Consider the following 57,671-nt stretch of genomic DNA (forward strand, 5'->3'; position numbering starts at 1 on the left):
GGTCAAACTCATAGTTAATGAGTGGTATACGCATATGTCCTGCGAAAACTAGGCAAGCCAATTCCCTCATCAACTCAATGAGTTGAGGACTGGATCAAAGTTAATGCTGGAAGAAAAGGCGTGCGGTCACACACTCTAAAAAGGTACTCGAGCCACAAGAACAGCAGCATCAAAACGAGAACAGAGCTTTAAAACGCAAAATGCCAGCGACCATATCGCTGGCATTTGATTCTTACTCAGGCTTTCACCAAAAGCAGCTTAAGGCAGCTCCACCACTTTACCGTCGCGAAGTGTAATCCTGCGGTCCATCTGCTTGGCCAGTTCCAGGTTATGCGTCGCCAACAGCGCCGCCACACCGGAAGCACGCACCAGAGCAGTCAGGGCCTCAAACACATACTGAGAAGTATTTGGATCAAGGTTTCCTGTCGGCTCATCTGCCAGTAGCACACGCGGTGCATTGGCAACCGCACGGGCAATGGCAACACGCTGCTGCTCACCACCAGAAAGCTCTGCCGGACGATGGCTTTCACGCTCAGCCAGACGCATATAGGAGAGCAACTGACGTGCTCGCTCTTCCGCATCCTTGCGCTTCAGCCCGCAAATCATCTGCGGCAAAGCTATGTTCTCCAACGCGGTGAACTCAGGCAGCAACTGGTGGAACTGATAGACGAACCCAACCTCAGTGCGGCGAATAGCAGTGCGCGCATCATCATTGAGCTTGGAGCACTCACGCCCACCAATCAATACCTCACCGCTTTGCGGCTTCTCCAGCAACCCAGCAAGGTGCATCAGCGTAGATTTACCAGCACCAGATGGCGCCACCAGCGCAACCATCTCCCCTTCATAGAGGTTGAGATCAGCGCCTTTCAAAATCTCCAGCTTGCTCTTACCTTCATCATAGCTGCGAACCACGTTCTGCAGGCTGAGCACAGGAACACGGTCTTCACCTTCAAGCGAAACACCAGCAACCGGTTTTGTTGGTTTGTTCATCATTCGTAGCGCAAAGCCTCAACAGGATCGAGCCGGGCTGCGCGCCAGGCAGGGTAAATCGTAGCAAGCAGGCTCAACACAAGAGCCATAATCACAACACTCGCCGTCTCGCCTGGATCCATCTCAGCCGGAAGCTTGGAGAGGAAGTAAAGCTCAGGTGAGAACAGCTCAGTCGCTGTCAGCCAGGAGATCGCCTGACGAATGCTCTCAATATTCCAGCACACCACCGTGCCCAGAATGAAGCCAGCAAACGTGCCGATAGTACCAATGCTTGCGCCGGTGATGATAAAGATCCGCATCACGGCACCGCGGGTTGCCCCCATGGTGCGCAGCACTGCAATGTCACGACCCTTGTCTTTCACCAGCATGGTCATACCGGAAATGATGTTAAGAGCTGCCACAAGTACAATCAGCGTAAGAATCAGGAACATCACGTTGCGCTCAACTTCAAGCGCAGAGAAGAACGTCATGTTGCGCTGGCGCCAGTCTGAAACAAACACAGGCCGCCCGGCTTCCTCTTCAATCATTGGACGCAGCGGACCAACGGCATCTGGATCATCCGCATAAACCTCGATGCCGGTCGCCAAACCTTCTTTGTTGAAGTAAAGCTGCGCTTCATTGAACGGCATAAACGCGATAGTGCCGTCGTATTCGCTCATACCAATCTGGAAGATTGCAGAGACAGGATATCCCTTCACACGCGGCGTCATGCCCATTGGGGTGATACTGCCACGCGGGGTAATCACACGAACCGTGTCCCCAACCGTCACACCAAGCTGGCGTGCCAGGCGGGAGCCGATCGCGATACCCTCACCCTCATCAAAGCCATCCAGCGTACCAAGCAGAACATTGCCGGAAACAAGGTCCAGCTTATCAAGATCAGACTTGTGAACACCGCGGAACAAGGCACCAAGGTCAGCACTCGGGCCGGAGATCATCGCTTGCCCTTCAACAAACGGCATGGCAAAGTCCACGCCGTCGATACCAACCAGTTTGACGGAGGTTTCCTGATAATCATTGAGCGGGCTATCAATCGGCTGAACCAGCACGTGCCCGTTAATGCCAAGAATTTTGGTCAGCAGCTCTGTACGGAACCCATTCATCACCGCCATGACGATGATCAGAGTTGCAACGCCCAAAGTGATCCCCAAAAAGGAAAGACCGGCAATAATAGAAATGAAAGTTTCTTTGCGTCTGGAGCGCAGATAACGCCCTGCCAGCATCCACTCAAAGGGTGCAAACCACCGGTTCTTTCCGGGATGAGCCGCCTGAATCTCTGCCGTCATACTAGACTATTCTCCGTTTCCGCCTGTTCAACTACTCCGTGGAATATAGGGAGCATGAAGAGCAAGTGCCATAAGCTCTGGCAAAAAGGCCCGGCAGCAGAAAGGCCGCCGGCACCTAGCATACCATTGAAGCTACTGAGTTACCCCAAGCTTCGCTGATATCAACCTTTTAAGGCAGAAATCAGTTTGTTGACAGCCGCTTCCGGGGTCAACATTTCGCGATCACCGGTTGCACGGTCTTTCACTTCCACTTCACCGGTCTTCAGACCACGTGGGCCAACAACCAGCTGATAAGGCAGACCAATCAGATCCATGCTTGCAAATTTCTGGCCTGCACTGGTCTTGCGGTCATCATAAAGAACCTCAACGCCAGCCTTTTCCAGCTCAGCATAAACGCTCTCACAAACCTCATCACACTCAGAACCAGCTTTCATGTTGATCAAACCAACATGGAACGGTGCAACTTCTTTCGGCCAGATAATGCCATCATCATCATGACAAGCTTCGATGATCGCACCCAGCAAACGGGAAACACCAATGCCATAAGAACCCATCTGAACAGGCACTTCCTTGCCTTCAGCGGTCATCACCTTCGCGCCCATTGGCTCAGAGTACTTGGTGCCGAAGTGGAAGATGTGGCCAACTTCAATACCGCGTGCAGACACTTTCTTGTCTTCTGCAACAGCACCAAACGCAGCTTCATCATGCATCTCATCAGTTGCAGCATATGGAGTGGTCCACAGCTCAATGATACCGGAAAGATCACCGTCGAAATCAGTGTCTTCGCCTGGAATTGGCAGATTCAAAATGTCTTTGTCCAGGAACACTTCACTCTCACCGGTAGACGCCAGCACGATAAATTCGTGAGATAGATCGCCACCGATTGGGCCAGTGTCCGCTTTCATAGGAATAGCAGTCAGACCCATACGCGCGAAAGTACGCAGGTACGCAACGAACATACGGCGATACGCTTCAGTTGAACGCTCTTTGTCCAGATCGAAAGAGTAAGCATCCTTCATCAGGAACTCACGACCACGCATCACGCCAAAACGAGGACGCACTTCATCGCGGAACTTCCACTGAATGTGATAAAGGTTCAGCGGCAGATCCTTGTAGGAACGCACGTAAGAACGGAAGATGTCCGTAATCATCTCTTCGTTGGTTGGGCCAAAAAGCATTTCGCGCTCATGACGGTCCTCAATGCGCAGCATCTCTTTGCCATACGCATCATAGCGGCCACTTTCGCGCCACAGATCAGCAGGCTGAATGGTAGGCATGAGCAACTGCACCGCACCTGAGCGGTTCTGCTCTTCTTCAACAATACGTTGAATCTTGTTCAGCACACGGTGGCCAAGCGGCAGCCATGCATAAATCCCGGCTGACTGCTGACGGATCATACCAGCACGCAACATCAGGCGGTGCGATACAATCTCGGCTTCTTTCGGAGTTTCCTTCAAAATAGGCAGGAAATATCGGGACAAACGCATTAGTTTAACTCTTCAGTTTTTAAGGCTAGCAAGCTCAGGTTCACCACCAAGCTTCTCTTCTATGCCTTCTTAGCAAGCAGAACGCTCGTTGTAACTGCCAACATGGCTATATGCCAATTTTCTAAGAGACATTTCCCCATGCACGCGGCTTTTGGCCCACCCTTGCTGCTGCAGTGCACAGGATTTCCCAAAAATTATAGCTAAAATTTTAGGCAAGCAAAAAATTGCGGCGAATTGATACAAAATGATGACAAACAATTGTGATTACGCTAGTGTCTGTCCAACAACAAAAACAGCACCCTTAAGCGGTGTTGCAAGGTATCGCGATCTTTAGTCTTGGGAGGAAGGTTCTCGGGCGCCCGTTATGGTTGCAGCCGGCACTCTACGCAAGTGCAAAGAGAACATTTAGACGCGGAACTCGTTCTAATAGCAAGGCTTCGGCCTTGCTTTTTTTTCGCGGTTTTCCGCCATTTCCACTCAGTGAAACCTACTCAGCATAGTCACAGGCCCACCGCAAATACGCAGAACCGCCTGCGCGCATGACGTTATAGTAACTCCATCACAAACCGGCCTGCCCCTGAAACACAAAAAGCGATTCCGTAGAATCGCTCAGCATTCGTATTGATGGGGTATGTCTGTAACTCTCTGATTTTGCGCCACACATTTGATGTGCAAAAGCAAAATCAGGACGGGGCATTGCCCATAAACTGATCAACCAGTGGAAACAGCTGCGCTCCAAGACCAGACTCCAGGAACCAATAGACCCCGGCAAACACGATGGTCGTGACGATGGTGTTGATAATCACCTTCTTCAGCAGCTGCGGGTTCTTGGGAGCACTCTCGGTCGTACCCGGAATAACTTCCCCTTCTTCCGCTTGCGTGCGCACCCCAAAAGGCAAAATGGCCAGAAACAAAATCCACCACATCATGAAATAGAGTGCAACGAGTAGCGGCGTAGCCATAAATCTGCTCCAGGAGTTTCTTGTTGTGTCTGTGGTTGGCCACTTATATCACAAAGCAACCAGCTAACTAGATAGTTCTACCTACAAGAAATAGACGCAGGCCGAAAGACTTCCAGTTTTCGCAAACCACAAGTCTTTCAAAGCAACCTTAAGCCTGTTCCAACTCGGTCAGCGTGCCGAGGAAGTCTTTTGGATGCAGGAACAGCACTGGCTTGCCGTGCGCGCCGATCTTCGGCTCACCATCACCAAGAATACGCGCACCATTCGCCACCAACTGATCACGTGCAGCAATGATGTCATCCACTTCGTAGCAAATGTGGTGAATACCGCCCTGAGTATTGCGCTCCAGAAACTTGTTGATCGGAGAGTTCTCGCCAAGAGGCTCCAGCAGCTCAATCTTAGTATTTGGCAGTTCAACAAACACAGTAGAAACGCCGTGGTCTGGCTGCGCAACTTTGTCAGACACAATGCCACCAAGGGTATCGCGATACACCTTCAGCGCCTCTTCCATATCCAACACAGCAATCGCAACGTGGTTTAGTCGTCCAATCATGGCGGTCCTCCCAATAACTCTTTGCTCTAAGGAACAGATTTCCCAAGCAAAGTCCATTGGATCAAAAGTCAAAGGCCGCAGATGATGCTCTCATCTGCGGCCCTAAAAATCTCAAATCGCACGAAGCTGATCAGACGCGTTGCACCAGCGCTTTGCAAAGTGGCTTCTTGCCCCAATGCTCCACAACCGCATAACGCCCTGCCCGGCGTGCTGCTTCACGAACCAGTTCAACATCCCTGCGACGGCTCTTCGGAATGGAGATCACAGCACCATAAACCGCATCACGAACAGCATCCTCAAACGGCGTACCATCCTCGGTCTCATCCGGCATGCCAAACAACACCACATCGATGTCACCCAGCAGCTCACCACGACCATCAAGGATCAGCGAAACTGTCACGCAGCCGCCATAAGAAAGCTTGCGGCGCTCTTGCACGCCGGTCTCTTCCGGAGCTGCCACCAGACGACCATCACGAACAAGGATACCAGCTGGCGCTTCATCAATAACCTTTAGCCCACCCGGATGCAGACGAACCATGTCGCCATCACGAATGATCTTGACGTCTTTCACGCCCTTGCTTTCGGCAAAGTCCTTATGGCACTGCAAATGCAGAGGCTCGCCGTGAACCGGCAGAACCTTTTTCGGGCGCACAAGGTTATAAACCTGATCCAGCTCGCCACGACGCGGGTGGCCAGAAACGTGAACCAGAGCATCACGGTCTGTCACCACCTGAAGCCCCTGTTGGGTCAGCTGGTTGATGATGCCGTAAACAGCCTTTTCGTTGCCCGGAATGGTACGACTGGAGAAGATAACCATATCGCCAGCTGACAAACCAATCAGGCGATGCTGATCCCCTGCAATACGCGCCATAGCAGCACGTGCTTCACCCTGAGAACCAGTGCACAGCGCAACAACTTTATCGCGCGGCAAAGAGCCATACGTCTCTTCATCACGGAACGGTGCTAAACCATCAAGGTAGCCAAGATCGCGGGCAATCTCGACAGTGCGCTGCATGGACCGGCCAATCACTACAATCTCACGTTCCGCAGCCATCGCCGCTTCTGCCACCGCACGCATACGTGCAACGTTGGAGGCAAACGTGGTCACCGCCACGCGGTTCGGCGCTTCCTTAATGATGCGGGTCAGCTCTTCCTTCACATCCGCTTCACTCGGGCTCACCCCATCGCGGACCGCGTTGGTGCTGTCGCAGACGAAAACATCAACGCCTTCATCGCCCAGCTCACGCAAGCGCTGCAGGTCAATTGCTTTACCTACACCCGGCGTCAGATCGATCTTCCAGTCACCAGAATGCAGAACCAGTTGCCCACCAATACGGATAGCCAAAGCACACGGCTCCGGGATCGAGTGGGTCATGGTCACCAGCTCAATATCAAAGATACCGGCTTTGAACCGATCGCCCTGATTAACAACTGTCACTGGAATTTGGTAATCCGCTCCATCACCAATTAGCTTGGCTTCCAGAAGGCGTGCAGTAAACGGTGTGGCATAGACCGGCAGTTCAAGGCGCTTCCAGAGATAGGTCAGCGCGCCATAGTGGTCTTCATGCGCGTGTGTAATGACGATCCCGTCAATACGGGAGCGCTCTTCTTCCAGAAAACGAATATCCGGAAGAACCAGATCCACGCCCGGCATTTCAGGACCGGCGAAGGACACACCAAAATCAACGATCAGCCAGCGACGATCATCCTCAGGTCCATATCCATAAAGACCGAGGTTCATACCAATTTCGCCAACACCGCCCAAAGGCAGGAACACGAGCTCTTCAGTGCTCGACATCTAAGACTCCTTCAAAGCATGCTCTGCAAATTTGGTCCCGGTTACGGAACAAGAACACGCTGATAAACTCTATGTCCTGTCAGACGTGTGGCTTCATCACTTCAAAAGCCAGCACCACGTGCTTTGCACGTCGTCAGGAAAAGAAAACATCACCGGCTGTCACCAGCCGCTCGCCGCCATGATCCATTTTCACGATCAGTCGGCCCATTTGGTCGATATCTATAAAGACACCGGAAAATTCTTCATTGCTCAGGCGAACGCGGATTGGTTTCCCACGCCCCACGGCGCGCCGCAACCATGCAGATCTAATCTCCTCAAACCCACTGGCCGCCTTCCACGTTTCCAGCCATCGTGCGAAGCTTTGCGCAAGTGCATCAAACACCTGGCTCGGGTCGCACATGTACCCCATGCTGCGCAAATCCGTAACAGCATAATCACCAAGATCTGGGTGATGAGACACGTTGACGCCAAAACCGCACACAAGGCACAGCTCACCATTAGGCCCACTTTCGCTCTCAAGCAAGATGCCAGAGACCTTTTGTCCGTCAATGAGCACATCGTTGGGCCACTTCAGCTGCGCCAGATTATGCGCGCCAGTTGCCCGCTCAATGGCTTCACCAAGCGCAAGAGCCGCAACGAATGGCAGCTGAACGATCTTCTCGTTCTGCACGTCAACACGCAGCAGAACAGAGGCAAACAGATTGCCAGATTCAGATGTCCACTCACGCCCCCGGCGCCCGCGTCCAGTTACCTGAATATCGGAGCGCACCCACAGATTACCGGGATGTCCGTCCCGCGCCTTTTGCAGGCCGTAGGTGTTGGTGGAACCGATTTGATCATAGTGCTCAAAACAAAAGCCCGGCGCTGAGCGCACCGGGCCTTCGTCTTTTAATTGTCCAAGATTCATCATCGATGCACTAGAACAGAACGCCAGCTGCGTTGGCAGCAGCATTCATGATTGGCTCTGGCATGATGAAGAACAGTCCGACAACGGCACTGGAAAGACCCAGCACAATTTTCATTTCACCGGACATTGGCAGGAACTCACCAGTCGCATCATCAAAGAACATGACCTTGATCACACGCAGGTAATAGTAAGCAGCCACAACGCTGGTCACCAGACCGATCACAACCAGTGGAGCAAGACCTGCGTCCATCGCTGCGATGAACACGTAGAACTTACCGAAGAAGCCGATGAGCGGAGGCAGACCAGTCAGAGAGAACATGATCACAGCCAGCAGCACAGCCATTGGCAGGTTGGTCTTGGAAAGACCAGCCAGATCAGAAATCTCTTCAACCATACCTTCCTTGCGACGCATGGACAGGATGCAAGCAAACGCACCCAGTGTCATGGCAAGGTAAGCAGTCATGAAAACGATCAGGCCATGTACACCAGCTTCAGTACCAGCTGCCAGACCTACCAGTGCGTAACCCATGTTACCAATGGAAGAGTAAGCCATCAGACGTTTGATGTTCTTCTGGCCAATCGCAGCGAACGCACCAAGCGCCATGGAAGCAATCGCGATGAACACAACGATCTGCTGCCAGTCAGTGGTCACATCACCCAGAGCTTCGATCAGCACGCGGATCAGCATACCAAACGCAGCAATCTTAGGCGCAGCTGCAAAGAAGGCAGTCACTGGAGTTGGCGCACCCTCATAAACGTCCGGGGTCCACATGTGGAATGGAACCGCAGAGATTTTGAAGGCAATACCTGCCAGCATGAACACGATACCGAACACCAGACCAAGAGACGCGCGCTCTTCAGTCAGAGCCGCCGCGATACCCACAAAGTCAGTATGGCCGGTAAAGCCGTAGATGAAGGACATGCCGTAAAGCAGCATACCGGAAGACAACGCGCCAAGGACGAAGTACTTCAGGCCAGCCTCTGTAGAGCGAACAGAGTCACGGTTGATCGAAGCGACCACGTAAAGCGCCAGAGACTGCAGCTCAACACCCAGATACATGGAAATCAGATCGTTGGCAGAAAGCATCAGCATCATACCAACGGTCGCGATCACGATGAGGATCGGGTACTCGAAGCGGTCAAAGTTCTGAGAACGGGCATAAGCAACGGACATTGCAATGGCAAAGCCGGAACCGATCAGCACCAGCACTTTCATGTACTGGGAGAACGCGTCCTGAATGAAAGCGCCATTGAAAGTGGTGCCGTAATGCGGGCTCACCAGCAGGATCAGACCTGCAACAGTGAGCAACGCAACGCAGATACCCGTTACCAGCGGAGTAGATTTCTCTCCACCAAATGCACCAACCATCAGCAGGACCATGGCACCGAGAACCAGAAGGATCTCAGGCATCACCGGCATCAGATCAGGAATTGCTAGAAGCTCAGCATTCATGAGTGCACAGCTCCCCTGTTAATGGCTGACAGCTGCAGCAGCGTGAGTGGCAATGCCACCTGCTTCTAGTGCAGCGTTGTAGTTTTCGATAAGGGCACCAACGGACGCGGACGTCACATCCAGCAGTGCTGCCGGATAAAACCCGAAGAAGATCGTCAGAATGATCAGCGGAGCCAGGATCAGCTTTTCACGGCCGGTCAGGTCCAGCATGGACTTGAGGCTTTCCTTCTCCAGCGCACCAAAGACGACGCGGCGGTAGAGGAACAGAGCGTAAGCAGCAGACAGGATCACGCCGGTTGCAGCAAAGAACGCAACCCAAGTGTTCACCTGGAACACACCGATCATGGTCAGGAACTCACCCACAAAGCCGGCAGTACCTGGCAGACCAACGTTCGCCATGGTGAAGATCATGAACGCAACAGCGTAACGCGGCATGTTGTTCACGAGGCCACCGTAAGCGGTGATCTGACGTGTATGCATGCGATCGTAGATCACACCAACACACAGGAACAGTGCACCGGAGATCAGACCGTGTGCCAGCATCATGAAGATCGCACCTTCAATACCCTGCGCATTTGCAGAGAAGATACCCATGGTCACGAAGCCCATGTGAGCAACGGATGAGTAAGCGATCAGCTTCTTGATGTCTTCCTGAGCCAGCGCCACCAAAGAGGTGTAGATGATCGCCACAATGGAAAGTGTGAAGATCAACGGCGCGAACATGTCACTCGCAATCGGGAACATTGGCAGGGAGAAGCGCAGGAAGCCATAACCACCCATTTTCAGGAGGATCGCCGCCAGAACAACAGAACCAGCAGTCGGGGCTTCCACGTGCGCATCCGGCAACCATGTGTGAACCGGCCACATTGGCATCTTCACTGCAAAGCTTGCGAAGAATGCCAGCCACAGCCAGGTCTGCATCTGTGCAGGGAAATCACTCTTATCAAGCAGTTCCACGATGTCCAGCGTACCAGCCTGCCAGTACATAGCCATGATAGCCGCCAGCATCAGCACGGAGCCGAGCAAGGTGTACAGGAAGAACTTGTAGCTTGCGTACACGCGGCGCGGACCACCCCAGACACCGATGATCAGGAACATCGGAATGAGGCCAGCCTCGAAGAATACGTAGAACAGAACCAGATCCAGCGCACAGAACACACCGATCATCAGTGTTTCCAGCACCAGGAAGGCGATCATGTATTCTTTCACGCGGTCCTGAATACTATCCCAGCTTGCCAGAATACAAAGTGGCATCAGGAAAGTGGTCAGAATGACGAACAGCATGGAAATGCCGTCCACACCCATGTGGTAGGTGAAGGTATCACCGAACCAGTCGTACTTCTCAACCATCTGGAAGCCTGGGTTCTCATTGGTGAACCCGCCCCAGATAAACAGGGAGACGATGAATGTGAAGGTCGTTGTAATCAGCGCAACACGCCGAATGTTTGTCTTCGCATCTGGATCATCACCCCGCACCAGTAGGATGAAAAGAACACCTACCAGCGGGAGAAATGTTGTGATGGAAAGGATGGACCAGTCGTTCATTAATGAACTCCCCCACCGGAGAACATGGCCAGGGTGACGAAGAAGGCAACCCCGATCAACATGGCGAATGCGTAGTGATAGATGTAGCCAGACTGCAGGCGAACAACCCAACCGGTAACCTGCTGAACGCGTGAGGCAACACCGTCAGGACCAAGTCCGTCGATAACAGTGCCATCACCACGCTTCCACAGGAAGCGGCCAAGTGCCATAGCAGGCTTCACAAACAGGAAGTCATAAAGCTCATCGAAGTACCACTTGTTCAGGAGGAACTTGTAAAGTGGCTGATGACGCTCTGCCAGAGCCTTCGGCATGTCTGGTTTTGCGATGTAGAATACGTAAGCGATGATGAAGCCGGCGATCATGGCAAGTGTCGGAGACAATGCCACCAGCCAATGCACGTGATGCATTTCTTCAATCACAGCAAGCTCACTGTTGGTACCGCCAAAGACGTCCTTCCAGAAGTGCGCATAGTCATGACCCATGAACGCTTCTTTGAAGGCCATACCAGCAAACAGTGCGCCGATGGACAGAAGAAGAAGCGGAACCAGCATGACCCATGGGCTCTCGTGGATGTGTTTCATCACATCAACAGAAGCACGTGGTTTGCCGTGGAAGGTCATGAACACGAGACGCCAGCTGTAGAAGCTTGTCAGCAGCGCAGCAAGGACAGTCGCCCAGAATGCGTAACCAGCGAAGATGTTATGACCAACATAAGCAGCTTCAATGATCGCATCTTTGGAAACGAAACCTGCAGTACCGATACCGATGAACGGAATACCGAAACCTGTCAGCGCCAGCGTACCAATCATCATGGTCCAGTAAGTCCATGGGATGTGCTTGCGCAGGCCGCCCATCTTACGCATGTCCTGCTCGTCGGAAACCGCATGGATAACGGAACCGGCGCAAAGGAACAGAAGCGCTTTAAAGAAGGCGTGTGTGAACAGGTGGAAGATACCTACACCGAACGCGCCCACACCCAGAGCAACAAACATGTAACCCAGCTGGGAACAGGTGGAGTATGCAATCACGCGCTTGATGTCGTTCTGCACACAGCCAATGGTCGCTGCAAAGAAGGCGGTAGTCGCACCGAAGAAGGTCACAACAGTCATCGCAGTTGGTGCCAGTTCAAAGATCGGCGCAAGACGCGCAACCATGAACACACCAGCTGTCACCATGGTCGCTGCGTGGATCAGCGCGGAAACAGGCGTTGGGCCTTCCATCGCATCCGGCAACCAGGTGTGAAGCAGGAACTGAGCTGATTTACCCATGGCACCCATGAACAGCAGCAGACAAACAACTGTCAGCGCAGGTTCAGCCATCAACTCATAACCCAGGAAGTTCAGCACAGGCTCTTTGTTCTCAAGAAGAGATGGGCCGCTTGCGAAGATCGAGGTGAAGTCGATGGAGCCGTACAGGTAGAAGACACCGAAGATACCCAGAGCGAAACCAAAGTCACCCACACGGTTGACGATGAACGCTTTCATCGCTGCCGCGTTAGCGGATGGTTTCTGGTACCAGAAGCCGATCAGCAGGTAAGATGCCAGACCAACGCCTTCCCAACCAAAGAACATCTGCAGCAGGTCATCAGCAGTGACCAGTGTCAGCATCGCAAAGGTGAAGAGCGAAAGGTAAGCAAAGAACCGCGGACGATGCGGATCGTGGTGCATGTACCCGATAGAGTAAATGTGAACCAGACAGGACACAGAGTTCACAACCACCAGCATCACCGCGGTGAGTGTATCCACGCGGATTGTCCAGTTAACCGACAGATCCCCAGAGGTGATCCAGCGGAAAATGGTAATAAGCTGCGTGCTTTCTGAACCAAGCCCGTATTGAAAAAACACCACCCATGACAGAAGGGCTGCGACAATCATGAAGCCGCTGGTGATGTACTCGCTGGCTTTGACCCCAAGCCGATTGCCGAATAGCCCGACAATCAGGAAGCCAAGCAACGGCAGAAAAACGATTGCTGAAAACATCCGCCCCTCAGCCTTTCATCATATTGATGTCTTCCACGGCGATAGAGCCGCGGTTACGGAAGTAAACAACCAGAATAGCAAGACCAATGGCCGCCTCTGCTGCTGCAACGGTAAGAACCAGGAGCGCAAAGATCTGACCAACCATGTCCTGCATGAAGTAGGAAAATGCCACCAGGTTGATGTTAACTGCGAGCAGTAAGAGCTCGATAGACATCAGGATGACGATGACGTTCTTCCGGTTGAGGAAGATGCCAAAGATCCCGATGGTGAATAGGATCGCTGCGACCCCGAGATAATGCGCTAAGCCAATTTCCATGGGCGCCTCTCAGTGCTCCCCGTGTTCTATTCAAACTCCGGAGAAGAAACCTTCAGGTGAAGGTCTTTTCTCCGGTACGAATTAATGGTGAAGACCCGTCAAAGACGGCTCTTACAAACCCTTGCCACTTTCAACCTTGACCACTTCAATCGCGGTCTCTGGACGACGGGCAACCTGCTCAGAGATATTCTGACGGCGTACGCCCGGCTTGTGACGAAGGGTCAAGACGATCGCACCGATCATTGCCACCAGCAGCACCAGACCAGCAACCTGGAACCAGTAAATGTAGCGGGTGTAAAGCAATTCACCGATAGCGGCGATATTCTGTGTCTGCTCGACAGGAGGTGTTGGGGCAGACCCCTCACCCAGCATGCCAGGAGCGATGTACCAGCCACTGACAACCATCAGCAGTTCAACCAGCAAGATCACACCAATCAGCGCGCCGATTGGCAGATACTGCAAGAACCCCTGACGCATCTCGGCAAAGTCAACATCCAGCATCATGACCACGAACAGGAACAGCACCATGACCGCACCCACGTAGACAACAACCAGAAGCATCGCCAGATACTCGGCACCAATCAGTACAAACAACCCGGCTGCATTAAAGAAGCACAGGATGAGGAACAGCACTGAGTGAACCGGATTGCGAGATGCAATCACCATGAAGGCAGAGGCCACCGCAAGTGCGGCAAACAGATAGAAAAACAGGGCCTGCAAAACCATTTTTAGGTTGCCTTTGTCCTATTGTCTCGCCCGGTCAGTGCAAAGCTCCAACCGGACACAACCTACTCCCCCGCCTTAGCGGTACGGAGCATCCAATTCGATATTGCGAGCGATCTCACGCTCCCAACGCTCCCCATTCGCAAGCAGCTTGTCCTTATCGTAGAACAGCTCTTCTCGCGTCTCGGTCGCAAATTCAAAGTTCGGGCCTTCCACGATCGCATCAACCGGACACGCTTCCTGACAGAACCCGCAGTAAATGCACTTGGTCATGTCAATGTCGTAGCGGGTGGTACGGCGAGTACCGTCGTTACGACGTGGTCCAGCTTCAATCGTAATGGCCTGCGCAGGGCAGATCGCCTCACAAAGCTTACAAGCAATGCAGCGCTCTTCTCCGTTCGGATACCGGCGCAACGCGTGTTCGCCGCGAAAACGCGGACTTACCGGCCCCTTCTCAAAGGGATAGTTGATTGTCGGCTTCGGCTTGAAGAAATAACGCATGGCAAGAAAAAACGCCGATACGAACTCCTTCAAAAGCAACGACTTTGCGGCCTGTCCCAGTCCCATAGCCTTTACAGCCCTTTCTTGATCGAACATGCCAGAGGCATGGAAGATCGATTACAATCCAAGAGAACCTGCGAACACTTCAAGGAAGTCATACAAGGTTCTCGTTACCCTTTCCTCTCGAATTAAGGAGCAATGCTAGCTCCGGCGAGATATCCGATAATCGGGATCCCGATTATCGTCAGGGTAAAAATGACTTTGCGGATCGTTGGTTCCGCCAGCTCAACCCAGCCTTTTTCGGTTGGGTTGCGCTCTCTTCCTTTGTTGATGGCTGCCTCCATAAATCCAAGAAGGAGACGGTAGTTCAGCCATCCAAGGTAAATTCCCATCACACCGCCGATCAAACCGGCGATGGAAATCATGCTCCAAATCCGCCGACCGGTGGAGTCCAGCCCATGAACATCAGCACGAACGCTACGATGAACACCATTGCCAGAGACAGCGGCAGGAAGACTTTCCAACCCAGACGCATCAGCTGGTCATAGCGGTAACGAGGTACCATTGCTTTCGCCATGGAGATGAAGAAGAACACCAGCAGACACTTAAGCAGGAACCAGACAATGCCAGGAACCCAGGTGAATGGAGCGATGTCCAGCGGAGGCAGCCAGCCACCCATGAACAGGATGGTCATCAGACCACACATCAGGGAGATCGCCACGTACTCGCCCAACATGAACATCATGTAAGGGGTAGAGCCATACTCAACCATGAAACCTGCAACCAGTTCGGATTCCGCTTCCGCAAGATCGAATGGAGGACGGTTTGTTTCAGCAAGTGCGGAAACAAAGAACACCACGAACATTGGGAACAGCGGCAACCAATACCAGTTCAGAATGGACAACCACGGAACGCCCAGCACGTGAGCAAGACCGCGGGCCTGCTGTGCGTAAACGATCTCGGAAAGGTTCAGCGAACCAACGCAGAGCAGAACGGTCACGATCACGAAGCCGATAGACACTTCGTAAGAAACCATCTGTGCTGCAGAACGCAGAGCTGACAGGAACGGGTATTTGGAGTTGGAGGCCCAACCACCGATGATCACGCCATAAACTCCAAGGGAGCTGATCGCGAACACATAAAGAATACCCACGTTGATGTCTGCAATCACCCAGCCCTGCGCAACCGGAATAACAGCCCACGCAGCAAGGGAGAGGACCACCGTAATCAGCGGCGCAAACAAGAACAGGAACTTGTCAGATCCGGAAGGGATCATTGGCTCTTTCAAAACGAATTTCAAAAGATCCGCAAAACTCTGCAGCAAGCCCCAGGGGCCAACCACGTTAGGACCACGACGGATCTGAACAGCAGCCCAGATCTTACGGTCAGCGTAAAGAATGTAAGCAACGATCAGCAGCAGCACGACCATCAGGAGCACGCTCTGGAAGAGCATGATGATCAGTGGCCAACCGTAATCCCAGAAAAAAGCTTCCATGCTCACCGTCCCCTTATTCCGCCGCCTCAGCTCGGCGCTGCATGGCAAGTGCAGAACACTCGGCCATCACCGCTGAAGCTCGGGCAATCGGGTTGGTTAGATAAAAATCACTGAATGCCTGCGCAAAACCGGCACCACTCATGTCACCACCGCGTGCAGCAAGCTTGGAAACATCCGAAGCCACACCGGTTGCAATGCAATTTACGTTCGCCATGTGAGGAACAGCTTCAACTAGAGCACCACGCAGCTGCGCAAAGCTGTTGAAGGCAAGCGGCTTACCAAGTGCACCGGAAAGTGCACGAATGATCGCCCAGTCCTCACGCGCATCACCTGGAGGGAATGCAGCGCGGTTAGCCAGCTGTACACGGCCTTCCAGGTTCACATAGGTGCCTGGTTTCTCGGTGTATGCTGCACCTGGCAGAATAACGTCAGCGCGGTGTGCACCGCGGTCACCGTGAGTACCGATGTAAACAACGAACGCATCACCGAAAGAAGACATGTCCAGTTCGTCTGCACCAAGCAGGAACACAACATCAACGTCGCCCTTAGCAGCTGCATCCTGAATGCCACCAGCATCCAGACCGCCCTCACCCGGAACAAATCCGATATCCAGACCACCAACGCGGCTTGCAGCAGTGTGCAGAACGTTAAAGCCGTTCCACTCATCGCTCACAGCACCAACGCTCTCAGCCAGCTTTGCAGCAGCAGAAAGAACAGCAGCACCGTCTTCACGAGCGATTGCGCCTTCACCAACGATGATCATTGGCTTCTTCGCACCCTTCAGAACCTCTGCAAATGCATTCTTGCCAGAAGCAATCTCTGCCAGAGTGTCCGGACCAGCACCAAGATAGTCTACGTCATAGGTCAGATCTGCAGGCTGGCCGATAAAGCCAATCTTCGCACCGCCGTGACGCCAAACCTTACGAATGCGAGCATTGAGAACTGGAGCTTCAACGCGCGGGTTCGCACCCGCGAGAAGAATTACATCAGCGTCTTCAATACCTTCAACGGAAGAGTTGAACAGATATGTTGTGCGGCCAAGAGATGGATCAAGCTGAGCGCCATCCTGACGGCAGTCCATGTTTACAGAGCCAATGCTCTCCATGAGAGCCTTCAGCGCAAACATGTCTTCAACAGAAGCAAGGTCACCAGCGATTGCAGCAGTCTTAGCACCGCCAGCCGCTTTCACCTTCGATGCAACCGCGTTCAGAGCATCAGTCCAGCTCGCAGGAGCCAGCTTACCGTTCTGCTTCGCATATGGGCGATCCAGACGCTGCGTCTTCAGACCATCCCAGATGAAACGGGTCTTGTCAGAGATCCATTCCTCGTTCACCTCTTCGTTGAGGCGAGGCATGATGCGCATGACTTCTTTACCGCGTGTATCAACACGGATAGCAGAGCCAAGAGCGTCCATCACGTCGACGCTCTCTGTCTTCACCAGTTCCCAAGGACGAGCGTTAAACTCGTAAGGGCGGGAAGTCAGAGCACCAACCGGGCAAAGGTCAATCACGTTGCCCTGCAGCTCGGAGGAAAGCGCTTCTTCAAGATAAGTGGTAATCTCGGCGTCTTCACCGCGACCAATCAGGCCCAGCTCGGAAACACCTGCAACTTCGGTCGTGAAGCGAACACAACGGGTGCAGTGAATGCAGCGTGTCATGATCGTCTTAACAAGCGGACCGATGTATTTATTTTCAACTGCGCGCTTGTTTTCAGCAAAGCGCGAACTATCTACACCGTAAGCCATGGCCTGATCCTGAAGATCACACTCACCGCCTTGGTCACAGATAGGGCAGTCCAGCGGGTGGTTGATCAGGAGAAACTCCATCACACCTTCACGCGCCTTTTTCACCATTGGAGACTTTGTAAAGATCTCTGGTGGCTGGCCTTCTGGTCCCGGACGCAGATCGCGCACGCCCATTGCGCAAGAGGCAACCGGCTTTGGCGGTCCGCCTTTAACTTCCACAAGGCACATGCGGCAGTTGCCGGCTACGGAGAGCCGGTCATGAAAACAGAACCTAGGAATTTCCGCACCGGCCTCTTCACAGGCCTGCATAACGGTATATTCCGCAGGAACTTCAATTTCTTTGCCGTCGACGACAAGCTTAGTCATGCGTTGGCATCCTCACCCTTAGCTTCCTGGGCGCGATAGGCCTTAAGAAGCTCAGTCACTTCAATTCCATCGATGGTCATACCAAGAAGCCGGCAGCTTTTAATTTTAGCGCCAGCCAGATTGGCATTTTCAAGGATCAGCCCAGAAAGATTGACTTTCTCGACTGACCAACCCGAGAGGTTTGCATCATGGATAGACCAGCCTGAGAGATTAACGTCGTTGATGCGGCCACCAGACAGGTTCACATTTTCAAAAGAGCAACCAGACAAGTTGCAATCTTCAAACCTGGAACCGGATAGATCGCTCTCGCTTACATCCAGACATTTTTTCTCTTGGCTGATCTTCATCCCTTACTCCGCAGCGATCTTGTCGGTCGGGGTACGATGCTTGGCAACGTACTGGTCGATCCGGTCTTCAATCACAGGGCGGAAGTTTTTGATCAAACCCTGAATAGGCCACGCAGCCGCATCACCCAGCGCGCAGATCGTATGACCTTCCACCTGCTTGGTAACTTTGAACAGCATGTCAATTTCGTCGTAAGAGCTCTCGCCCTTGACCATCCGCTCCATCACGCGCCACATCCAGCCCGTACCTTCACGGCACGGCGTACACTGACCGCAGCTTTCGTGCTTGTAGAAGTAGGACAGACGGGCAATCGCTTTGATGATATCGGTGGAGTTGTCCATCACGATCACGGCAGCTGTACCCAGCGAGGAGCCAACTTCACGCAGACCGTCAAAGTCCATCTTCGCATCACGGATGTCTTCGCCCTTCACACAAGGAACAGAGGAACCACCCGGAATAACCGCCAGCAGATTGTCCCAGCCGCCGCGGATACCACCGCAGTGCTTTTCAATCAGTTCCTTGAAGGAAATGCCCATCGCTTCTTCAACGGTACATGGCTTGTTCACGTGTCCAGAAACACAGAACAGCTTGGTACCAGCGTTGTTTTCACGACCAATGCCGGAGAACCATGCACCACCGCGCTTCAGAATAGTCGGCGCAACAGCAATGGATTCCACGTTGTTCACTGTGGTCGGGCAGCCGTAGATACCCATGTTCGCAGGGAACGGAGGCTTCAGACGCGGCTGACCTTTTTTACCTTCAAGGCTTTCCAGCAGTGCAGTTTCCTCACCGCAGATATAAGCCCCTGCACCGTGGTGCACGTAGATATCAAAGTCGTAGCCGTTCTTGTTGTTCTTGCCGATCAGGCCAGCATCATAAGCCTGATCAATCGCAGCCTGCAGGCGTTCACGCTCACGAATGAACTCACCGCGCACGTAGATGTAAGCCGCAATGGCACCCATCGCGAAACCAGCAAGCAAACAACCCTCAACCAGATGGTGAGGATCGTGACGCATGATTTCACGGTCTTTACAGGTGCCCGGCTCGGACTCATCCGCGTTGACCACGAGATAGGCCGGACGACCGTCGCTTTCCTTCGGCATGAAGGACCACTTCAGACCGGTTGGGAAGCCCGCACCACCGCGACCACGAAGACCAGAGGTCTTCATTTCGTCGATGATCCAGTCACGACCTTTTTCAATGATTTCTTTGGTACCAGACCATGATCCACGCTGACGGGCTCCTTCGAGCCCCCAGTCATGCAGACCATAGATATTGGTGAAGATACGATCAGAATCGTTCAGCATCGCTTACCCCTCACCTTTCGCTTTGGCTTCCTGAGCCTTGCGGTGGCCTTCGATGAACTCCGCAACACCAGCTTCAGCTGGGCGAGGAACACCGGTGTAACCAGCACCGCCAGTATTCAGAGCAGCACCCGCATGGTGTTTGGACGCAGCATCGGAACCGTCAACAATCATTGCTTCCTGAGGCGCACCCTTTGTGGTGTCTTCAATGTTCAGCAATGTGGTTGGGCCACCCTCTGGCGCCGCAAAGATGCGGTCAACACTCTGAGGGCCCGGCAGAACCGGCTTTCCGCCTGCAATGTCGTCAAGAAGCTTCTCAAACTTCTCAACGTCCAGATCCTCATAGAAATCCTTGAAGATCTGCACCATTGGCGCATTCACACAAGCACCAAGGCACTCAACCTCTTCCCAGGAAAAGTTTCCGTCTTCGGAAAGAGTGTGAGGTGTCTCAGAAATCTTGCTTTTACAAACTTTGATAAGCTCTTCAGAACCACGCAGCTGACATGGGGTCGTGCCACACACCTGAATGTGTGCTTTTTTGCCGACCGGCTGCAGCTGGAACATGGTGTAGAAGGTTGCCACTTCCAGAACACGGATGCGAGGCATATCGAGCATTTCAGAGATCACGCGGATCGCTGGCTCGGTCACCCAACCAACCTGTTCCTGAGCACGCCACAGAATAGGCACGACAGCAGAAGCCTGACGTCCTTCCGGGTAACGCTCGATAACCTTTTTCGCCCACTCCAGGTTTTCTGGAGAGAACTCAAAAGACTCTGGCTGTTCGTGATGAAGACGACGCACTGACATTACCGGTCAATCTCCCCAAATACGATATCGATGGAACCGATGACAGCGGCAACGTCAGCCAACATATGGCCGCGGCACAGGTAGTCCAACGCCTGCAGGTGAGCAAAGCCAGGAGCCTTGATCTTGCAGCGGTAAGGCTTGTTGGTTCCATCAGAAACGAGATACACGCCGAATTCGCCTTTTGGCGCCTCAACGGCTGCATAAATCTCGCCCTCAGGAACTTTATAGCCTTCGGTGTAAAGCTTGAAGTGGTGGATCAGAGCTTCCATGGAGCGCTTCATTTCACCGCGCTTAGGAGGAACAACTTTACCATCAGTAGAAGAAACAGGCCCTGTTTCCTTACCCAGCATCTCCAGACACTGCTTCATGATACGCACAGACTGGCGCATCTCGAACATGCGGATCAGGTAACGGTCATAACAGTCGCCGTTCTTGCCGATTGCGATGTCGAATTCCATTTCATCGTAGCACTCATAAGGCTGAGACTTACGCAAATCCCATTTCGCGCCGGAACCACGGACCATCACACCGGAGAAGCCCATTGCCCAGGCTTCATCAAGATCAACAACGCCGATATCAACGTTACGCTGCTTGAAGATACGGTTATCGGTCAGAAGACCTTCGATGTCGTCGAGAGTTTTGAGGAACGGATCACACCAGTTCCACATATCATCGAGCAGATCCTGTGGCAGATCCTGGTGAACACCACCCGGACGCACATAAGCCGCGTGCATACGCGCGCCACAACCACGCTCATAGAAACCCATGAGTTCTTCGCGAGGCTCAAAGCCCCACAGTGGCGGTGTCAACGCACCAACGTCCATCGCCTGCGTGGTCACGTTCAGCAAGTGTGACAGCAGACGTCCAATTTCGGAGTAAAGCACACGGATCAGCTGACCGCGCTTAGGCACTTCAATGCCCAGCAGGCGCTCAACAGCAAGAGCATACGCATGCTCCTGGTTCATCGGTGCCACATAGTCCAGACGATCGAAATAAGGCACAGCCTGAAGATAGGTCTTGTGCTCGATCAGCTTCTCAGTACCCCGGTGCAACAGGCCGATATGCGGGTCAACGCGAGTGACCACCTCACCGTCCAGTTCCAGAACCAGACGAAGCACACCGTGCGCCGCAGGGTGCTGCGGACCAAAGTTAATATTAAAGTTTCGTACCTGAGCCTCAGCCATTCTCTACCCGTGCCTCAGTTCGATGCTTTTTCATCACCAGGAAGCACATAGTCGGTGCCTTCCCATGGTGAGAGGAAATCAAAACTACGGAATTCCTGAGTAAGCTGCACAGGCTCATAAACAACACGCTTCTTGGTGTCGTCGTAACGAACCTCTACATAACCTGTCAGAGGAAAATCCTTGCGAAGCGGGAAACCGTCAAAACCGTAGTCAGTCAGCAAGCGCCGCAGATCAGGGTTACCGGTGAACAGAATGCCGTACATGTCGTAGGCTTCACGTTCAAACCATTCAGCACCCTTGAAAATGGAAATCACAGACGGAACCGGCGTGGTTTCGTCTGTCTGAACCTTCACGCGGATGCGCAGGTTCTGAACAGGGGAAAGCAGGTGGTACACAACGTCAAAACGTTTTTCCCGAGCCGGCCAGTCCACACCGCAAATATCAACCAATGCTATAAAACCGCACCGCGCGTCATCGCGCAGGAAACGCAGAACATTGATAATCTGGTCATGGGACACATTAAGAGTGAGATCGCCATAAGCAACCGACCAGCTCTCAACTTTGTCTCCAAGCGTTAGCTCGATAAATTCACCGAGTTCGCTAAGCGTCTCGTCCATTACCTTGTTTCCTATAGGTTGGACATCTCACAAATGGCAGGGAAACCCTTGCCAGCAATGTCGATAAGGCCGTGCACCCATCAGCGCACGACCTGTAAATCATCTTTCGATCGTACCCGTGCGACGGATCTTTTTCTGCAGCAGCAGCACACCGTAAAGCAGCGCTTCAGCAGTTGGAGGACAACCCGGCACATAGATGTCAACCGGAACAACCCGGTCACAACCGCGCACAACAGAATAGGAATAGTGGTAGTAACCGCCGCCGTTCGCACAAGATCCCATGGAGATCACATAGCGAGGCTCTGGCATCTGGTCATAAACCTTGCGCAGCGCAGGTGCCATCTTGTTGGTCAGTGTACCTGCAACAATCATCACGTCAGACTGACGTGGGGAGCCACGAGGAGCAAAGCCGAAACGCTCTGCGTCATAACGCGGCATCGACATTTGCATCATTTCCACTGCACAACAGGCAAGACCAAACGTCATCCACATGAGAGAACCGGTACGTGCCCACTGGATCAGGCTTTCACTGGAAGTAACCAGAAAGCCTTTGTCAGAAAGCTCGTTGTTCACATTCATGAAGAATGGATCATTTTCGCCCACCGGGCGACCTGTGTTGGGATCGATGATCCCTTTTGGAGCTTGAGAGACAAGAGGCTTGGAGCCGTCAGAGATCAATCCCATTCCAGCGCTCCCTTCTTCCATTCATAGATGAACCCAATCGTGAGCACGCCCAGGAAGATCATCATGGAGACGAAGCCGAACCAGCCCAGATCACCAAAGGCAACAGCCCATGGGAAGAGGAAAGCAACTTCGAGATCAAAGATGATGAAGAGGATCGATACCAGATAAAACCGGATGTCGAATTTCATACGCGCGTCATCAAAGGCGTTGAAACCACACTCGTAAGCAGAGAGCTTTTCAGAATCCGGGTTCTTGAAAGCAACAATGAACGGGGCGATGAGAAGCGCGAGGCCAATAACGAGGGCAACACCGATAAAGACGACAATCGGGATGTACTCCCTGAGGAGGTCTTCCATTTGAATATCCGTCCCTGGACGTAACAGGTCATGCGACCAATAAAACTCTTGGTGCACTGCACACACTGCAGAAAGTAGGGCGTAAGGATAGGAAGGACACCCTAGGATCCGGTGTATCTAGTCGCACCGCAACGCACGATTAGCTTAGCCCCACAATCTGCGCAAGACCTTACAACGGAGTAAATCGGGTAGGAAAGAGTGCCTTACGCCACGAGAAGATCACATTCTCGTAAGGCGGGCACAAAAAAACCGCTAAAAACCTAGAGATATATATTATGAGTAAAATACTCATATTAAAATAGAAAAATGACGATTTCTAACAATTGCTTGGGAAAACTACTCAAGGCTTAAAATTAAACACTAAAACAGGCACAATTTCCTGCGTAGTTCCACGTAAATAGTCAAAATGTCTCAATTGAAGAGTCGCCCCTCAATACCCATGAGGTAGTGACACCGGACTTCATTTTAAACACCTGCCTTAGAAAAATTTTTAGCTAAATCCGCAAAGCAACGCAGCTCCCCTGCCCTAAATGTAAGACAGCAAAATACCCTTAAATTACAATAATTAAAAACAATAGGGAAATAGAGGAAAGATCATCGGAAGCTGAGCCCAGATACACGAAAGCACGGTGCGCTATTCAAAGCGATCACCGTGCTTTTCGTAGTAAATGAAAGTGGCGCGAGTGACGGGGCTCGAACCCGCGACCTCCGGCGTGACAGGCCGGCACTCTAACCAACTGAGCTACACCCGCAACTCTCATTTATAGGGTCGTTATAGCAGCAACTTCTCAAAGAGAAGTGGCGCGAGTGACGGGGCTCGAACCCGCGACCTCCGGCGTGACAGGCCGGCACTCTAACCAACTGAGCTACACCCGCAGCTATAACTTAGCGCTTGAATTGAACACCTCTTCCAAAAGGAAGTGGCGCGAGTGACGGGGCTCGAACCCGCGACCTCCGGCGTGACAGGCCGGCACTCTAACCAACTGAGCTACACCCGCTCAATCCAAACTACCTTCAACAACACCTTGTTACCGTGGCACCACCTTCCGAAGAAAAGTGGCGCGAGTGACGGGGCTCGAACCCGCGACCTCCGGCGTGACAGGCCGGCACTCTAACCAACTGAGCTACACCCGCTTGGGTCAGCAACGTTGTGTCGTTGTTGGTGGCGCTGATGTACGGCGGGGGCGGGTCCAAGTCAAGCACCGTTGGATGCAGTTTGCGAGTTTTTCCTGAATAACCTGTTTTCACTGTGAAAATTGGCCTCTGAAAGCCCTCAGATGTGGAAAACAAGGCCTCGAAATAGGCATTTTATCCCCTTCTGGACTCAAGGATATTTCGCCTGACTTCGAAAAAAATCTTTTTTGCCGTCCATGAAATTTCGAAAACCGCCTCAAAAAAGTCAAATCTCGTAATTCTACTTAGTCTGGGGCGACTTCCGCGATACACTTTTCGCGATCATCACAGCCAAAAAACAAAAAAGTCGACAGTCCAATTCATTTTAAGGACCGGTTTTATGGGCACATTTTTCAAAACGCTTGCTCTCGTAGCAACAACAGCTGTCGTAGCACCATCACTTGCACAGGCAGACAGTGGGGACTTCATCATCGGCCTTGGCGTGGGCGCCATCGGAAAGTCGATCATCGATCACGCCACCAATGAGCAGCAGCCTTCGCAAGTGGTGAACGCTCAGCCGCAACCACCACACAGCATTCCGCGCATCCCAAGTCAGCAAACAGTTGCGCTCAGCCGCATTCAGCTGAAAGACGTCCAGTATCGCCTCAACCTGCTTGGATATAATGCCGGCTTTCCTGATGGCGTCGCCGGCAAACGCACACTGCGCGCCATCGGCAAGTTCCAGCACTCTCTTGGCTATGTGGCCACAGGGCACCTCACCTCTTCTCAGCTGGAAGCACTTTACGCCCGCACCATAAAGGTACGTCGCCCCAAGACACAGATCAATCAGGCACAGCCCTCCCCGGTTAAACCGCCCCTGCCCCAATCCAATCCGGGCGGATACACGGAAGCTGAAAAGGCAACCGCCAGACTTCCCAAAGAGAGCAAACTTGCGCTGGACCCGAAAAACCCACCCAGTATCTACGGGATGGTCACCGGTATGCGCAGCGACAGAACAGCCGACCTACTGAAAACAGAAGGCTATGAGGAATGCGTTGAAACCACCGGCCTCACAATCTGCGAAAAAACCTCCAAGAACCTGGAGGAAACAGTCAGCGTCGTCAAAGTCGGGAAAGTCATCTACGGCATCTCCCGGAATGTCAGCTTCAAAACAGCCGCCCCACGCTCAGCTGTGCTGACCAAACTCGCAGAAGCCTACCCCAACCTCACCCGCTTTAAGAAGATGGCAACCTCAACCTCGAAAAGTTGTCTTGAACGCTACACCGGAGATGCCAACAGCCTGCTCGCCACAGCCGAAGCCAATCCATCAGATCCGGAAACACTTCTGACATTGACTGAGAACTGCCGAAACTTCTACGCCATTGAGCTGGAAGGTAACCGTAATCTCAAATCCATGAGCATCGTGCTTTACGACGGCTACCCAATCCAGCTTGCAGAGGAAAAGCAAACCGGCATCTTCCAAACCAAATCAGAAGCCGCTGACGAACTGAAGTTCTAAGCACTGCCCTTTAACTACGAAGTCTTGCATTGGCCTCGTTCTCCGGCGGCCAATACAGACTGCCAGCCTCTCCTGTCAGGATTACCTCCCCACAACCGAGGGATTATTCCTGCTGCATACACAGTTAAAGTAGCTCCCGGAATTCATTTCTGCCCACCTGCATTTATGACCCTTCGGGAGCTCCAATATGATGAGAATAAAAGCGCTGGCTCTGCTGGCCGCCTACTGCCTGTGCATCACCCCGGCCCTTTCTGAAAAGTTGTATAAGCTAAAAGAGTTCAAACCTGACGTCTCATACACCGCAACATCATACTCCTTCCCATTCCTCGCCAATGAAATTGTGGCCGAAAGTTATGATGCCAACGGACATCCGGGTTACATTCTCGTCGCCTCAGATTCAGCAGACAACCTTGTCATCTCCACCTGGCAATCTGATGTCGCAACTCCAGTAGACCTCGTAGAACGCAGCAAAGCCCGCAGTGTCTCCATCGCGAAAATCGACGACACACACTTCATCACACCGATCATAGATGGAGATAACAAACTCAGAGTGATGCTCTGGAAAATAACTGGAAACGGGACCATCACATATCGCGGTTTTCGCTCCGGCCCGGAAGTTACAGAAGTAACCTCTGCAAGCTCCGGTTCAGCAGCTATGGTCGTCGCTCAACGCAAAAACGGAACACTATTTGCACAAGCCTTCAAGCTGAAGCAGGCAGAAGACATCCCCACCGAAAAAGCACTCCACCGCCGTGGTATTTATGAGTTTGCGGGCAATGCAGATCAACTTGCCCTGAGCGATGGAACTGCAAACCTGCTCGCTTTTCGAGACAGTGATGGGAAGTTGAGAATAACACGCTTGCGCAAGCGCCAGGACGCAACAGTAATCGAGCGCGGCCCTACTTGGGTGGCAGGAGCAATACAGAAAGCCACTATCACAGCTGCAGACGGCACCCCGAATGGTCGTTGGATCACCCTCACAACAAGCAAAGGCCCCAGTGAGTTCAAGACTGGACACAGATGCCTCGGACGAACAATACACAAAGAACCCCACGGGCGCGGAAAGCTCATCGAATGGGACATAGGAACAGACGGCACCCAGTTCCTGCGTCGCGGAGCAGATCGTGAGTTTCAGGGCAGCGGCGGTGTAGCGAAGGAAGTCGCTGTCGAAGTCATTGGCAATGGCAACTATCTGGTCAGCAGCCATCTGGGCTTTGATACGTTCTGCAAACGCAACCCAAAAAACCGCGGCAAACAGCGCATGGAAGTCCATCTTTGGAAACACGCTGGAACCACTTATGACAAAGACGCCTCAGGTCGTATCAACGGCAAATACTATGACGTTTCTATCGCAGAATTCCACCCTATCCGAAACTACGATGCAAACTTTGTCGTGGCCCTCATCGGCGAAAACCAACAAGTCAAACTCTCCATCTGGGGTGTGAAATAGCACCAGCAAAGCAAGCCTCTCATCAGAGGCTTGCAAGCCCCACAATCAGCTCTGGATTTGTCTCCAGCCGCCGAACATGCTCTACTGTGTAAATCTCCCAAACCAAATATTGAGTTGGGAGATTCGCAAAGGCGACGGTTTAGCGCAGCCATCATTCAACCTTAGCGCGATTTCATTAAAATATTCAACTTACAATTTATTATAGTTTGAGATAAATGTACGGCAGCGAGTTCTTTCTCTCCGCTTCTTTAAGTTTATTGATACGTGCAAGGCAAAAATATGCGCAAAACGACAAAGCTTACTTCAGCTCTCTGCCTCTCTTTAGCAATCAGCACCACATCTGCTCGCGCAGGCTCTGAGGATTTCATCTTCGGCCTCGGCGCAGGCATCATCGGCAGCGCAATTGTAAATGGCGCCAAAAAGAACAATGCAAATCAGGCGCAGCCGGCACAGCGCAAAGCCACACGAAAAAGAAGCAACTATTCAGCTGAAACTCAGGACGTGCAGGCACGCCTGAACATGCTCGGCTTTGATGCCGGCACTCCGGACGGCGTTTCCGGTCGCCGCACACGCAACGCAATCCGCCAGTTCCAGATTTCAATCGGCGCACCAGCCAGCGGAAAGCTCAACAACAGCCAGATTGCCAAGCTGTATGAGCTGACTTCCCCGCAACAGGCCGCACCAGCAGCGCCTGTTACAGCAACCGTGCCAGCTCCTGCTGTCAACACAGTTCCTGTTCCAGTCGCAACAGCAGCACCTGCGCAAGGCGGCTCCCTTGCGCCAACACCAGTTGCGTCAGTCATACCAACACCGGGTCTGCCAACACGCCTGGTCAACATCACAGTTCCAGCTACAACATCCAACGTCACCAACAACACGCAGATCATTGCAGTGACAGCGAATGCGCCAGCGAAGAACGAAACAAAGGTTGCAGCCACCAGCTCCAAACGCATGGCACTCGACCCTGCCAACCTGCCAGCTATCCACGGTCTGACGGTGGAACGCTTCGAACATGACGTGAAAGGCCTGCTGGAGAAGGTTGGCTACAAAGACTGTGTAGTAGAAGAAACAAAAGCCGTCTGCTCGCTGGAAAAAGACTCTTTAACAGAAACCGTCAGCGTCCTGACCCAGGACGAAAAAATCTACGGCCTGCAGCGCGAAGTCAGTTTCAAGAACCCGGCACCACGCGCCGCGATCATGGGCAAGCTGCTGGAAGCATATCCTGTCCTCTCTCACTATGAGAACATGACCGCATCAGAAGACAAAACCTGCCGCATCACCTACCTCAACAACAGCGGTGAACTGCTGAAAGACGCACTGGCAAAGCCAGCACATCCGGAAGCACTGCGCCAACTCTCTGACAACTGCACCGACTATCACAGTCTGGAAGTGTTCGGCGAAGACACTGTCAGCGGCCTGCGCCTGGTGTTCTACAGCAGCCAGCCAATCAAAGACGCGATTGAAAACCGCAAAGGCGTGTTCCAGATCTCTTCAAAATCAGCTCAGGATCTGACCTTCTAAAAGATCATCAGAACCTACACACAAAAAAGGCGGAGCACAGTGCTCCGCCTTTTCTTTTGCAGTGAACTTAATCACGTATCAGCCAATCACCAACCGTGACGGTAGCGGACCACCAGAGCGGTCATAAAGCCGAAGAGCATGTGACCAACCAGAGAAGCCCATGTCAGCTGGATAAAGCCGAGGAACGGTGGCAGGCCAGCAAAGATGTGCGCCATGATGTAAAGCGCGAACACCCAAAGACCAACACCGTAGCAAAGACCAACAATCCACCATGGCAGCGGCGGAATGATCACACGAGCCAGCGGACGGGCAATATAAACGTAACCCAGTGGGTAGAAGACAACGCCAACAACGGCGTGAATGACCTCAGCCCAGAACAGGTTTCTGAAGCCGAACACAGACTGCACAAGAGCAGCTGGCTGAAGAGGACCACCAACCCAGAACGGCGTAATATAACGCGCCCAGATCTCCCAGCTCACATCAGCAACGATGCCAGCCAGAATGATGGTGACCAAGGTATGCCACACAAGTGGCGGACAGATGGGGTGCTTATGACTTGAACCACTCATACGGCGCATGCCTCCACGTAGTTATACTTGTTTGCTATGCGGAGTTAAAAACCATCTCGGTTCGAACTGGTGTTATCTACGACACACTTAGCCGATCAATAACAGCTCAAGTACACGTGACGGTGGATTGATCAAGATCAACCAGTGAAAACGCGCACTCCAACCCAAAACCGCCTTGAAAAATCAAAAAATCCAAGGACACGTTCTGGGAACAAACTCCACAAATCACTACCAGAAGCTTAGCCAGAAGATCCTGAGATCATCCTTTGGTTTTTGCTCAGATTAGTCCCCTTCCCTACAGCCTTAAGAAACCAAGAGCCGTAAGGCGCCCTTAAGCTTAATGGAGCAGTACTCGATAATTTTCGGGAGATCAGGCAACAAAAAAAGCCTCAGCGGATCTCCGGGAGACTTGGCATCCTCTTGAAAGAGGAATGGTGGGCGATGAGAGACTCGAACTCCCGACATCTTCGGTGTAAACGAAGCGCTCTACCAACTGAGCTAATCGCCCATCCAGGCGCGGTGAACATTCCCTTGAAAGAGAATGGTGGGCGATGAGAGACTCGAACTCCCGACATCTTCGGTGTAAACGAAGCGCTCTACCAACTGAGCTAATCGCCCCCGCTAGGGTGGTACGCCGTGTGGCGTGGGGAGCTATTTAGCTGCCCTCCCTACCCTTGGCAAGTCCTGAAATTGAAAAAAACGACATTACCAGCAAAAAACTTGAGCCAGCCATCGATCCTGTGAATTACCTGATTAAACAAAGGCTTGTCCACACAGCCCAAAATCAGAGGCACACTTGAAATCTGCGCATAAAAAAAGCCCCTGCCACTCCAATGAGCAACAGGGACTTTTCAACCCAAAACGAACAAGCCCAATTAGGCGTTGACCGCGTCCTTCAGGCCTTTACCAGCTTTAAATTTCGGCGTCTTGGAAGCCGGAATCTGAATGGTTTCGCCTGTGCGTGGATTACGGCCTTCAGTTGCCGCACGAGCGGAAACGGAAAAGTTGCCAAATCCGATGATCCGAACTTCATCGCCGCTCTTCAGGGTTTCAGTGATTGCCTCGAAAGATGCTTCTACTGCTTCGCCTGCCTGTGCTTTGGTCAAGCCAGTTTTTTCTGCAACGGCCCCGATCAGATCATTCTTGTTCATGACAGTCCCTTTCTAAAATAACGTGGGGAATGCTTTAGATTCGCGCTGCACTCCTGAATCGGACATTCGTGCGAAAATGCGTTCAAATCAAGCCGCAAACCGCAGAAAACGGCCATTTCCTGTGTAGTATCAACCAAAAAAAGCCTCGGAACTTGTCCGAGGCTTTTGTATCCACAACCTGACGCTCTGGTTTAGTGGGCAACGACCCCTGAACCCTTGTCATCTTTGACCAATGCTTCTGAGCTGGACTTATCTTCCTCTTCGCTCCATTCGATGGCCTCAGGCATACGAACAAGAGCATGTTCAAGGACTTCGTCCATGCGAGCAACTGGAATAATTTCCAATTCATTCTTCACATTGTCAGGAATGTCAGCCAGATCCTTCGCGTTGTCCGCAGGGATCAGAACCTTCTTAATGCCGCCACGCAGAGCCGCCAGAAGCTTCTCTTTCAGACCACCGATCGGCAGCACGCGACCACGCAGTGTGATCTCGCCTGTCATCGCCACATCACGACGAACCGGAATACCTGTCATCACAGAAATGACGGTGGTCGCCATGGCGATACCAGCAGATGGACCATCCTTAGGAGTAGCCCCTTCTGGCACGTGAACATGCAGCTCACGCTTGTCAAACAGTGGTGGCTCAATGCCAAAGTCTTCAGAACGGGAACGAACGTAAGACGCAGCTGCGGAGATGGACTCTTTCATCACATCACGCAGGTTGCCGGTTACGGTCATCTTGCCCTTGCCTGGCATCATGACACCTTCAATGGTCAGCAGCTCACCGCCAACCTCGGTCCATGCCAGACCGGTGACAACACCAACCTGATCTTCGTCTTCAACCTGACCGAAGCGGAAGCGTGGAACACCGAGGTATTCCTCAACAATGTCCTCATCAACAGAAATGGACTTCTTGTCAGAGGTCAGAATGTCTTTCACAGCCTTACGCGCCAGAGTGTTCATCTCACGCTCAAGGTTACGCACACCGGCTTCACGGGTGTAAAGACGAATGGTCTTCTGCAAAGCGCCATCAGACACTTCAAACTCACCATCCTTCAGACCGTGGTTCTTAACAGCTTTAGGCAGCAAGTGGCGACGGCAGATCTCGATCTTTTCGTCTTCGGTGTAACCAGCAATACGGATGATTTCCATACGGTCCATCAGAGGACCAGGAATGTTCAGCGTATTGGCGGTGGTCACGAACATGACGTCAGACAGATCGTATTCCACTTCCAGGTAGTGATCCATGAAGCTGCCGTTCTGCTCTGGGTCAAGAACCTCAAGCAGAGCGGAAGATGGATCGCCACGGAAATCCATGCCCATCTTGTCGATCTCGTCGAGCAGGAAGAGCGGGTTGGATTTCTTCGCTTTCTTCATGGACTGGATCACTTTACCCGGCATGGAACCGATGTAAGTGCGGCGGTGACCGCGGATCTCAGCCTCATCACGTACGCCGCCAAGGGACATACGCACGAATTCACGACCAGTTGCTTTCGCAATGGACTTACCCAGAGAGGTTTTACCAACGCCTGGAGGGCCAACGAGACACAGGATAGGACCGCGCAGCTTGTTCGCGCGCTTCTGCACTGCCAGATACTCGACAATGCGCTCCTTGACTTTCTCAAGGCCGTAGTGATCAGTGTCCAGCACCTTCTCAGCCAGCGTCAGGTCGTGCTTCACTTTGGACTTCTTGCCCCAAGGAATGCCGATCAGCCAGTCAAGGTAGTTGCGAACAACGGTAGCTTCCGCGGACATTGGGCTCATCTGCTTCAGCTTCTTCAGCTCAGCATTCGCCTTCTCGCGAGCTTCTTTGGACAGCTTCGTCTTTTCAACGCGCTCTTCCAGCTCAGCAAGTTCGTCGCGGCCGTCTTCACCATCGCCAAGTTCTTTCTGAATGGCCTTCATCTGCTCATTCAGGTAGTACTCGCGCTGGGTTTTCTCCATCTGGCGCTTCACGCGGGAGCGGATGCGCTTTTCCACCTGCAGAACGGAGATTTCACTCTCCATCATGCCCAGCACCTTCTCAAGGCGCTCTGTGACCGCCACAGTGCCAAGCAGCTCCTGCTTATCCTGAATCTTCACAGCAAGGTGGGATGCAATGGTGTCAGCAAGTTTCGAGAAGTCATCAATCTGGTTAACGGCGCCGAGAACCTCAGGAGACACTTTTTTGTTCAGCTTCACGTAGTTTTCAAACTCGGAAATCACTGAACGGCCAAGCGCTTCAACCTCAACCTCGTCACCACCAGTCTCATCGAGAATGACAGCTTCCGCTTCATAAAGGTCTTCGCGATCGGTGAACCCGCCGATTTCGGCACGTGCACCACCTTCAACCAGAACCTTTACGGTATTATCAGGCAGCTTCAGGAGCTGCAAAACTGTTGCAAGAGTACCGACCTTATAAATCTGGTCAGTATCCGGATCGTCATCCGCCTCGTTCATCTGGGTGGCAAGCAGAATCTGCTTGTCAGAGTTCATAACCTCTTCCAGAGCACGGATCGATTTCTCGCGCCCTACAAACAGCGGCACGATCATATGAGGGAATACGACGATGTTGCGCAGTGGGAGAACTGGAAATACCGAGCTTTCCGTTTCTTCTACCGGGCGCATTTCATTGTCAGCCATCTCTATTCCTTTCAAAATGCGGCTTTCCAACGAAAGCCACGAAAAAGCGCAACATAAAAATCAACTCGGACCACAAGGCCATTCGAAGAATTTTTGTAAAGGCCGAACCTCCTCGCCCCGGAACGGGCACGAACAAACTCGCCAAGCTGCGAACTAGACCTATTACGTGGAGACACCGCCCCCAAGTGTCAAGCACTCCCCTCTTAAGTCTTTCAGCGATCTGTTGATATTATAAGCTTTTTTCCTGTTGGAAGGAGCGCATAACACCGCCTGACCATCCTCATCCTTAAGCCGGAATGCCTTCCTTTCTGGCCTGATCCGCCGTTTACGCAGAACACTCATTTACCGCATCATGCTAGACGCATGAGACAAAAAATGGGCGGCACTTTTTTCTCAAGTTACCGCCCAAATTAAACTCAATACCTGCGAGCGACGCCAAATGGCTCTTCAATCACCTAGCTTATGCGCTGGTGGCTGAATTCTCCGCACGGTCCTCATAGATGTACAAAGGACGCGCTTCGCCGTCGACGACTTCAGCAGAAATAACAACTTCCTTGACGCCCTTCAGTCCAGGAAGCTCATACATGGTCTCCAGAAGGATCGCCTCAAGGATGGAGCGCAGACCACGTGCACCGGTCTTACGTTCAATCGCCTTGCGGGCAATGGCCTTCAGAGCATCTTCGTGGAAGGTCAGCTCAACATTTTCCATCTCGAAGAGACGCTGATACTGAGCAACCAATGCGTTCTTAGGCTCACGCAGAATTGAAACCAGTGCATCTTCGTCCAGATCTTCCAGAGTTGCGATCACAGGCAAGCGACCAACAAATTCCGGGATAAGACCGAACTTGAGCAGATCTTCCGGCTCCAGCTCCGCAAACAGCTCACCAGTCTTACGATCTTCCGGCGCCATGACGGACGCAGCAAAACCGATAGAGGTGGAACGACCACGGTCAGAAATGATCTTGTCCAGACCAGCAAACGCACCACCACAGATGAACAGAATGTTCGTGGTGTCCACCTGCAGGAACTCCTGCTGTGGGTGCTTACGACCACCCTGCGGAGGCACAGAAGCAACAGTACCTTCCATGATCTTCAGCAGTGCCTGCTGAACACCTTCACCGGAAACATCGCGGGTGATGGATGGGTTCTCTGCTTTACGCGTAATCTTGTCCACCTCATCGATGTAGACAATACCACGCTGTGCGCGCTCAACATTGTAGTCAGCGGCCTGAAGAAGCTTCAGAATAATATTTTCAACGTCTTCACCAACGTAACCCGCTTCAGTCAGCGTAGTTGCGTCAGCCATTGTAAACGGAACATCCAGAATTCGGGCGAGCGTTTGTGCCAGGTGGGTTTTACCACACCCGGTAGGACCAACCAACAGGATGTTGGACTTTGCAAGTTCAACGTCGTTGTTCTTGGACGCGTGATTCAGGCGCTTGTAGTGGTTGTGCACCGCTACGGACAGAACCTTTTTGGCTCGGCCCTGACCAATCACGTAATCATCCAGAACGCCACGAATTTCCTGAGGTGTCGGGATCCCATCACGAGACTTCACCAGCGAAGATTTGTTTTCTTCGCGAATAATGTCCATGCAGAGTTCGACGCACTCATCACAGATGAACACGGTCGGACCCGCAATCAGCTTACGGACCTCATGCTGGCTTTTTCCGCAAAACGAGCAGTAAAGCGTATTCTTGCTGTCGCTGCCGCTGGCTTTGCTCATGAGATATAACCCCGCATCGTTTCAGGGGACGCAGCCCCTGTTAGAATTCTTAACTCGACAGCGAAATATTCGCTTCGACGTTCTACTGACTTATCGCGTTTTGTGTTCCGCTTCCAGAGGGAAGCTTTGGAAATCACTAATAGCCATTCTCTTATGCGATATTTGGCTCGCAATAATCAACATTCCTTTAAGCCCCGCACGCAAAGTTCATTCCCTGTTAAAAAAACTTGCGCGCGAGTTACTTTTAAAAACCGGCTTTAAGCTGGCTCGATAACGTTCAGGCTTTCGCGATTTTCAATAACGTTATCAATCAGACCGAACTCTTTCGCCGCATCTGCACTCATAAAGTTATCACGCTCAAGCGCTTCTTCAACAGCTTCAAGAGTCTGACCTGTGTGAGAAACGTAAATCTCATTAAGGCGACGCTTCAGCTTCAGAATTTCCTGTGCATGCAGCATAATGTCTGCCGCCTGCCCGCGGAAACCACCGGAAGGCTGGTGAACCATGACCCGGCTGTTTGGCAGAGAAAAGCGCATACCCTTTTCACCAGCAGCCAGAAGCAAAGAACCCATGCTTGCAGCCTGACCGATACAAAGAGTTGAAATCTTCGGGCGGATAAACTGCATAGTGTCATAAATAGCAAGACCACTAGTGACAACGCCACCCGGGGAATTGATATAAAGCGCAATCTCTTTGTTCGGGTTTTCCGCTTCCAGATAAAGCAACTGGGAACAGACCAGCGTCGCCATTGTATCTTCCACAGGACCGGTCAGGAAGATAATGCGTTCCTTGAGCAACCTTGAGAAGATGTCATAGGCCCGCTCACCCCGGTTGGTTTGTTCTACAACCATCGGCACCAGGCTGTTCGTAAAATACTCAACAGGATCGGTCATGCGTCATCCATTTTAAATATGCAGAAAGCTTATTAAGCTCGGTAACTTATCCGGTATCCCGGCAAGCCTGCAAGAAACTTATGTCGAAAAAAGCAACATGCCCACCCACGGGATGTCGCCCTTGTCTTAAAGGCACTTGCCAAAAGGTAAAGCCACAAGGTTTATGGAGTGTTTCCATAAGGCCTGATAGTCTTATCCCAATTATAAGGGAGCTTAAAGGCCACATTAGCCCTATGCACTTAAGACGGCTTTAGATATTTCGGCTTTCCACCTCAAATTTCAAGATCTCAAAAAAGAAAAAGGGGGCACAAGGCCCCCTCTCCGTAATTCTCGGAAAAATTCGAGAATTAAGCTTCGTCTTCGTCCTGAGCCAGCAGCTCTTCTTTGGACACGACTTTGTCGGTAACTTTCGCGAGTTCCAGAATGTAGTCCACAACCTTCTCTTCGTAGATTGGGGCACGCAGGGAAGCGAGAGCCTGTTCGTTGTTCTTGTAGAATTCGAACACCTGCTGTTCCTGACCTGGGAACTGACGAACGCGGTCGAACAGAGCTTTCTGAACTTCTTCGTCGGTAACCTGAACTTTGTTCTGCTCACCAACTTCAGAAAGAACCAGACCGAGACGTACGCGACGCTCAGAGATCTTGCGGTATTCAGCTTTAGCTTCGTCTTCAGTAGTCTCTTCGTCTTCGAAGGTCTTACCGGACTGCTGCATGTCAGCTTCAACCTGCTTCCAGACGCCTTCAAATTCTGTTTCCAGAAGTTTTTCAGGCAGCTCGAAGGAGTACTCTTCGTCCAGCTTGTCGAGAAGCGCGCGCTTCACTTTCTGACGGGTAGCTGCACCGAACTGGCTTTCGATCTGGCCGCGAACGATTTCTTTCAGCTTGTCCAGGGACTCAAGACCCAGCTTGGTTGCCATTTCATCATCAATGGAAACTTCGCCCGGAGCTTCAATGCCCTTAACGTCGATGTCGAAGGTTACTGCGCGACCAGCAAGGTTTGCTGCGCCGTATTCTTCAGGGAAGGTCACGTCGATGACTTTCTTGTCACCGATTTTCATGCCAACGATCTGCTCTTCAAAGCCTGGGATGAACTGACCAGAACCCAGAACCAGCTGACCGTTTTCGTCTTCACCACCGTCAAATGGCTCGCCGTCAAGCTTACCAAGGTAGTGCATGGTTACACGGTCACCGTCTTCAGCAGCAGCGCCTTCTTCGCGCGCTTCAAATGGACGGTTGGATTCTGCGATCTGCTTAACCTGCTCGTCGACTTCTTCGTCAGCGATTTCAACGATTGGGCGCTCAAGTTCGATCTTTGCGAAATCTACCAGTTCAAACTCAGGCAGAACTTCGTAAGTCATGGTGAAAGCGAGATCTGCTTCACCTGCCAGAACTTTTTCAGCATCGTCTTCAGGAAGATCGATTTCTGGCTGAAGAGCTGGCTTTTCTTTGCGCTCTTCAATGGTCTTAGCAGTGGTTTCGTTGATCAGGTTACCGATCAGCTCAGCCATTGCCTGACGGCCATGGATCTTCTTAAGGTGAGAAACTGGAACTTTACCCGGACGGAAGCCGTTGATGTTAACCTTGGACTTCATGTCGTCCAGATATGCATCGAGGCGGGTCGCCAGATCCGTCGCCGGGATAACGACTTTGAGTTCGCGCTTTAGGCCCTCGGCCAGGGTTTCTGATACCTGCATTGGTCTTTGCTTCGTCCTTGATTTAGGACGTGTAACGACAAACCAAAATGGTTTGCCCCAGTACGGAAAACAATCACCAATTTCGAAGGAAGAGTTTGCGCTTGAAGGGCTATCCCCTCAGCTCTTATCCGCCTGGCGAAAAGGTGAGCATAAACCGAACTTCGACAACGCCCTCAACTTTTCCGTTTCCGATAAGCTACGGTCGTTTATCTATGCACCGTATCACCGGGGATATGGTGCGGCTGGAGGGACTCGAACCCCCACGGTCTCCCGCCAGAACCTAAATCTGGTGCGTCTACCAATTTCGCCACAGCCGCGTTGGAGGGGTAGCTAAATGGGAACCCGAGAGAAGTCAACCACCTAATGCGCTGTTTATGCCCAGTTCTCGGTTTTCCACGCCATTTCTACCTATGAAACTGTGCATTACGCCTATCTGGGGCTCAATTCTCATAGGGCCCTGCCTGTTTCACACAGGCCTGAAACCCATTTCCTGCGAAAGAGATAGCTCGCACGCTCTTTTTCTTTTTTAGCTCCTGACACATTCATTCAGCAGCTGACAGCCATCATTCGCAAAGAGGCGTCAGTACACGCTGCATAAAAGCCGCGCCTTTGTCTGTCAGATACAGTTCCCGGCGGCGACCATCCGTCTTATCTGCCTCAACACGGGCATAGTTATGTCCGCCGCGCACATCCTTATGCCCCTCACACCAGTAATAGATGTTTCGGGTTGCGGTGCCGGACTGGTAGCCAATCTTCTTTTGCAGGCTGAGAGGATGGATCTTCACCCCCTCCTCCTGATGGGCCGCGATCTCGAGCAATGTCAGAACCGTCGAGACCTGCATCTTGGCATCATGGTCTTTGAACGGGGTCAGCGCCTCGATAATCTGGCGTAGGGCTGCAGAGTGCTGTGTCGTCTTGCTCATGTAAATATCCGTCGTAATCATCCGGAGGCAGGCACAACCACACGCTCCGCGTGCAATCCCCACCTCTTTCTCGCATGCCTATCGCATTGCTAGCTTCACTAAATGATACGCATCATCTTTTGCAGATTAATTATCACAAAAATTGATGATTCCCACCAGATATCTCAGGAAGACAACCTATCCCTTGGGCTGGGAGCGGTAAAAAGGGCACCTCAAGAGCTACCCTTTTCACGTCATAGAAATATGGGTACACAACGTCATAAGTGCTAAATAAGAACGATATTTCCCAAGTCTACCTGTCGAACCGAGATCTCAATCCGCTGATTTGTAAAACCTACCAACTCGAGCTGCTGAAATGGCTCGTTATCCTCGTCAACCGGCCTGCGGAAAATTTCATAACCCCAACGCCCATCGAGAAGATGAAACGGCACGCAATCAACGCGATACTCTGACATTTCGTTCCTAAAGAAAACACTCCCAATGTCCTGCTCCAGATTCAGTAGCCGCAATACGCCCATATCTGGACCAACATTATGGTTGTTCAGCGGAGCCAATGGTCCATTTGCATGAAGCATTAGTCCCTCTTGATCCATCCTATTTATGATTGTCACACCTGACATATTGTTTTCACTTTCTTGTTTTTCTTACAACCACAAGAAAGTGACGCACTCACCAAACAACTGTGAAAGTACATTTCGCCAATACAAACTTAGAGCCTTCACAAACAAGAAAACCCTAAAAGTCTCCCAGAAACTGAACCAGCTCGGTGATCACATCCGGAATATGCGAGATCAGATCCTCTGCAATAAGCCCTGCCCCAGCAAGCTCCGCAGCGCGCCCATGCACCCACACACCTTTGGCAGCCGCTTCATAACCACCGAGACCCTGAGCCAGATATCCCGCAATCACGCCTGCAAGCACATCACCAGAACCTGCGGTCGCAAGCCACGGAGTGCCACTGGCATTAATAGAGACATTACCCGCCGGATCAGCAATGACAGTATCTGCTCCTTTAAGTACTACAACTGCTCCAGCCCGCTTGGCCGCCTTCTGGGTACGTTCCACTTTGCAGTATGTAGATGTCGGATCATAAAGGTCAGGGAACAACCGGCGGAACTCCCCTTCATGAGGTGTCAGAACAACCCGCCCAGCGCTTTCACTCTCCGCAATATACTCAAACAGATGTTCCGGCTTTTCTTCAAAGGACATCAGAGCGTCTGCATCCAGCACAACGGCCCGCTCAGAAGACAGACACTCCGCAACACGCTCTTGCGTTTCCCGGCCAATACCGGCAGCAGGCCCAATCACCACAGAGTTGAGCCGCTCATCTTCCAAAATACGCTCAAAATCAGCGATACGTTCTGCCGGACGGATCATCACACTCGTCAGATGCGCCGCATGCACAAGCGCCGCCTGCTCTCGCGCCACAACCGTCACAAGGCCACTGCCCGCCCGCTGCGCGCCCAGCGCGGCCAGACGACTGGCACCGGTAGAGAACTTCGGCCCACTGACGACTACCGTGTGCCCTCTATTATATTTATGACCAGCCACAGCAGGCTGATCCGGAATGTCGCCCCAGATCTTGTCGCAGTTATAAAAGGCAGTAGGACCAACCTTCTCCAGGACCTCATCATCCAGACCGATCTGCTCAATAACAATTTCACCACAATGGGCACGCCCTGGATAAAGATAATGCCCCGGCTTGGCGCGGAAGAACGTGATGGTCATGTCAGCATGCACAGCCTCACCCAGCACCTCACCACTTTTGCCGCTCACGCCAGAGGGAAGGTCAACAGCCACACACTGCGCCGGGCTCTCATTGATCTGCTGAACCAGATCCAAAACCTCATCATCCAGCGGACGCGACAGCCCTGCCCCGAACAAAGCATCGACAATCACATCATCTTCGCCCAGCTCTTCCAGCGCCGCCCGCATGTTATCCATTGAGGTTAAGTCAAGATCCATCTCGTCATAGGCCAGCTCCGCATCGCCTTCCAGCGTCTCCGGATCACACACCAGCCCGACGGAAACATTAAAGCCCTCGTTGTCCGCCAGCTGCGCCACAACAAAGCCATCACCGCCATTGTTGCCGGGGCCACAAAACACCAGAACACGGGAATAAGGATGCAGAATCTGACGCATCACCTCAAACACGGCTTTGCCCGCGTTATGCATCAGTTCAATGCCAGGAAAGCCACCTTCAATTGTCAGGCGATCTGCCTTCTTCATCTGCAAGGGTGTCAACAACTCATGCATAAAGCTCTCCAATTCCCTATCCGACAGGTCTTGAGAAATTTATTACCCATTATCCCTAAGAATTTGGTTCATCATTACCCAACTGCCGCCACGGTTTTTTCGATCACGAAAATTCACAAAACTTGAGCTAGTGCTAAAAGGCACAGATTTCTGAGGGACTTCCTGAGTAAATGTTGATACCAGCGCACCACTTTGGGAAAACAACGAAAACATGCACGAGAGACGAGCCCATTACGACCAGCTTCTAACTGCTTTCGCACGACGTCTGGGTATGACCACCCAGCCTGATAATGGACTATTCCTTATCGAGGAAGCAAATGGTAGCCGCTGGTCAGTCGAACTCAATGAAAGCTCCGATCTCGTTTATATTAGTACCAGTCTCTTTCTTGCAGAAGATAAAAACACGCTGAAAGCGGCATTGGAACTCAATCAGAACGTGGAACTCTTGCGTGGAGCATTCCTCGGCCTGTCTCAATCTGGCGACCTGCAACTCAACGCACAGGCAACCTTACAGTTCACAGATGACCTTGCTCTGGAGAACACACTGGTCAACCTGATGCAAATTCGTGAGCAGGTATGCGCACGGCTTTCTGAAATGAAATCCACCCAAAGCTCCCCAGCCGTTCAACCGGACTGGAGCACGACGTCTATTCGCCTGTAAAGGTTTCTCACCCATGCATTCCGTCAACTCTCCCAAGCATACTCCAGTTGATCAGAGCCAACTCCAGAACGACGTAAGTGCACAACGAAACTCTGCTCCAGAAAAATCAGAGAAGTTAGAAGCACGCGGCGTGACCGCGGATGTACAAAAAAGTTCAACCCAGCCAATAACAAGCAACGCAAAACCTCTGGACACCGCCGCAACTGAAACGCTCGCAAACCGGATAAAGCCACCGAGCGCAGACAGTTCCCAAACCTCAGCACCAACATCTTCCTCTGCCCCTTATGAGGCAGACCGCACCGCACTGGAACAATCCGCAAAACGCCTGGGCGCAGGTGCTTTCGGAGACGTCTATCTGATCAAGCAGGACGGCAAGTCCTTCGCGTTCAAGGTAGCCAGCACGGAAGCCGGTTGGGAAGCGTTGCAGCGCGAGGCGAAGGTTTACAGCGACATTGCCAAAGTCGGGCCACATGACAATGTGGTCAAGAGCATGGGCATTGTGGAAGTTCAGGGCGTACAGGGCTTGGCCATGGAATACGTGGAGGGCTGCGAAGCGGGCAAGCTCTTCACCACGGCAGAAAATTTGTACACCAGCAACAAACTCAGCCACTCCCAGTACTGGGGCACCGTTCAGTTCATCATGCGCGATGTGCTCAGCGGCGTTCAGCATCTGGCAGAAGCTGGCATCAGCCACAGCGACATCAAGGGCGGCAACCTGCTCTATGATAAGGAAAGTCAGGCGATCAAGATCGTCGACTTTGGCAGCGCTGCGACAATCGGCAAAGACCCTGTCACCATCGGCACCCCATCCCACTCTGCACCGGAAGCGCTCCTGTCACTTCCACAGCGGGAGGGAGAAAAGGCCCGTGCCAATGAGAAGCAGGACACCTTCGCTGTTGGTCAAATGACCTATCGCGCTGGTGAACATGCTGAAAACCTGTTTGGCGCCCAGAACAACGGCGATCAGGCAGCCCTCGGTTACTCCATGCATTCCCAGCTGCGCGACATTGAACGTCGTGATGAAACACTTGAGTATCAGGCACTCAATGAAACCAGTGATCCAAAACTGGCAAACACAGCTGGTCACTACGGCAAAGGCGGCGAAACAGCCTATGTGGAGTTTGTAAACCTCTCCACCCTGCTCGACATCGACGTCCGCGGCACGGCAGAGGAGCTCCTGAAAACCAACTTCATCTCAGACCCGCTGTGTCAGCCGGATGAAGCCCGCCAGGTGATCTCAGGCCTCATGACCAAGATGGAAGAAGACCATCAAGCCGAACTCGCCGCCCTCATGGGCCGAGCCTGACAGGCACCACCTTGATAAAGAGAAGAAGCCGGCCTTTGGGTCGGCTTTTTTGTTGGGCAGTTCATCTTGCTTTCATTTGACAAAAATCCATCCCTCACACCTAAGCCCCTCTTAACAATCATAAAAGATAGCAGCGCCCAGCGGCTCAAAATCACAGCATCCCAGACAATGCCCATGCATAATTGAAAGGAAATGGAGCCAGCACCGGAGTGATCCATGCCGAAAGTGACGGGAGATGGAAACGAGCCCCCACCCGATCTTCCACCCGAGGTCGATCAATGGGCGGATCAGATGTGCGACCTCCTCGGCGTCAATCCGCAGGAGATAACAGAACCTGATGAGCCTATCGAAGAAGCTGGCATAGGCGACAGCTGGCTTAAGCCTCCGCCATCAGAGACCGGAGACGAGGACAGCTGGCTTAATGCACCAAGTTCCACCCCCGAACTCGACAGCTGGATGTACGACACCGACCCCACAAACCTCGTGGACGGAGCTCAGACACTGCAAGTTGACACCAGCAAACTGGAAAAGATCGGCAAACGTCTGGGGGCCGGAGCATACGGTGAGGTCTTCCGCATCAAGGAAGATGGCAAGGACATCGCCTTCAAAGTTGCCCACACCGTCGAAGCGCAGGCCGCCCTTGAGAAAGAAGCCGAGATCTACGAAAAAATCGCAGCAGCAGGCCCACATAAAAACGTCATTACCTCTCAGGGCATGCGAGAGGTGGAAGGCATCAAAGGGTTGGCGATGGATTATGTTGAGGGGTGCGACGCCAGCAAGCTCTTCAGCGCTGCCGAGCGGTTCTACAAGCAAAATAAGATCAGCCACACCGAGTACTGGGGCGCGATCCAGAACATGCTCAGAGAAGCATTGGAGGGCATCCAGCACATCGCCAAGGCAGGCGTCAGTCACAGTGACATCAAAAGCGGCAACCTGCTCTTTGACGAGAAGACCCAAACCCTCAAACTATGCGACTTTGGCCGCGCCGCAATCATAGGGGAAGACCCTGCCACCATAGGCACTCCCGCCCTGTCTGCACCAGAAGCTATCAAAACCTTGCCGCTGGAAGGGGTTCCCGGCGAAGACCAGCGCCCTCGCGCCAATGCCAAACAAGACACATTCGCCGTGGGCCAGATGGCTTACAAGTCGGGAGAAAAATCCGAACATCTATACGGCGCCAGAAACCCGGGCGACACCCACGCCCTCACCTACATGCTCTGCACAAAGATCGAAGAACTGGAAGCCGCAGGCCGGGATAAAGACTACCGGGCGCTCACCCCCACGGATGATCCCAAACAGGCCGGAACAGCAGGCCACTACGGCAAAGGCGGCAAAACCGCTTATGTGGACTTTGTCAACGAAGCCACCCTCATGGACATTGGCGCTCGCGGCTCAGCTGAAGATCTGCTGACCAGCAAGTTCCTCTCCGATCCTTTGCTCCAACCAGAAGAAGCTCAGAAAGTCCTGACAGGCCTCATCACGCGTATGAAACAGGAAGAAAACGCCGAAAAAGCCGCGCTCAACAAGTCAGCCAGCAAGAAACCGTGAGACATGGAAGGCTTCAAAGACATTTTAATCGCATCCCTCCAATTGGATATACTGGATCAACATCCGCACTGACTACACTCAAGAGGTGAACACAAACCTCTGAAGACCGGCAGCATGACCAAATCTCCGCGCGCCCTCCAGACACCAACGGACGAGACCGCCAATCAGGATGCCCAGATTGGCATGTGGGCTGACAATGTCATCACCCTCCTCGGCCTCAGTGAAACGCCCCCCGACAGCGGACAAACAGAACCCGACTTTGACCAACCGCCCGCCGCAAGCCGGTTCACCGTATCAGATGTCTTAGAGGACAGCTCTTCAGAAGAAGAGAACAATGACGAGTTGGAACCAACACCGACTACCACAACCGCCCCTACCAGCCGCTTCACCGTAAGCGACGTTGTAGAAGACAGCTCCTCTGAAGATGAGGAAAGCGAAGAAGAGCCAGAACCAACCTCCACAACCGCCGCCGCCAGCCGCTTCACTGTCAGTGACGTCGCAGAAGAAAGCTCCTCTGAGGATGAGGAGAGCGAGGACGAGCCGGAATCAATCACCACAGCCGCCCCTGCCAGCCGCTTCACCGTCAGCGACGCCGTGGAAGACAACTTCTCCGAGGATGAGGAAAGCCCGTTGGCGACACTGCCGCTTCCTTCCGATAACCTCAAACGCGCCAAACGGTTGGGGGCTGGGTCTTTTGGGGAGGTCAGCCTGTTCACCGATGAGCAAAGTGGCAAGTCCATTGCGTTCAAGACGGCCCGCTCCCAGAAAGGCAAGGACGCCCTACAGAAGGAGGCGCAGATCTACGGCAAGCTCATGGCCGCCGGTCCGCACAAGAATGTGGTGCAATGCTATGGCATGCACGAGATCGACGGCGAGACAGGCCTTGCCATGGAGTATGTGGAAGGCTGCGAGGCAGATGACCTGTTTCAGGGCGCTGAAGAACTCTACCGCGACAACAAACTCAGCCACGCCCAATATTGGGGCGCTCTGCAATTCATGGCCAATGAAGTGATCGATGGCCTGAAGCACATCAACGCCGCTGGCATCAGCCACAACGACATCAAAGGCGGCAACATCCTGTTCGATCAAAACAGCCAGTCTCTTAAGATCGCCGACTTCGGCTTTGCAGGTGTCATCGGCGAAGACCCGCTGGACTTCGGCACACCTGAGTACTCCAGTCCCGAAGCCATTGCCGCGGCCTTTGAAGATGAAGACAAACGCGACCGCCTGGACGACAAGCAGGATGGCTACGCTGTGGGTCAAATGGTGTTCGGTGGCGGCGAAGGTGAGTTCAATCTGCTGGATGCGCCCGATTGCGACAACCCTTACGCCTTTGCACTTCATGTTGTCCGTAAACTAAGCAACTCAAAAAGCCAGAATTCGGGAGCCGATGAAAAAGACAGCTCAAACAGCGAGTACAAAGCCCTTAAGCCCACAGACGATCCGGATCTGGCAGCAGAACCGGGCTATTACAATGAAAGCTATGAATCGGAGTACGCCCGCTTCGTCAACAATGCCATGCAGATCGACCCGAAAAAGAGAAGCAGTCTGGACGATATGCAGCAAAGCGAGTTCTTAAAAGACCCACTCCTCCAGCCAGAAGATGCCAAAGGCGTGCTGGAGCTGATCCGGAAACAAAGCAGCTCCTGATCTACGCCGAAAAGGCTCAAGCTTCTAACGGTTGGACTTGGGCTTCCCGGCACCTTTTGTTTTCTTAAGCTCCTCAGGCCGCTCATCACTGGCAATCACCACATCCTGCGGCTGAGACAGCTCAATCAGGTTCCCATCCGGATCTCTTATATAAACGGATAGAATGGGCGAACTGGCCCCGGTCCGGAACACCGGCCCCTCAACGATGGTCACAGACGCAGCACCCAGCCGTGCTATGGCCGCATCAAGGCTCTCCACCAGAAAGCACAGATCAGCCGTGCCCGGCATCTGCTCCTTGGCTAAAGGCTCCTGCGAAACATCAATGGGTTGAAGGTTGATCTTCTGCTGGCCAAAGTGCAGCGCCCGCCGCCCGCCTCCGAATATGATTTCCTCCATACCCAGCACGTCCTGATAGAAACGACTGGTACGTTCAACATCATGAACGGTAAGCACGACATGGTCGAGAGAAACCAACCTCATCACTCGCTCCTTTAAGCGCACTCCCTCAAGAGACTTGATCAGAGCGCACGAGAAACTGCATCAGCTTTTGCTGTTCCAACCATAACCCTGCCTTGCACAGGGAACCAACACCTAGTTTCTGGCGAGATGAACAAAAGGTACACTGCCTATTTTTTAACCATCCTGCGCAGTGTTTGTGCACCAGATATATTTCAGATGCACTTTCCCATTAGTATTGAGGGAGAGGAATGCCCGCTTTTGTGGCTTTTTAAGAAAATTTCAAAACTGGCACGGTTTCTGCATTCATATTTCCGTAAGTTTTGAATCGCGAACTTTCTGCACACGCACTGGTCATTTTAAAGAGCATGCCAGACCAGCCGCGGAGCAGATACAAGACGAACTGAGAGTGTGACGACCATGAAGAAAATTGAGGCGATCATTAAGCCGTTCAAACTGGATGAAGTGAAAGAAGCACTTCAGGAGGTTGGCCTTCAGGGGATCACCGTTACCGAGGCAAAAGGTTTTGGCCGCCAGAAAGGCCATACGGAACTCTACCGCGGCGCTGAATACGTGGTCGACTTCCTGCCAAAGGTAAAGGTGGAAATCGTACTCAATGACGATCTTGTCGACAAAGCTGTCGAAGCTATTCGCGACGCAGCACAAACCGGTCGTATCGGTGACGGTAAAATCTTCGTCTCTTCCATCGAAGAAGCCATCCGTATCCGTACCGGTGAGACCGGCGAAGACGCCGTTTAAGTAATTCCTTAGGGATAAATGGGGGACCGGTGACGAGTTGGGGGGAACAGTCCCGCGTAGTTTGGTCTTCAACAGTATAACACGACGCCACTGGCGAATTTATAAGAGGAATAGGAAGTTATGACGACCTCCGCTGATGTCTTGAAAGAAATCCAGGAAAAAGACGTAAAGTTCGTAGATCTTCGTTTTTCTGATCCGCGCGGCAAGCTGCAGCATGTCACCATGGATATCTCCCAGGTGAATGAAGACATGTTCGCTGAAGGCGTTGCATTTGACGGTTCTTCCATCGGTGGTTGGAAAGCAATCAACGAATCCGACATGATGCTGATGCCAGATCCGGAAACAGCTCACGTCGACCCATTCTTCGCACAGTCCACCATGTCCATCTTCTGTGACGTTCTCGACCCACGCACAGGTGAAGGTTACAACCGTGACCCACGCATGACTGCAAAGCGTGCAGAAGCCTACGTGAAAGCATGTGGCGCTGGTGACACCGTGTTCGTTGGCCCGGAAGCTGAATTCTTCATCTTCGACGACGTTCGCTTCGCAGCAGACCCATACAACACCGGCTTCAAGCTGGACTGTTCCGAACTGCCATCCAACATGGACAGCGAGTACGAGTCCGGTAACCTCGGTCACCGTCCACGCACCAAAGGTGGTTACTTCCCGGTTCCTCCAATCGACAGCTGTCAGGACATCCGCTCTGAAATGCTGACCGTTATGTCTGACATGGGCGTTAAGGTTGAAAAGCACCACCACGAAGTGGCAGCTGCTCAGCACGAACTCGGCATGCAGTTCCAGACCCTGACCACTTGTGCTGACCACATGCAGATCTACAAGTACGTGGTTCACCAAGTTGCTCACGCGTATGGCAAGTCCGCAACCTTCATGCCTAAGCCAGTCTTCGGCGACAACGGCACCGGCATGCACTGCCACTTCTCCATCTGGGACGAAGGCAAGCCAACTTTTGCTGGCAGCCAGTATGCTGACCTTTCCGAGAACGCTCTGTACTTCATCGGCGGCATCCTGAAGCACGCGAAATCTCTGAACGCGTTCACCAACGCGTCCACCAACTCCTACAAGCGTCTGGTACCGGGCTATGAGGCTCCAGTTCTTCTGGCATACTCTTCCCAGAACCGTTCCGCATCCTGCCGTATTCCATTCACCTCTTCTCCAAAAGGTAAGCGCGTTGAAGTTCGCTTCCCGGATCCAACAGCAAACCCATACCTGGCGTTCGCTGCACAGCTGATGGCTGGCCTTGATGGTATCAAGAACAAGATCCATCCTGGTGATGCAATGGATAAGAACCTGTACGATCTGCCAGCAGAAGAACTCGCCGAGATCCCAACTGTTGCAGCATCTCTGCGTGAAGCTCTGGAAAGCCTCGATGCAGACCGTGAGTACCTCAAAGCAGGTGGCGTGTTCGACGACGACCAGATCGACGCATACATCGAACTGAAGATGGAAGAAGTTCTGCGTACAGACATGACCCCTCATCCAGTTGAGTTCGACATGTACTACTCTGTCTAATCTATGAAGGGGCTGTTTTAACTCCAATGCACCCCGGGCGTATCTCCAAGCGGATAAGCCCATCAAAAACAGTCCCGTCATTTAGACACAATAAAACCCCGACTGGCCCCAGTCGGGGTTTTATTTTTTTAAGAGCACGCTGCCTGATCACATCAGACGATACAAAGCTGCATCAGACAGGCTTACCAGCCACCCTCACGCATCTCCGCAGAGATCTCCAGACGCACACGGTCGCTGGTCAGCGGCGCAAACATGCCCACACCAAAATCACTGCGCAGGATCTCACCTTTGCCCTCTACGCCAATCCACTGGCCCTGATAGTAGTCAAAGAAGCTGCCAAGCGGGTGCGGGCCATTGTGATTGAGCTTAAAGTCCAGCTCCACCGGATGCTTCTGATCCTTGATGGTCAGATCTCCTACCAGCGTGACACCTGTCGCACTGGTCTGCTTCACACTCGTGGAAACAAAGGTAATCTCCGGATACTTCTCTACATCGAAGAAGTCAGAGTTCTTCATATGCTCATCCAGCGCCTCAACACCCGTATCAATGCTGGCAGGGTCAATGACCACGGAAACTTTGGTCTCTTCAATCTTTTCCGGATCAAACTCCACGTCGCCACTAATAACCTTCCACTCACCGGACTGCTCGCTTAACCCCGCATGATTGTAGTAAAAGCGAACCTCCGTATGCGTCGGGTCAAACTTGTAGCTTGCAGCCTGCGCCGATGCGGTGAATGCAAGTGATGCCGCAACAACGGCAAATTTTGTGAAATGCTTCATGCTGTTTCCTACCTCATATCCCTGTCTGCCACATAAAAACTGTAGCTTTTCATAGGCGCACATCCATTAACTTATTGATTTATAGTCAATTAATATATATGCATGTATATACATCTAAATGAATAGAAACACGTTTCAAGTCCTGAATGCGAAAATAACGAGGATGTGATGTCTGTCAGCAAAGAGTCAGTCTCTCTCTGGATCGCCCTAAACCGGGTGCAAAAGACCATCTACACGGAGATTGAGAGCGCCTTTAAAGCAGAAAGATTTCCCCCTCTGTCATGGTACGACATCCTCTGGGAGCTGGAGAACGCACCGGACGGCCTGCGCCAGTTCGAGCTGGAAGAACGCGTCCTCTTCCAGCAGGCCAACCTCTCCCGCGTCATCCAGTCTCTCGCCAAGGCAGCACTGGTCGAAAGCAAACCGGCCCCAAAAGACAAACGCGGCAAGACCCTCTACATCACCGGGAAGGGAAAAGACCTCCGCGCCCAGATGTGGCAAACCTACGAACGCATGCTGATAGAAAAGCTTGACACCAAAGTCAGCCCGGACAACGCCACACAGCTGGCAGAAGCTCTCAAAACGCTGCTTTAGATTTTTTCAGCGACCATGGGAGGCTGGTACCAAAAAGCTTCCGAAGGGCATCACAACCGTTTCAACACAGCAACGCAGAAAAACACAAAAGAACGCAAACCAACGCACATATGAGCGCAAGGGGAATATGTCATCACCCCGTCACGAAACTGCGTTTAAGTGCAGCGAGGTTATCAGCAACTGACCGTGCTGATTAGACCCGCATACCTTTTAAAGGCGGCCTTCTAAGGTCGCCTTCTTTTTACACTTTTTCAAAAAGTGAAATGATCAGAGCAAACCGGCACTAACTATTTTCTCCCCCTTCTCTTGAAAGAAAAGCCGACCGTTCCTACGTTAGGAACAGGTCAACAAAAGGAGAGCCAATGACTCCACCGGACCTGCATGTTGTACGGTGTTTATAAAGGCAATTCGGCACTTATGAAGACCCTCTGCAGGATGCCACAATATATCGGCACTACAAAACGGCCTGAACGACTGAGCGTCATCAGGCGGTAAGCAAGGATCGAACCCGGACGTACAAGGGCGAGAAATCATATAAGGCGCCCAAGCATATAGCCTTGAAACGGTAAATCGCGGCGATCCAACCAGAAAAGCAAGACCCCGTTAGAGCCTTCGAGAAGGTCACGGGGTTTTCTTTTGGCCATTGCAATGTGCTTGCTCCCCTCTAAAATATACTATTCACATTCATATTTTAGAGATTCTGGTGATGACAACAGCCGATACCATTGAACTTCTCCCCACGTTCCCTTCCCTCAACATCCAGGAAACAAAGGCGTTTTACGCAGGACAACTGGGCTTTACCAACATCGTGTATGAGCGCGACGACTTTCTGATTCTGAGAAGAGACAATCTGGAAATTCACTTCTGGCTCACCACAGAAAAGCACCTCTGCGAAAACAGCAGTGTGTATTTTCGCGGTGGCCCAATCGCAGCCCTTCACGAGGAATTCCGCAAACTCGGCCTTCCAGAAGACGGCAAAAGCGAACCCCGCCTCACTCCACTCGCCAAACGTCCCTGGGACATGGAAGAATTCTACATCCACGACCCACACGGTAACCTGCTGAAATTCGGTCGCATTCCGCTCTGAACCTCAAAAGAGCCACTTCGCCACACGCCGTTGCAGCACCACTCCCTCACAGCAACCACACAATTTACCCGCACAATCCCAAATGCCCCGCATCCCTTTTGGGCTTTCCAGAAAAAACGAGTGAATCCCGGCAAAAACTCAGGTATAGACCTTTCAACTTGGAAATACTCAGTAAATTGAACAGGCTTGACCAATGAGCTCATATAAATCCGAATTTATGCGGACAATGGAAGAACGCGGTTTTCTGCACCAACTCTCCAACGCCGAAGGGCTGGACGAGCTGTGCGCCAACGAGACCGTCACCGCATATATTGGCTTTGACTGTACCGCGAGCAGCCTGCACGTCGGCTCCCTTGTGCAGATCATGATGCTCTATTGGTTCCAGCAGGCTGGTCACCGCGCTATCACCCTGATGGGCAGTGGTACAACCCGCGTTGGTGATCCAACAGGCAAGGATGAGAGCCGTAAGGTTCTGACCGATGAAACCATCGAAGACAACAAGAACGGCATCAAGCAAGTCTTTGAAAAATTTCTGAAGTTTGGTGACGGCCCATCTGACGCAATGATGATGGACAACGCCGACTGGCTCCTGAAACTCAACTACATGGACTTCCTGCGCGACGTCGGCCGCTACTTCTCTGTCAACCAGATGATCCAGCGCGACAGCGTACGCCTACGTCTGGAACGCGAGCAGCACCTGTCGTTCCTCGAGTTCAACTACATGCTGCTGCAGGGTTACGATTACCTCGAAATCCACCGCCGTACCGGCTGTCGCCTGCAGATGGGCGGCTCTGACCAGTGGTCCAACATCCTCTCTGGTGTAGATCTTGGTCGTCGCCTCGCAGACAAAGAACTCTTCGCTCTCACCACGCCGCTGCTGACCACCGCATCCGGCGCAAAGATGGGCAAGACCGCTGCTGGCGCCGTATGGCTCAACGCTGACATGCTCAGCCCATATGACTACTGGCAGTTCTGGCGCAACACCGAAGATGCTGACGTAGAGAAGTTCCTGAAACTCTTCACTATTCTGCCAATGGACGAAATCAAGCGTCTGGCAGCTCTGGAAGGCGCTGGCATCAACGAAGCCAAGAAGGTTCTGGCAACTGAAGCAACCGCCCTGCTCCATGGCCGTGAAGAGGCTGAAAAAGCCGCTGAGACCGCTCGCAAAGCCTTTGAAGAAGGTGCGAACGCTGCTGGTCTGCCAACCATTGAGATCGCAGCTGCAGAGCTGAACGACGGCATCGGCATCCTCAACGTGTTCGTAACCGCAGGCCTGTGCACCTCCAACGGTGAAGTCCGCCGCAACATCAAAGGCGGCGCTGTTCGCATCAACGATAAAGCGGAACAGGATCACACACGCGAGATCACCGAAGCGGACCTGACCGACGACGGCGTCATCAAGCTGTCCCTCGGCAAGAAAAAACACGTTCTTGTTAAGCCAGTCTAACCGACTGACAGCACAAAGAATTCAGAGAAGCCGGGTCACAACGCCCGGCTTTTTCTTTGCTCACAAAACAGCGCAAGTTTAACCAATTACGCGCAGAAACTTGCACTCAGAACTAGGCTCCTTCCAGTACCCTCTACTCAGGAATGACGGAGCAAATCCATGGTCCTGCAGAACTGGAACGCACAGCAGTATCTCAAACACGCCGCCTATGTCCCCGACTTCGGGCAGGATGCGCTTGAGCTGCTCTCTGTAGAGCCGGGAGAAATCATTCTGGATCTTGGCTGCGGTGAAGGCACACTGGCTGCACAAATCCAAAACCGCGGCGCACTCGTCACCGGCATCGACACCGCAGAGGACATGCTCAGGCAAGCCAATGAGAAAGGCATCAAAACCCTGCTCATGTCCGGCGAAAAGCTTGAGTTTGAAAATGAGTTCAACGCTGTCTTCTCCAACGCCGCCCTTCATTGGATGCAGGACTACAAAGGCGTCATTCGCGGCGTTGTCAAAGCCCTGAAACCGGGAGGTAGGTTTGTGGGTGAAATGGGCTGCGACCGAAACTGCCGGATCATCCGCTCTGCAATGGAAAATGTGTTTGCCGAGAACAGAGATTTCGGTCCCTACAAAAGCCCCTGGATCTTCCCATCCCCTAAGACTTATATGCACGCTCTGAAAGAGGCAGGGTTTTCGCTCACCTATCACACGGAGATAGAACGCAGAACGCCGCTGGAAACGGGCATGAAGGGCTGGTTGGAGCTCTTTACCGGCAGCCTGACAGAAGAGCTCAGCGAGGCACATAAAAAACGGTTTTACAAAGAGACGATCAAACGCCTGAAACCAGATCTCTATTCAAAAGAAAAAGGTTGGGAAGCAGACTACGTGTGCATGCGCTTCGCAGCCTACCTCCCTGTCAACACTACTTAAACTCAAAGATCCGGCGGAACACGCCCGGCGCAATCGCTGAGACCGGATTGACCTGGAACTGAGGCTTCTCGAAAGTGCCATCCAGCTTGTAAGTCACACCAAACAACCCTTCATCGGAAGACCCACCACCAAGAATGAGGCCAATCACAGGCAGTTTGGCGAACAGGTTGTTCAGCGCATAAGCCGGTACAAATGTGCCTGCCATGTCCAGCTTTCGGCTCTTCAGATTAGCGTTTCCACTAAACGTCCCGCCAATAATCGCGCCGCTCAGCGTTCCTTTGGAAACATTCAGCGTATCGCCATTACGGGAGAACTGCATACGCATCTTCTGGAACGATGCCTCACCAGAGTTCACCGCAGCCGAATAGACTTCACTGTTCCGCGACCCACGAATTTCACGAGGTTTGATGCCTTTCAGCGCCTTAATGGCCGGATCTTCTGTGATGGAGAAGTTCGTCACAGTCAGCTGACCAGCCCAGTTGGTATCGCTCGGCATCTGAATATCAACACGTCCGCTACCACCGCGCATGCGCGGGAAGATGTCCATGAAGCGCAGGAATTCACCGGTGTTGTTCAGCTTACCCTTCGCAAAGCGGTGCTTCCCTTCGCCACCAACAGTGAAGTTGAACTGACCACGACTGGAAGTCGCTCCAGAGACTGTAAGATCGACAGGGCTCTCACCACGGAACAACCCGTCTACGCGCACGTTGGACGCCTGAACGCCTCTGTAACCGATCAAACGGCGGAAGCTCAGATCAACCTCAACAACGTCTCTCCTGTCTTTGCTTGCAGACGAACCACCATCACCACCAAAACTATCCAGCAGGGCACGACCATCAAAGCGCTCTGCATTCAGTACGACCTTGTAGCCCCCACCACGCCGCGGGCGCACAGTCATCTTCGCATTGTCATTCGGACGCAAATTGAACGCCGAAAAATCAGCCAGAGATAACTTGCCACTGCTATCAATCTTCAGATTGCCACGCACTTCCACTCCCTCAGAGAGGAACGAGAAGTTATGCAGTGTCTTGGCATTACCAGAGCTGGTCACACGGAAACGCGCAGTTGCACGAACGCCAGGAACCTTACTCCAGCCAACTTCCCTCACATTGATGGAAGCTTTCGCCAGATCCAGCTCAAACACCTGCGCACCGCCGCTATCCTCATAGCTGACCTTGATCGGACCTTTGATGTAATCCTGTAGATCAACGCCGTAGTCTTTCAGATCCTTGGCATTCGCAACAAACGTAACCCCCTGACGGTCCTCACCGCCACTGCCATCACGGCTGGTACTCAGATCGATCTCAGACTGGAAACCGTTGAGCTTGCCCTTACCGGTAATCAGCGTCTGCTTCGTATCTGCCTGAACAATCAGATCTGCATTTTCAATGGTCTGACCTGAAATCTTCGCTTTACTGGTAAAGTCCTTCAGATCTAGATTGGCGCGCCAGTCAACGTCCTTGACTTTCAGGTTCTTAGCAAGAGGGAACGATGCTTCAACGCGTACCTCACCTGTACCGGATAGGTCTGCAGGCACCACACTAAAGCCGTCCAGTGCGTTGATCGGCTCAGAATCTGCAAGTACGCCAAGATCATCTGCCCGACCTGTCACAACAACAGAAAGCTCTGCTGGCTGGATACCAGGCCAAGCAATCTTCTTGATGGCAAACTGAACTTCCGGAACCTTGACGATATTTCCATCCTGCATACGGAAGTGACCGTTGGTGCCAGAGATCGAGAAATCTTCGTTCTCAATCTTCCCTGATCCAGTCAGATCACGCACCACAGGGAGTGAGTTCAGCGCCTTGATGGAGCCATCAATCACATCAAACGTCGCTGTCAGCCCGTTCCCCTGCCAGGCAGGCGTTGCTTTATCACCATCAAAAGCTGCAGGCCCAAGCGCCAAGTCCAGATACACATTGTCGACACGGCCAGGACCAAGATGATTGATTAGCCAGTCGCGGGTTTTTGGAGCTGTAATCGTCGGCCAAACCTGCAGCACCTCACCAAAGCTAAGGCTTGGGGTGTAAACAGAAAGAGCCAAAGATGGCCCCGGCTGACCGTAATAGAATGAACCAGCCACATTGATGTCCGCATCAAGGCCAACCGCCCGTGCTCGCTCAATTGAAATCAGAGAGTTCGCCGGATCAAACGAGCCAGATGCATACGCATCCGGGAAAAGCAGTGGCGGCGAGTTCACATCCGCAGGTGCCAACACGATCTCACGAGAGCCCAGAGAATAGTTCCACTCTGCCCCCTCAGTGACAGGTGGCTGCAACACACCGCCAAACACCACCCGCGTGTTCTTGCGGCGCAGATAAGACCGGCCAACGATAATGTCGGGAGTATCGCGCTGCAGTTTCAGGTCTAGGTACGCTTCATCAACGGTGATGGAGTTGTCTGGTGCAGTGCGAATGAAGATCGGAGAAGTCCGCACATTCATATCTGCGCTAACAAACTCACCCGTCGCCCAAAGCTCAGCGCTGGCTTCAACGGACAAGCGAGTACTGGCCAGTTTATCATCGCGGGCAAAACTGTGTGTTGGCAGCAGGTCACGCAGGGAAGCATCTCGCAGATTAACAGAGATATTGCGAACACCCGTTTCTGGCGTAACGGTCCGTTTCAGATCCCATGACCAATCCCCTTCACGGCCCACGATCTTCGCGTTCACAGCAAAGGAAAGGTCATCCAGCAGCACGGCATTTGCATCAATGCCATCAGCGACGAACTCTTCCCCTTGAGTGTTGATCACCAGTCGGCCGTACTCAATCGCAACCTTTTCAAGGTGCCAGCGCTTAAGTTCCTCAACTGCAATCACACTGAACTTGTCAATCGCAACAACACGGTTCTGAACCCGTGGCAGAGGCTCTGAACCACTTGCCAGTCGAATGGTTGCAGATGGGCGTTCAAGCGCCACACTTGTGATCTCCAGATCACCCGTCAAAAGACCGGAGAGATTGATACCAATCTCAGCCCGGGGCAGCAGAACAGTCGCAGCTGTGCGCCCTTTAACACGAATGAGAGAGTCTTCAAGAATGATGCGGCTGCCATTGTCACCAAACAGGTCAAACTGGGCACTGCCGACCGTGACATTCAGTGCCTTGCTTTCAAACTGACGGATCGCCCAATCCACCAGATAAGGCACAGAAACCGGCCCGCTCATCAAACGGTAACCGCCAAAACCAATCGTCAAAAACAGAAAAACACAAACAACGCCCCAGACAACGCGGCGCTTAAAACGGCGTGTAACCGAAGAGCTTTCAAGCTCTGCTGAATTCCCAACATCAACAGCCAGAATCTTATTCCCTGTTTTAGTAGTCCGTTCGAGTATGCTCGAATCGTAACCTGCGCTAGCATCGCGTGATCACAGGTGCTCTGCAAGATAAATTACTTATCTACACCATGTAGAAAAACGCAGTCCTGAGAGACAAATTGCACACCCCAGGAGCAAATAAAGAATGCCTGATACAAAAGATGCGACACCTTCCTTACCGTTGGAAGGAATGCCGGCACCGGATTTCTCCTTAGCCACAGATTCGCAAGGACAATTCATTTTATCAGAACAAACTGGCCAGTCAGTCGTTGTTTACTTTTATCCTAAAGATGACACGCCCGGCTGCACCAAGGAAGCAATTGCCTTTACCGAACATGCGGCTGAGTTTCAAAAACACAATACTGTTATCATTGGCATTTCGCCCGATACAGCACTAAAGCATGACAAGTTTAAGGCGAAACACGGGCTAACTGTCACACTTGGGGCAGATACCGACAAAGAGGTCTGCGAGGCCTACGGCGTCTGGGTAGAAAAAAACATGTACGGAAAGAAGTACATGGGCGTTGAACGCTCGACGTTTCTCATAGATAAAACGGGCAAGATTGCCAAGATCTGGCGCAAGGTCCGCGTTCCCGGCCACGTCGAAAAGGTTTTGGAAGAACTGAAGAGTCTGAGCCAGTAAAGAATGCCAAAACTACCGGGCAAGAATGAAGCAGATGCGTTTGCTGGACAAGCGCATCTCAACCTCCCTGAATATATCAGTGTAAAGTCGCTCAAGGACGGTGCACGCCAGATCCTGGCGACACCTGATCTGGAGCTGA

At 52.4% G+C, this 57,671-nt stretch carries 49 protein-coding genes, 7 tRNA genes and 1 pseudogene (1 of these 57 cut by a window edge); 15 read left to right on the plus strand and 42 right to left on the minus strand.

Features of this window, described 5'->3' with window-relative positions:
- Window positions 1-258 precede the first annotated feature (258 nt).
- The 27 genes from AC3CB2_RS06790 to AC3CB2_RS06920 all read right to left on the minus strand — a co-directional run bounded on the left by AC3CB2_RS06790 (window position 259) and on the right by AC3CB2_RS06920 (window position 24,536).
- Window positions 259-993 (minus strand): ABC transporter ATP-binding protein, encoded by a 735-nt coding sequence (locus AC3CB2_RS06790; protein WP_425328926.1) that lies wholly within the window; start codon window positions 991-993, stop codon window positions 259-261.
- The gene (locus AC3CB2_RS06795) at window positions 990-2,213 is read right to left on the minus strand and encodes a lipoprotein-releasing ABC transporter permease subunit (RefSeq protein WP_352931731.1); all 1,224 of its coding nucleotides are present in this window, start codon (window positions 2,211-2,213) and stop codon (window positions 990-992) included. Before AC3CB2_RS06795 ends, AC3CB2_RS06790 begins: the two co-directional genes overlap by 4 nt.
- A gap of 224 nt (window positions 2,214-2,437) precedes the next feature.
- Entirely contained in the window at window positions 2,438-3,763 is a 1,326-nt protein-coding gene (gene proS / locus AC3CB2_RS06800) for a proline--tRNA ligase (protein ID WP_352929804.1), read from the minus strand.
- A gap of 683 nt (window positions 3,764-4,446) precedes the next feature.
- Window positions 4,447-4,725: a DUF1467 family protein gene (locus AC3CB2_RS06805; protein WP_008546849.1), complete on the minus strand. Its 279-nt coding sequence runs from the start codon at window positions 4,723-4,725 to the stop codon at window positions 4,447-4,449.
- 148 nt (window positions 4,726-4,873) lie between these two features.
- Window positions 4,874-5,278, minus strand: a complete 405-nt coding sequence (gene mce, locus AC3CB2_RS06810) for a methylmalonyl-CoA epimerase (protein ID WP_008547081.1) — start codon at window positions 5,276-5,278, stop codon at window positions 4,874-4,876.
- A gap of 130 nt (window positions 5,279-5,408) precedes the next feature.
- Window positions 5,409-7,076, minus strand: coding sequence for a ribonuclease J (locus AC3CB2_RS06815; RefSeq protein ID WP_054785279.1), 1,668 nt, complete (start codon window positions 7,074-7,076; stop codon window positions 5,409-5,411).
- Between the two features lie 133 nt (window positions 7,077-7,209).
- A complete protein-coding gene (locus tag AC3CB2_RS06820; protein ID WP_352929800.1) occupies window positions 7,210-7,986 on the minus strand; it encodes a biotin--[acetyl-CoA-carboxylase] ligase in 777 nt (258 codons plus the stop codon).
- Window positions 7,987-7,993: 7 nt separating this feature from the next.
- Window positions 7,994-9,436, minus strand: a complete 1,443-nt coding sequence (gene nuoN / locus AC3CB2_RS06825) for an NADH-quinone oxidoreductase subunit NuoN (protein WP_054785278.1) — start codon at window positions 9,434-9,436, stop codon at window positions 7,994-7,996.
- Window positions 9,437-9,454: 18 nt separating this feature from the next.
- Window positions 9,455-10,981 carry an NADH-quinone oxidoreductase subunit M gene (locus AC3CB2_RS06830; RefSeq protein WP_352929798.1) on the minus strand — a complete coding sequence of 509 codons (1,527 nt, stop codon included), beginning with the start codon at window positions 10,979-10,981 and terminating at the stop codon, window positions 9,455-9,457.
- Window positions 10,981-12,960, minus strand: a complete 1,980-nt coding sequence (gene nuoL, locus AC3CB2_RS06835) for an NADH-quinone oxidoreductase subunit L (RefSeq protein ID WP_083416995.1) — start codon at window positions 12,958-12,960, stop codon at window positions 10,981-10,983. The genes AC3CB2_RS06830 and nuoL overlap by 1 nt, the downstream gene beginning before the upstream one ends.
- Before the next feature lie 7 nt (window positions 12,961-12,967).
- A complete protein-coding gene (nuoK, locus tag AC3CB2_RS06840; protein ID WP_008546212.1) occupies window positions 12,968-13,276 on the minus strand; it encodes an NADH-quinone oxidoreductase subunit NuoK in 309 nt (102 codons plus the stop codon).
- Between the two features lie 111 nt (window positions 13,277-13,387).
- A complete protein-coding gene (locus AC3CB2_RS06845) occupies window positions 13,388-14,002 on the minus strand; it encodes an NADH-quinone oxidoreductase subunit J (RefSeq protein WP_008546727.1) in 615 nt (204 codons plus the stop codon).
- Window positions 14,003-14,077: 75 nt separating this feature from the next.
- On the minus strand, window positions 14,078-14,566 hold the full coding sequence (nuoI, locus tag AC3CB2_RS06850; protein ID WP_014285948.1) for an NADH-quinone oxidoreductase subunit NuoI: 489 nt from the start codon (window positions 14,564-14,566) through the stop codon (window positions 14,078-14,080).
- 122 nt (window positions 14,567-14,688) lie between these two features.
- Complete coding sequence (locus tag AC3CB2_RS06855; RefSeq protein WP_037035791.1) at window positions 14,689-14,925, minus strand: hypothetical protein; 237 nt, start codon at window positions 14,923-14,925, stop codon at window positions 14,689-14,691.
- Window positions 14,922-15,995 (minus strand): NADH-quinone oxidoreductase subunit NuoH, encoded by a 1,074-nt coding sequence (gene nuoH / locus AC3CB2_RS06860; RefSeq protein WP_008546369.1) that lies wholly within the window; start codon window positions 15,993-15,995, stop codon window positions 14,922-14,924. Before nuoH ends, AC3CB2_RS06855 begins: the two co-directional genes overlap by 4 nt.
- A gap of 13 nt (window positions 15,996-16,008) precedes the next feature.
- On the minus strand, window positions 16,009-18,105 hold the full coding sequence (nuoG, locus tag AC3CB2_RS06865) for an NADH-quinone oxidoreductase subunit NuoG (RefSeq protein WP_352929794.1): 2,097 nt from the start codon (window positions 18,103-18,105) through the stop codon (window positions 16,009-16,011).
- Window positions 18,102-18,452, minus strand: coding sequence for a pentapeptide repeat-containing protein (locus tag AC3CB2_RS06870; RefSeq protein ID WP_054785275.1), 351 nt, complete (start codon window positions 18,450-18,452; stop codon window positions 18,102-18,104). The genes nuoG and AC3CB2_RS06870 overlap by 4 nt, the downstream gene beginning before the upstream one ends.
- A gap of 3 nt (window positions 18,453-18,455) precedes the next feature.
- Window positions 18,456-19,757, minus strand: coding sequence for an NADH-quinone oxidoreductase subunit NuoF (gene nuoF / locus AC3CB2_RS06875; RefSeq protein WP_008546776.1), 1,302 nt, complete (start codon window positions 19,755-19,757; stop codon window positions 18,456-18,458).
- Between the two features lie 3 nt (window positions 19,758-19,760).
- Window positions 19,761-20,561 (minus strand): NADH-quinone oxidoreductase subunit NuoE, encoded by an 801-nt coding sequence (gene nuoE / locus AC3CB2_RS06880; RefSeq protein WP_352929790.1) that lies wholly within the window; start codon window positions 20,559-20,561, stop codon window positions 19,761-19,763.
- On the minus strand, window positions 20,561-21,745 hold the full coding sequence (locus AC3CB2_RS06885; protein WP_008546642.1) for an NADH-quinone oxidoreductase subunit D: 1,185 nt from the start codon (window positions 21,743-21,745) through the stop codon (window positions 20,561-20,563). Before AC3CB2_RS06885 ends, nuoE begins: the two co-directional genes overlap by 1 nt.
- A 14-nt stretch (window positions 21,746-21,759) precedes the next feature.
- Window positions 21,760-22,362 carry an NADH-quinone oxidoreductase subunit C gene (locus AC3CB2_RS06890; protein ID WP_008546747.1) on the minus strand — a complete coding sequence of 201 codons (603 nt, stop codon included), beginning with the start codon at window positions 22,360-22,362 and terminating at the stop codon, window positions 21,760-21,762.
- Window positions 22,363-22,461: 99 nt separating this feature from the next.
- On the minus strand, window positions 22,462-23,046 hold the full coding sequence (locus AC3CB2_RS06895; protein WP_008546978.1) for a NuoB/complex I 20 kDa subunit family protein: 585 nt from the start codon (window positions 23,044-23,046) through the stop codon (window positions 22,462-22,464).
- Window positions 23,037-23,402 (minus strand): NADH-quinone oxidoreductase subunit A, encoded by a 366-nt coding sequence (locus AC3CB2_RS06900; protein ID WP_008547103.1) that lies wholly within the window; start codon window positions 23,400-23,402, stop codon window positions 23,037-23,039. The genes AC3CB2_RS06895 and AC3CB2_RS06900 overlap by 10 nt, the downstream gene beginning before the upstream one ends.
- Before the next feature lie 675 nt (window positions 23,403-24,077).
- Window positions 24,078-24,154, minus strand: a tRNA-Asp gene (locus AC3CB2_RS06905).
- Between the two features lie 47 nt (window positions 24,155-24,201).
- Window positions 24,202-24,278: transfer RNA gene (locus AC3CB2_RS06910), tRNA-Asp, on the minus strand.
- 45 nt (window positions 24,279-24,323) lie between these two features.
- Window positions 24,324-24,400 (minus strand) — tRNA-Asp (locus AC3CB2_RS06915).
- 59 nt (window positions 24,401-24,459) lie between these two features.
- Window positions 24,460-24,536: transfer RNA gene (locus AC3CB2_RS06920), tRNA-Asp, on the minus strand.
- 379 nt (window positions 24,537-24,915) lie between these two features.
- Between AC3CB2_RS06920 and AC3CB2_RS06925 the strand changes: the two genes are divergently transcribed.
- From AC3CB2_RS06925 to AC3CB2_RS06935, 3 genes are all read left to right on the plus strand, one after another.
- On the plus strand, window positions 24,916-26,034 hold the full coding sequence (locus AC3CB2_RS06925) for a peptidoglycan-binding domain-containing protein (protein WP_352929785.1): 1,119 nt from the start codon (window positions 24,916-24,918) through the stop codon (window positions 26,032-26,034).
- Window positions 26,035-26,221: 187 nt separating this feature from the next.
- Window positions 26,222-27,484 carry a hypothetical protein gene (locus AC3CB2_RS06930; protein WP_352929782.1) on the plus strand — a complete coding sequence of 421 codons (1,263 nt, stop codon included), beginning with the start codon at window positions 26,222-26,224 and terminating at the stop codon, window positions 27,482-27,484.
- Window positions 27,485-27,763: 279 nt separating this feature from the next.
- On the plus strand, window positions 27,764-29,005 hold the full coding sequence (locus AC3CB2_RS06935; RefSeq protein WP_352929779.1) for a peptidoglycan-binding domain-containing protein: 1,242 nt from the start codon (window positions 27,764-27,766) through the stop codon (window positions 29,003-29,005).
- An 86-nt stretch (window positions 29,006-29,091) separates the two neighbouring features.
- Here the strand turns inward: AC3CB2_RS06935 and AC3CB2_RS06940 are convergent, their stop codons facing one another.
- The 12 genes from AC3CB2_RS06940 to AC3CB2_RS06995 form a co-directional block, all read right to left on the minus strand.
- A complete protein-coding gene (locus AC3CB2_RS06940) occupies window positions 29,092-29,574 on the minus strand; it encodes a hypothetical protein (protein ID WP_051125930.1) in 483 nt (160 codons plus the stop codon).
- 432 nt (window positions 29,575-30,006) lie between these two features.
- Window positions 30,007-30,082, minus strand: a tRNA-Val gene (locus tag AC3CB2_RS06945).
- A 34-nt stretch (window positions 30,083-30,116) separates the two neighbouring features.
- A tRNA-Val gene (locus tag AC3CB2_RS06950) sits at window positions 30,117-30,192 on the minus strand.
- Window positions 30,193-30,449: 257 nt separating this feature from the next.
- Window positions 30,450-30,725: an HU family DNA-binding protein gene (locus AC3CB2_RS06955; RefSeq protein WP_008546789.1), complete on the minus strand. Its 276-nt coding sequence runs from the start codon at window positions 30,723-30,725 to the stop codon at window positions 30,450-30,452.
- Between the two features lie 191 nt (window positions 30,726-30,916).
- Window positions 30,917-33,346: an endopeptidase La gene (gene lon / locus AC3CB2_RS06960; RefSeq protein WP_008547296.1), complete on the minus strand. Its 2,430-nt coding sequence runs from the start codon at window positions 33,344-33,346 to the stop codon at window positions 30,917-30,919.
- Window positions 33,347-33,806: 460 nt separating this feature from the next.
- On the minus strand, window positions 33,807-35,072 hold the full coding sequence (gene clpX / locus AC3CB2_RS06965; protein ID WP_008547232.1) for an ATP-dependent Clp protease ATP-binding subunit ClpX: 1,266 nt from the start codon (window positions 35,070-35,072) through the stop codon (window positions 33,807-33,809).
- 257 nt (window positions 35,073-35,329) lie between these two features.
- Entirely contained in the window at window positions 35,330-35,965 is a 636-nt protein-coding gene (gene clpP / locus AC3CB2_RS06970) for an ATP-dependent Clp endopeptidase proteolytic subunit ClpP (RefSeq protein WP_008547009.1), read from the minus strand.
- 347 nt (window positions 35,966-36,312) lie between these two features.
- On the minus strand, window positions 36,313-37,659 hold the full coding sequence (gene tig / locus AC3CB2_RS06975) for a trigger factor (protein WP_008546975.1): 1,347 nt from the start codon (window positions 37,657-37,659) through the stop codon (window positions 36,313-36,315).
- Window positions 37,660-37,893: 234 nt separating this feature from the next.
- Window positions 37,894-37,976 (minus strand) — tRNA-Leu (locus tag AC3CB2_RS06980).
- A 246-nt stretch (window positions 37,977-38,222) separates the two neighbouring features.
- The gene (locus AC3CB2_RS06985) at window positions 38,223-38,582 is read right to left on the minus strand and encodes a hypothetical protein (protein ID WP_208609004.1); all 360 of its coding nucleotides are present in this window, start codon (window positions 38,580-38,582) and stop codon (window positions 38,223-38,225) included.
- Between the two features lie 266 nt (window positions 38,583-38,848).
- A complete protein-coding gene (locus tag AC3CB2_RS06990) occupies window positions 38,849-39,157 on the minus strand; it encodes a hypothetical protein (RefSeq protein WP_352929772.1) in 309 nt (102 codons plus the stop codon).
- A 160-nt stretch (window positions 39,158-39,317) separates the two neighbouring features.
- On the minus strand, window positions 39,318-40,838 hold the full coding sequence (locus AC3CB2_RS06995; RefSeq protein ID WP_352929769.1) for an NAD(P)H-hydrate dehydratase: 1,521 nt from the start codon (window positions 40,836-40,838) through the stop codon (window positions 39,318-39,320).
- 211 nt (window positions 40,839-41,049) lie between these two features.
- Between AC3CB2_RS06995 and AC3CB2_RS07000 the strand changes: the two genes are divergently transcribed.
- The 4 genes from AC3CB2_RS07000 (at window position 41,050) to AC3CB2_RS07015 (ending at window position 46,003) form a co-directional block, all read left to right on the plus strand.
- The gene (locus tag AC3CB2_RS07000; protein ID WP_083793192.1) at window positions 41,050-41,499 is read left to right on the plus strand and encodes a type III secretion system chaperone; all 450 of its coding nucleotides are present in this window, start codon (window positions 41,050-41,052) and stop codon (window positions 41,497-41,499) included.
- Between the two features lie 13 nt (window positions 41,500-41,512).
- On the plus strand, window positions 41,513-42,805 hold the full coding sequence (locus AC3CB2_RS07005; protein ID WP_352929766.1) for a protein kinase domain-containing protein: 1,293 nt from the start codon (window positions 41,513-41,515) through the stop codon (window positions 42,803-42,805).
- Between the two features lie 216 nt (window positions 42,806-43,021).
- Window positions 43,022-44,353: a protein kinase domain-containing protein gene (locus AC3CB2_RS07010; protein WP_352929763.1), complete on the plus strand. Its 1,332-nt coding sequence runs from the start codon at window positions 43,022-43,024 to the stop codon at window positions 44,351-44,353.
- A 114-nt stretch (window positions 44,354-44,467) separates the two neighbouring features.
- Window positions 44,468-46,003, plus strand: a complete 1,536-nt coding sequence (locus tag AC3CB2_RS07015) for a protein kinase domain-containing protein (RefSeq protein WP_352929760.1) — start codon at window positions 44,468-44,470, stop codon at window positions 46,001-46,003.
- A 114-nt stretch (window positions 46,004-46,117) separates the two neighbouring features.
- On the opposite strand, the pseudogene AC3CB2_RS07020 reads toward AC3CB2_RS07015, so the two are convergent.
- Window positions 46,118-46,486, minus strand: a pseudogene (locus AC3CB2_RS07020) (VOC family protein); the annotation flags it as partial.
- Window positions 46,487-46,879: 393 nt separating this feature from the next.
- Here AC3CB2_RS07020 and AC3CB2_RS07025 point away from each other — a divergent pair.
- Together AC3CB2_RS07025 and glnA are read left to right on the plus strand one after the other, a co-directional pair.
- Entirely contained in the window at window positions 46,880-47,218 is a 339-nt protein-coding gene (locus AC3CB2_RS07025) for a P-II family nitrogen regulator (RefSeq protein ID WP_008547261.1), read from the plus strand.
- A 120-nt stretch (window positions 47,219-47,338) separates the two neighbouring features.
- Window positions 47,339-48,748: a type I glutamate--ammonia ligase gene (gene glnA, locus AC3CB2_RS07030; protein WP_014285966.1), complete on the plus strand. Its 1,410-nt coding sequence runs from the start codon at window positions 47,339-47,341 to the stop codon at window positions 48,746-48,748.
- A 182-nt stretch (window positions 48,749-48,930) separates the two neighbouring features.
- Here the strand turns inward: glnA and AC3CB2_RS07035 are convergent, their stop codons facing one another.
- Window positions 48,931-49,527, minus strand: a complete 597-nt coding sequence (locus AC3CB2_RS07035) for a YceI family protein (protein WP_352929756.1) — start codon at window positions 49,525-49,527, stop codon at window positions 48,931-48,933.
- Window positions 49,528-49,695: 168 nt separating this feature from the next.
- On the opposite strand from AC3CB2_RS07035, the gene AC3CB2_RS07040 reads away from it, so the two are divergent.
- From AC3CB2_RS07040 to AC3CB2_RS07055, 4 genes are all read left to right on the plus strand, one after another.
- On the plus strand, window positions 49,696-50,121 hold the full coding sequence (locus tag AC3CB2_RS07040; RefSeq protein ID WP_352929753.1) for a MarR family winged helix-turn-helix transcriptional regulator: 426 nt from the start codon (window positions 49,696-49,698) through the stop codon (window positions 50,119-50,121).
- A gap of 706 nt (window positions 50,122-50,827) precedes the next feature.
- The gene (locus AC3CB2_RS07045; protein WP_352929750.1) at window positions 50,828-51,208 is read left to right on the plus strand and encodes a bleomycin resistance protein; all 381 of its coding nucleotides are present in this window, start codon (window positions 50,828-50,830) and stop codon (window positions 51,206-51,208) included.
- Window positions 51,209-51,401: 193 nt separating this feature from the next.
- Window positions 51,402-52,655, plus strand: coding sequence for a tyrosine--tRNA ligase (tyrS, locus tag AC3CB2_RS07050; RefSeq protein ID WP_037035782.1), 1,254 nt, complete (start codon window positions 51,402-51,404; stop codon window positions 52,653-52,655).
- 159 nt (window positions 52,656-52,814) lie between these two features.
- The gene (locus AC3CB2_RS07055) at window positions 52,815-53,576 is read left to right on the plus strand and encodes a class I SAM-dependent methyltransferase (protein ID WP_352929747.1); all 762 of its coding nucleotides are present in this window, start codon (window positions 52,815-52,817) and stop codon (window positions 53,574-53,576) included.
- Here the strand turns inward: AC3CB2_RS07055 and AC3CB2_RS07060 are convergent.
- On the minus strand, window positions 53,569-56,739 hold the full coding sequence (locus tag AC3CB2_RS07060; RefSeq protein ID WP_352929744.1) for an AsmA-like C-terminal domain-containing protein: 3,171 nt from the start codon (window positions 56,737-56,739) through the stop codon (window positions 53,569-53,571). The genes AC3CB2_RS07055 and AC3CB2_RS07060 overlap by 8 nt on opposite strands.
- A 295-nt stretch (window positions 56,740-57,034) precedes the next feature.
- Between AC3CB2_RS07060 and AC3CB2_RS07065 the strand changes: the two genes are divergently transcribed.
- Both AC3CB2_RS07065 and AC3CB2_RS07070 read left to right on the plus strand, forming a co-directional pair.
- Entirely contained in the window at window positions 57,035-57,532 is a 498-nt protein-coding gene (locus tag AC3CB2_RS07065; protein WP_352929742.1) for a peroxiredoxin, read from the plus strand.
- A 3-nt stretch (window positions 57,533-57,535) separates the two neighbouring features.
- On the plus strand, window positions 57,536-57,671 hold the 5' portion of the coding sequence (locus AC3CB2_RS07070) for a ferritin-like domain-containing protein (RefSeq protein WP_352929739.1). Its footprint extends 749 nt past the window's final position; 136 of the gene's 885 nt are visible here — the first part of the coding sequence; it begins with the start codon at window positions 57,536-57,538; its stop codon lies off the right edge, out of view.

The sequence above is a fragment of the Pseudovibrio sp. SCP20 genome, from assembly GCF_057774105.1.

Bases quoted from the DNA above. Each gene is read 5' to 3' on its own strand.
- nuoH (WP_008546369.1), bottom strand. From the start codon at position 15,995: ATGGAAGCTTTTTTCTGGGATTACGGTTGGCCACTGATCATCATGCTC.
- AC3CB2_RS06940 (WP_051125930.1), bottom strand. From the start codon at position 29,574: ATGAGTGGTTCAAGTCATAAGCACCCCATCTGTCCGCCACTTGTGTGG.
- lon (WP_008547296.1), bottom strand. From the start codon at position 33,346: ATGGCTGACAATGAAATGCGCCCGGTAGAAGAAACGGAAAGCTCGGTA.
- proS (WP_352929804.1), bottom strand. From the start codon at position 3,763: ATGCGTTTGTCCCGATATTTCCTGCCTATTTTGAAGGAAACTCCGAAA.
- AC3CB2_RS06820 (WP_352929800.1), bottom strand. From the start codon at position 7,986: ATGATGAATCTTGGACAATTAAAAGACGAAGGCCCGGTGCGCTCAGCG.
- AC3CB2_RS07055 (WP_352929747.1), top strand. From the start codon at position 52,815: ATGGTCCTGCAGAACTGGAACGCACAGCAGTATCTCAAACACGCCGCC.
- AC3CB2_RS07025 (WP_008547261.1), top strand. From the start codon at position 46,880: ATGAAGAAAATTGAGGCGATCATTAAGCCGTTCAAACTGGATGAAGTG.
- AC3CB2_RS07010 (WP_352929763.1), top strand. From the start codon at position 43,022: ATGCCGAAAGTGACGGGAGATGGAAACGAGCCCCCACCCGATCTTCCA.
- clpX (WP_008547232.1), bottom strand. From the start codon at position 35,072: ATGAGCAAAGCCAGCGGCAGCGACAGCAAGAATACGCTTTACTGCTCG.
- AC3CB2_RS06990 (WP_352929772.1), bottom strand. From the start codon at position 39,157: ATGCTTCATGCAAATGGACCATTGGCTCCGCTGAACAACCATAATGTT.
- AC3CB2_RS06870 (WP_054785275.1), bottom strand. From the start codon at position 18,452: ATGAAGATCAGCCAAGAGAAAAAATGTCTGGATGTAAGCGAGAGCGAT.
- AC3CB2_RS06930 (WP_352929782.1), top strand. From the start codon at position 26,222: ATGATGAGAATAAAAGCGCTGGCTCTGCTGGCCGCCTACTGCCTGTGC.
- AC3CB2_RS07065 (WP_352929742.1), top strand. From the start codon at position 57,035: ATGCCTGATACAAAAGATGCGACACCTTCCTTACCGTTGGAAGGAATG.
- AC3CB2_RS06900 (WP_008547103.1), bottom strand. From the start codon at position 23,402: ATGGAAGACCTCCTCAGGGAGTACATCCCGATTGTCGTCTTTATCGGT.
- AC3CB2_RS07040 (WP_352929753.1), top strand. From the start codon at position 49,696: ATGTCTGTCAGCAAAGAGTCAGTCTCTCTCTGGATCGCCCTAAACCGG.
- nuoE (WP_352929790.1), bottom strand. From the start codon at position 20,561: ATGTCAGTGCGTCGTCTTCATCACGAACAGCCAGAGTCTTTTGAGTTC.
- AC3CB2_RS06955 (WP_008546789.1), bottom strand. From the start codon at position 30,725: ATGAACAAGAATGATCTGATCGGGGCCGTTGCAGAAAAAACTGGCTTG.
- AC3CB2_RS06995 (WP_352929769.1), bottom strand. From the start codon at position 40,838: ATGCATGAGTTGTTGACACCCTTGCAGATGAAGAAGGCAGATCGCCTG.
- AC3CB2_RS06895 (WP_008546978.1), bottom strand. From the start codon at position 23,046: ATGGGATTGATCTCTGACGGCTCCAAGCCTCTTGTCTCTCAAGCTCCA.
- AC3CB2_RS06845 (WP_008546727.1), bottom strand. From the start codon at position 14,002: ATGGTTTTGCAGGCCCTGTTTTTCTATCTGTTTGCCGCACTTGCGGTG.
- AC3CB2_RS07000 (WP_083793192.1), top strand. From the start codon at position 41,050: ATGCACGAGAGACGAGCCCATTACGACCAGCTTCTAACTGCTTTCGCA.
- AC3CB2_RS06795 (WP_352931731.1), bottom strand. From the start codon at position 2,213: ATGCTGGCAGGGCGTTATCTGCGCTCCAGACGCAAAGAAACTTTCATT.
- AC3CB2_RS07035 (WP_352929756.1), bottom strand. From the start codon at position 49,527: ATGAAGCATTTCACAAAATTTGCCGTTGTTGCGGCATCACTTGCATTC.
- AC3CB2_RS06925 (WP_352929785.1), top strand. From the start codon at position 24,916: ATGGGCACATTTTTCAAAACGCTTGCTCTCGTAGCAACAACAGCTGTC.
- AC3CB2_RS07060 (WP_352929744.1), bottom strand. From the start codon at position 56,739: ATGAGCGGGCCGGTTTCTGTGCCTTATCTGGTGGATTGGGCGATCCGT.
- AC3CB2_RS06805 (WP_008546849.1), bottom strand. From the start codon at position 4,725: ATGGCTACGCCGCTACTCGTTGCACTCTATTTCATGATGTGGTGGATT.
- nuoG (WP_352929794.1), bottom strand. From the start codon at position 18,105: ATGACTAAGCTTGTCGTCGACGGCAAAGAAATTGAAGTTCCTGCGGAA.
- AC3CB2_RS07015 (WP_352929760.1), top strand. From the start codon at position 44,468: ATGACCAAATCTCCGCGCGCCCTCCAGACACCAACGGACGAGACCGCC.
- nuoN (WP_054785278.1), bottom strand. From the start codon at position 9,436: ATGAATGCTGAGCTTCTAGCAATTCCTGATCTGATGCCGGTGATGCCT.
- tig (WP_008546975.1), bottom strand. From the start codon at position 37,659: ATGCAGGTATCAGAAACCCTGGCCGAGGGCCTAAAGCGCGAACTCAAA.
- AC3CB2_RS06890 (WP_008546747.1), bottom strand. From the start codon at position 22,362: ATGGACGAGACGCTTAGCGAACTCGGTGAATTTATCGAGCTAACGCTT.
- AC3CB2_RS06985 (WP_208609004.1), bottom strand. From the start codon at position 38,582: ATGAGCAAGACGACACAGCACTCTGCAGCCCTACGCCAGATTATCGAG.
- AC3CB2_RS06790 (WP_425328926.1), bottom strand. From the start codon at position 993: ATGATGAACAAACCAACAAAACCGGTTGCTGGTGTTTCGCTTGAAGGT.
- nuoK (WP_008546212.1), bottom strand. From the start codon at position 13,276: ATGGAAATTGGCTTAGCGCATTATCTCGGGGTCGCAGCGATCCTATTC.
- AC3CB2_RS06830 (WP_352929798.1), bottom strand. From the start codon at position 10,981: ATGAACGACTGGTCCATCCTTTCCATCACAACATTTCTCCCGCTGGTA.
- AC3CB2_RS06935 (WP_352929779.1), top strand. From the start codon at position 27,764: ATGCGCAAAACGACAAAGCTTACTTCAGCTCTCTGCCTCTCTTTAGCA.
- mce (WP_008547081.1), bottom strand. From the start codon at position 5,278: ATGATTGGACGACTAAACCACGTTGCGATTGCTGTGTTGGATATGGAA.
- nuoI (WP_014285948.1), bottom strand. From the start codon at position 14,566: ATGGGACTGGGACAGGCCGCAAAGTCGTTGCTTTTGAAGGAGTTCGTA.
- nuoF (WP_008546776.1), bottom strand. From the start codon at position 19,757: ATGCTGAACGATTCTGATCGTATCTTCACCAATATCTATGGTCTGCAT.
- AC3CB2_RS06885 (WP_008546642.1), bottom strand. From the start codon at position 21,745: ATGGCTGAGGCTCAGGTACGAAACTTTAATATTAACTTTGGTCCGCAG.
- clpP (WP_008547009.1), bottom strand. From the start codon at position 35,965: ATGACCGATCCTGTTGAGTATTTTACGAACAGCCTGGTGCCGATGGTT.
- glnA (WP_014285966.1), top strand. From the start codon at position 47,339: ATGACGACCTCCGCTGATGTCTTGAAAGAAATCCAGGAAAAAGACGTA.
- AC3CB2_RS07005 (WP_352929766.1), top strand. From the start codon at position 41,513: ATGCATTCCGTCAACTCTCCCAAGCATACTCCAGTTGATCAGAGCCAA.
- AC3CB2_RS06855 (WP_037035791.1), bottom strand. From the start codon at position 14,925: ATGATTTCCATCGCCGGTTTGATCGGCGGTGTGATGGGAATTTACCTT.
- tyrS (WP_037035782.1), top strand. From the start codon at position 51,402: ATGAGCTCATATAAATCCGAATTTATGCGGACAATGGAAGAACGCGGT.
- AC3CB2_RS06815 (WP_054785279.1), bottom strand. From the start codon at position 7,076: ATGTCGAGCACTGAAGAGCTCGTGTTCCTGCCTTTGGGCGGTGTTGGC.
- AC3CB2_RS07045 (WP_352929750.1), top strand. From the start codon at position 50,828: ATGACAACAGCCGATACCATTGAACTTCTCCCCACGTTCCCTTCCCTC.
- nuoL (WP_083416995.1), bottom strand. From the start codon at position 12,960: ATGTTTTCAGCAATCGTTTTTCTGCCGTTGCTTGGCTTCCTGATTGTC.